Source organism: Nonomuraea sp. NPDC047529, assembly GCF_040642995.1.
GTDB lineage: Bacteria > Actinomycetota > Actinomycetes > Streptosporangiales > Streptosporangiaceae > Nonomuraea.
Genome location: NZ_JBEYTJ010000003.1, coordinates 274,199 through 328,887, shown reverse-complemented (window position 1 = coordinate 328,887; position 54,689 = coordinate 274,199). Strand labels below are relative to the sequence as shown.

Annotated in this window: 58 protein-coding genes, 1 tRNA gene and 2 riboswitches (1 of these 61 cut by a window edge); of the genes, 28 read left to right on the top strand and 31 right to left on the bottom strand. The window is 71.1% G+C overall.

Annotated features, from left to right (window positions below):
• The 4 genes from ABZ815_RS08070 to ABZ815_RS08055 form a co-directional block, all read left to right on the top strand.
• A protein-coding gene (locus ABZ815_RS08070) for a M28 family peptidase (protein ID WP_357695257.1) crosses the window boundary here: on the top strand, positions 1-153 show its 3' portion. 1,221 nt of this gene lie to the left of the window's left edge; only the last 153 of its 1,374 coding nucleotides appear in the window; its start codon lies off the left edge, out of view; it ends in the stop codon at positions 151-153.
• Between the two features lie 213 nt (positions 154-366).
• A riboswitch (glycine riboswitch) is annotated at positions 367-464 on the top strand.
• Positions 465-484: 20 nt separating this feature from the next.
• Positions 485-584: riboswitch (glycine riboswitch) on the top strand.
• A 34-nt stretch (positions 585-618) separates the two neighbouring features.
• The gene (gcvT, locus tag ABZ815_RS08065) at positions 619-1,704 is read left to right on the top strand and encodes a glycine cleavage system aminomethyltransferase GcvT (protein WP_357695255.1); all 1,086 of its coding nucleotides are present in this window, start codon (positions 619-621) and stop codon (positions 1,702-1,704) included.
• On the top strand, positions 1,701-2,090 hold the full coding sequence (gene gcvH / locus ABZ815_RS08060; RefSeq protein ID WP_357695253.1) for a glycine cleavage system protein GcvH: 390 nt from the start codon (positions 1,701-1,703) through the stop codon (positions 2,088-2,090). The genes gcvT and gcvH overlap by 4 nt, the downstream gene beginning before the upstream one ends.
• 59 nt (positions 2,091-2,149) lie before the next feature.
• The gene (locus ABZ815_RS08055; protein WP_357695251.1) at positions 2,150-3,526 is read left to right on the top strand and encodes an L-serine ammonia-lyase; all 1,377 of its coding nucleotides are present in this window, start codon (positions 2,150-2,152) and stop codon (positions 3,524-3,526) included.
• A gap of 54 nt (positions 3,527-3,580) precedes the next feature.
• Here the strand turns inward: ABZ815_RS08055 and ABZ815_RS08050 are convergent, their stop codons facing one another.
• The 3 genes from ABZ815_RS08050 to ABZ815_RS08040 form a co-directional block, all read right to left on the bottom strand.
• The gene (locus ABZ815_RS08050) at positions 3,581-3,718 is read right to left on the bottom strand and encodes a hypothetical protein (RefSeq protein WP_357695249.1); all 138 of its coding nucleotides are present in this window, start codon (positions 3,716-3,718) and stop codon (positions 3,581-3,583) included.
• A 206-nt stretch (positions 3,719-3,924) separates the two neighbouring features.
• Positions 3,925-4,437, bottom strand: a complete 513-nt coding sequence (locus ABZ815_RS08045; protein WP_357695247.1) for a hypothetical protein — start codon at positions 4,435-4,437, stop codon at positions 3,925-3,927.
• Entirely contained in the window at positions 4,437-5,015 is a 579-nt protein-coding gene (locus ABZ815_RS08040; protein WP_357695245.1) for a DUF6286 domain-containing protein, read from the bottom strand. Before ABZ815_RS08040 ends, ABZ815_RS08045 begins: the two co-directional genes overlap by 1 nt.
• A gap of 212 nt (positions 5,016-5,227) precedes the next feature.
• Between ABZ815_RS08040 and ABZ815_RS08035 the strand changes: the two genes are divergently transcribed.
• Positions 5,228-6,421 carry an amino acid deaminase/aldolase gene (locus ABZ815_RS08035; protein ID WP_357695244.1) on the top strand — a complete coding sequence of 398 codons (1,194 nt, stop codon included), beginning with the start codon at positions 5,228-5,230 and terminating at the stop codon, positions 6,419-6,421.
• Positions 6,422-6,448: 27 nt separating this feature from the next.
• On the opposite strand, the gene ABZ815_RS08030 is transcribed toward ABZ815_RS08035, so the two are convergent.
• On the bottom strand, positions 6,449-6,781 hold the full coding sequence (locus ABZ815_RS08030) for a DUF3618 domain-containing protein (RefSeq protein ID WP_357695242.1): 333 nt from the start codon (positions 6,779-6,781) through the stop codon (positions 6,449-6,451).
• Between the two features lie 151 nt (positions 6,782-6,932).
• Between ABZ815_RS08030 and bcp the strand changes: the two genes are divergently transcribed.
• The 6 genes from bcp to ABZ815_RS08000 all read left to right on the top strand — a co-directional run bounded on the left by bcp (position 6,933) and on the right by ABZ815_RS08000 (position 13,016).
• A complete protein-coding gene (bcp, locus tag ABZ815_RS08025) occupies positions 6,933-7,406 on the top strand; it encodes a thioredoxin-dependent thiol peroxidase (RefSeq protein ID WP_352350148.1) in 474 nt (157 codons plus the stop codon).
• Between the two features lie 105 nt (positions 7,407-7,511).
• Positions 7,512-7,594, top strand: a tRNA-Leu gene (locus ABZ815_RS08020).
• A gap of 296 nt (positions 7,595-7,890) precedes the next feature.
• On the top strand, positions 7,891-9,015 hold the full coding sequence (locus ABZ815_RS08015) for a sensor histidine kinase (protein ID WP_357695240.1): 1,125 nt from the start codon (positions 7,891-7,893) through the stop codon (positions 9,013-9,015).
• Positions 9,015-9,665, top strand: a complete 651-nt coding sequence (locus tag ABZ815_RS08010) for a response regulator transcription factor (RefSeq protein WP_357695238.1) — start codon at positions 9,015-9,017, stop codon at positions 9,663-9,665. Before ABZ815_RS08015 ends, ABZ815_RS08010 begins: the two co-directional genes overlap by 1 nt.
• Positions 9,666-9,772: 107 nt before the next feature.
• Entirely contained in the window at positions 9,773-10,525 is a 753-nt protein-coding gene (locus tag ABZ815_RS08005) for an ABC transporter ATP-binding protein (RefSeq protein WP_357695236.1), read from the top strand.
• A 1-nt stretch (position 10,526) separates the two neighbouring features.
• Positions 10,527-13,016 (top strand): FtsX-like permease family protein, encoded by a 2,490-nt coding sequence (locus tag ABZ815_RS08000; RefSeq protein ID WP_357695234.1) that lies wholly within the window; start codon positions 10,527-10,529, stop codon positions 13,014-13,016.
• Between the two features lie 234 nt (positions 13,017-13,250).
• On the opposite strand, the gene ABZ815_RS07995 is transcribed toward ABZ815_RS08000, so the two are convergent.
• The 5 genes from ABZ815_RS07995 to rph form a co-directional block, all read right to left on the bottom strand.
• Positions 13,251-13,520 (bottom strand): hypothetical protein, encoded by a 270-nt coding sequence (locus tag ABZ815_RS07995; RefSeq protein WP_357695232.1) that lies wholly within the window; start codon positions 13,518-13,520, stop codon positions 13,251-13,253.
• Positions 13,517-15,265 (bottom strand): toxin glutamine deamidase domain-containing protein, encoded by a 1,749-nt coding sequence (locus ABZ815_RS07990; RefSeq protein WP_357695231.1) that lies wholly within the window; start codon positions 15,263-15,265, stop codon positions 13,517-13,519. The genes ABZ815_RS07995 and ABZ815_RS07990 overlap by 4 nt, the downstream gene beginning before the upstream one ends.
• 119 nt (positions 15,266-15,384) lie before the next feature.
• A complete protein-coding gene (locus ABZ815_RS07985) occupies positions 15,385-17,070 on the bottom strand; it encodes a molybdopterin-dependent oxidoreductase (protein WP_357695230.1) in 1,686 nt (561 codons plus the stop codon).
• Between the two features lie 46 nt (positions 17,071-17,116).
• Entirely contained in the window at positions 17,117-17,707 is a 591-nt protein-coding gene (gene rdgB / locus ABZ815_RS07980; protein ID WP_357695228.1) for an RdgB/HAM1 family non-canonical purine NTP pyrophosphatase, read from the bottom strand.
• Positions 17,704-18,423 (bottom strand): ribonuclease PH, encoded by a 720-nt coding sequence (rph, locus tag ABZ815_RS07975; RefSeq protein WP_357695226.1) that lies wholly within the window; start codon positions 18,421-18,423, stop codon positions 17,704-17,706. The genes rdgB and rph overlap by 4 nt, the downstream gene beginning before the upstream one ends.
• 53 nt (positions 18,424-18,476) lie before the next feature.
• Here rph and ABZ815_RS07970 point away from each other — a divergent pair, with 53 nt between their 5' ends.
• Positions 18,477-19,730: an MFS transporter gene (locus ABZ815_RS07970; protein ID WP_357695224.1), complete on the top strand. Its 1,254-nt coding sequence runs from the start codon at positions 18,477-18,479 to the stop codon at positions 19,728-19,730.
• On the opposite strand, the gene ABZ815_RS07965 is transcribed toward ABZ815_RS07970, so the two are convergent.
• The 3 genes from ABZ815_RS07965 to ABZ815_RS07955 form a co-directional block, all read right to left on the bottom strand.
• Positions 19,715-20,467, bottom strand: coding sequence for an MBL fold metallo-hydrolase (locus tag ABZ815_RS07965; RefSeq protein ID WP_357695222.1), 753 nt, complete (start codon positions 20,465-20,467; stop codon positions 19,715-19,717). The two genes, ABZ815_RS07970 and ABZ815_RS07965, sit on opposite strands and share 16 nt — an antisense overlap.
• Positions 20,464-21,288, bottom strand: a complete 825-nt coding sequence (gene murI / locus ABZ815_RS07960; protein WP_357695220.1) for a glutamate racemase — start codon at positions 21,286-21,288, stop codon at positions 20,464-20,466. The genes ABZ815_RS07965 and murI overlap by 4 nt, the downstream gene beginning before the upstream one ends.
• Before the next feature lie 85 nt (positions 21,289-21,373).
• On the bottom strand, positions 21,374-22,165 hold the full coding sequence (locus tag ABZ815_RS07955) for a thioesterase family protein (RefSeq protein ID WP_357695218.1): 792 nt from the start codon (positions 22,163-22,165) through the stop codon (positions 21,374-21,376).
• 136 nt (positions 22,166-22,301) lie between these two features.
• Here ABZ815_RS07955 and ABZ815_RS07950 point away from each other — a divergent pair, with 136 nt between their 5' ends.
• Both ABZ815_RS07950 and ABZ815_RS07945 read left to right on the top strand, forming a co-directional pair.
• The gene (locus ABZ815_RS07950; RefSeq protein WP_357695216.1) at positions 22,302-22,628 is read left to right on the top strand and encodes a hypothetical protein; all 327 of its coding nucleotides are present in this window, start codon (positions 22,302-22,304) and stop codon (positions 22,626-22,628) included.
• 85 nt (positions 22,629-22,713) lie between these two features.
• Positions 22,714-24,525, top strand: a complete 1,812-nt coding sequence (locus ABZ815_RS07945) for a DUF3352 domain-containing protein (protein WP_357695418.1) — start codon at positions 22,714-22,716, stop codon at positions 24,523-24,525.
• A gap of 60 nt (positions 24,526-24,585) precedes the next feature.
• Here ABZ815_RS07945 and ABZ815_RS07940 read toward each other — a convergent pair whose 3' ends face one another.
• From ABZ815_RS07940 to clpS, 5 genes are all read right to left on the bottom strand, one after another.
• On the bottom strand, positions 24,586-25,533 hold the full coding sequence (locus ABZ815_RS07940; protein ID WP_357695214.1) for a cysteine synthase: 948 nt from the start codon (positions 25,531-25,533) through the stop codon (positions 24,586-24,588).
• Position 25,534: 1 nt separating this feature from the next.
• Entirely contained in the window at positions 25,535-25,807 is a 273-nt protein-coding gene (locus tag ABZ815_RS07935) for a MoaD/ThiS family protein (protein ID WP_357695212.1), read from the bottom strand.
• Between the two features lie 140 nt (positions 25,808-25,947).
• The gene (locus ABZ815_RS07930) at positions 25,948-26,349 is read right to left on the bottom strand and encodes a M67 family metallopeptidase (protein ID WP_357695210.1); all 402 of its coding nucleotides are present in this window, start codon (positions 26,347-26,349) and stop codon (positions 25,948-25,950) included.
• Positions 26,350-26,358: 9 nt separating this feature from the next.
• The gene (locus ABZ815_RS07925; RefSeq protein WP_357695208.1) at positions 26,359-26,883 is read right to left on the bottom strand and encodes a DUF2017 domain-containing protein; all 525 of its coding nucleotides are present in this window, start codon (positions 26,881-26,883) and stop codon (positions 26,359-26,361) included.
• Between the two features lie 10 nt (positions 26,884-26,893).
• Positions 26,894-27,187, bottom strand: coding sequence for an ATP-dependent Clp protease adapter ClpS (gene clpS, locus ABZ815_RS07920; RefSeq protein WP_352350112.1), 294 nt, complete (start codon positions 27,185-27,187; stop codon positions 26,894-26,896).
• Positions 27,188-27,233: 46 nt separating this feature from the next.
• Between clpS and ABZ815_RS07915 the strand changes: the two genes are divergently transcribed.
• The 3 genes from ABZ815_RS07915 (at position 27,234) to ABZ815_RS07905 (ending at position 29,795) form a co-directional block, all read left to right on the top strand.
• A complete protein-coding gene (locus ABZ815_RS07915; RefSeq protein ID WP_357695206.1) occupies positions 27,234-28,517 on the top strand; it encodes a nicotinate phosphoribosyltransferase in 1,284 nt (427 codons plus the stop codon).
• Positions 28,518-28,531: 14 nt separating this feature from the next.
• Positions 28,532-29,101, top strand: a complete 570-nt coding sequence (locus ABZ815_RS07910) for a nicotinamidase (RefSeq protein ID WP_357695204.1) — start codon at positions 28,532-28,534, stop codon at positions 29,099-29,101.
• Between the two features lie 172 nt (positions 29,102-29,273).
• On the top strand, positions 29,274-29,795 hold the full coding sequence (locus ABZ815_RS07905; protein WP_357695202.1) for a hypothetical protein: 522 nt from the start codon (positions 29,274-29,276) through the stop codon (positions 29,793-29,795).
• Here the strand turns inward: ABZ815_RS07905 and ABZ815_RS07900 are convergent.
• The 7 genes from ABZ815_RS07900 to ABZ815_RS07870 form a co-directional block, all read right to left on the bottom strand.
• Positions 29,792-30,169 (bottom strand): STAS domain-containing protein, encoded by a 378-nt coding sequence (locus ABZ815_RS07900; protein WP_357695200.1) that lies wholly within the window; start codon positions 30,167-30,169, stop codon positions 29,792-29,794. The two genes, ABZ815_RS07905 and ABZ815_RS07900, sit on opposite strands and share 4 nt — an antisense overlap.
• Positions 30,170-30,320: 151 nt before the next feature.
• Positions 30,321-32,075 carry a DEAD/DEAH box helicase gene (locus tag ABZ815_RS07895; RefSeq protein WP_357695199.1) on the bottom strand — a complete coding sequence of 585 codons (1,755 nt, stop codon included), beginning with the start codon at positions 32,073-32,075 and terminating at the stop codon, positions 30,321-30,323.
• A gap of 124 nt (positions 32,076-32,199) precedes the next feature.
• Positions 32,200-33,024, bottom strand: coding sequence for a hypothetical protein (locus ABZ815_RS07890; protein WP_357695197.1), 825 nt, complete (start codon positions 33,022-33,024; stop codon positions 32,200-32,202).
• A gap of 90 nt (positions 33,025-33,114) precedes the next feature.
• Complete coding sequence (locus ABZ815_RS07885; protein ID WP_357695195.1) at positions 33,115-34,503, bottom strand: MFS transporter; 1,389 nt, start codon at positions 34,501-34,503, stop codon at positions 33,115-33,117.
• A 24-nt stretch (positions 34,504-34,527) separates the two neighbouring features.
• Positions 34,528-35,448: a zinc metalloprotease gene (locus ABZ815_RS07880; RefSeq protein ID WP_357695194.1), complete on the bottom strand. Its 921-nt coding sequence runs from the start codon at positions 35,446-35,448 to the stop codon at positions 34,528-34,530.
• Between the two features lie 78 nt (positions 35,449-35,526).
• A complete protein-coding gene (locus ABZ815_RS07875; RefSeq protein ID WP_357695193.1) occupies positions 35,527-35,787 on the bottom strand; it encodes a DUF3039 domain-containing protein in 261 nt (86 codons plus the stop codon).
• Positions 35,784-36,269 carry a hypothetical protein gene (locus ABZ815_RS07870; RefSeq protein ID WP_357695191.1) on the bottom strand — a complete coding sequence of 162 codons (486 nt, stop codon included), beginning with the start codon at positions 36,267-36,269 and terminating at the stop codon, positions 35,784-35,786. The genes ABZ815_RS07875 and ABZ815_RS07870 overlap by 4 nt, the downstream gene beginning before the upstream one ends.
• A 68-nt stretch (positions 36,270-36,337) precedes the next feature.
• Here ABZ815_RS07870 and ABZ815_RS07865 point away from each other — a divergent pair, with 68 nt between their 5' ends.
• Entirely contained in the window at positions 36,338-37,744 is a 1,407-nt protein-coding gene (locus ABZ815_RS07865) for a cellulase family glycosylhydrolase (RefSeq protein WP_357695189.1), read from the top strand.
• Between the two features lie 78 nt (positions 37,745-37,822).
• Here ABZ815_RS07865 and ABZ815_RS07860 read toward each other — a convergent pair whose 3' ends face one another.
• Entirely contained in the window at positions 37,823-39,421 is a 1,599-nt protein-coding gene (locus tag ABZ815_RS07860; protein WP_357695187.1) for an MFS transporter, read from the bottom strand.
• A gap of 149 nt (positions 39,422-39,570) precedes the next feature.
• Between ABZ815_RS07860 and ABZ815_RS07855 the strand changes: the two genes are divergently transcribed.
• Positions 39,571-40,197, top strand: coding sequence for a TetR family transcriptional regulator (locus ABZ815_RS07855; RefSeq protein WP_357695185.1), 627 nt, complete (start codon positions 39,571-39,573; stop codon positions 40,195-40,197).
• Here the strand turns inward: ABZ815_RS07855 and ABZ815_RS07850 are convergent.
• The gene (locus ABZ815_RS07850; protein ID WP_357695183.1) at positions 40,194-40,772 is read right to left on the bottom strand and encodes a YqgE/AlgH family protein; all 579 of its coding nucleotides are present in this window, start codon (positions 40,770-40,772) and stop codon (positions 40,194-40,196) included. The genes ABZ815_RS07855 and ABZ815_RS07850 overlap by 4 nt on opposite strands.
• A gap of 122 nt (positions 40,773-40,894) precedes the next feature.
• Between ABZ815_RS07850 and ABZ815_RS07845 the strand changes: the two genes are divergently transcribed.
• Positions 40,895-41,419 carry a hypothetical protein gene (locus tag ABZ815_RS07845; RefSeq protein WP_357695181.1) on the top strand — a complete coding sequence of 175 codons (525 nt, stop codon included), beginning with the start codon at positions 40,895-40,897 and terminating at the stop codon, positions 41,417-41,419.
• Positions 41,420-41,435: 16 nt separating this feature from the next.
• Here the strand turns inward: ABZ815_RS07845 and ABZ815_RS07840 are convergent, their stop codons facing one another.
• Positions 41,436-42,056 carry a TetR/AcrR family transcriptional regulator gene (locus ABZ815_RS07840; RefSeq protein WP_357695179.1) on the bottom strand — a complete coding sequence of 207 codons (621 nt, stop codon included), beginning with the start codon at positions 42,054-42,056 and terminating at the stop codon, positions 41,436-41,438.
• A 300-nt stretch (positions 42,057-42,356) separates the two neighbouring features.
• On the opposite strand from ABZ815_RS07840, the gene ABZ815_RS07835 reads away from it, so the two are divergent.
• The 5 genes from ABZ815_RS07835 (at position 42,357) to ABZ815_RS07815 (ending at position 48,029) form a co-directional block, all read left to right on the top strand.
• The gene (locus tag ABZ815_RS07835; RefSeq protein WP_357695177.1) at positions 42,357-43,109 is read left to right on the top strand and encodes an IclR family transcriptional regulator; all 753 of its coding nucleotides are present in this window, start codon (positions 42,357-42,359) and stop codon (positions 43,107-43,109) included.
• Positions 43,110-43,161: 52 nt separating this feature from the next.
• Positions 43,162-44,652, top strand: a complete 1,491-nt coding sequence (glpK, locus tag ABZ815_RS07830) for a glycerol kinase GlpK (RefSeq protein WP_357695175.1) — start codon at positions 43,162-43,164, stop codon at positions 44,650-44,652.
• Between the two features lie 14 nt (positions 44,653-44,666).
• Entirely contained in the window at positions 44,667-46,217 is a 1,551-nt protein-coding gene (locus tag ABZ815_RS07825; protein ID WP_357695173.1) for a glycerol-3-phosphate dehydrogenase/oxidase, read from the top strand.
• Between the two features lie 202 nt (positions 46,218-46,419).
• A complete protein-coding gene (locus tag ABZ815_RS07820; protein ID WP_357695171.1) occupies positions 46,420-47,472 on the top strand; it encodes a glycosyltransferase family 4 protein in 1,053 nt (350 codons plus the stop codon).
• A 71-nt stretch (positions 47,473-47,543) separates the two neighbouring features.
• A complete protein-coding gene (locus tag ABZ815_RS07815) occupies positions 47,544-48,029 on the top strand; it encodes a hypothetical protein (protein WP_357695169.1) in 486 nt (161 codons plus the stop codon).
• 167 nt (positions 48,030-48,196) lie between these two features.
• On the opposite strand, the gene ABZ815_RS07810 is transcribed toward ABZ815_RS07815, so the two are convergent.
• From ABZ815_RS07810 to ABZ815_RS07795, 4 genes are read right to left on the bottom strand one after another with little or no spacing between them, the layout of a single operon-like run.
• Positions 48,197-49,606 carry an NAD-dependent malic enzyme gene (locus tag ABZ815_RS07810; RefSeq protein WP_357695167.1) on the bottom strand — a complete coding sequence of 470 codons (1,410 nt, stop codon included), beginning with the start codon at positions 49,604-49,606 and terminating at the stop codon, positions 48,197-48,199.
• A gap of 56 nt (positions 49,607-49,662) precedes the next feature.
• Entirely contained in the window at positions 49,663-50,292 is a 630-nt protein-coding gene (locus ABZ815_RS07805) for a cytidylate kinase-like family protein (RefSeq protein WP_357695165.1), read from the bottom strand.
• Positions 50,293-50,301: 9 nt separating this feature from the next.
• Positions 50,302-51,240, bottom strand: coding sequence for a tetratricopeptide repeat protein (locus ABZ815_RS07800; protein WP_357695164.1), 939 nt, complete (start codon positions 51,238-51,240; stop codon positions 50,302-50,304).
• A complete protein-coding gene (locus ABZ815_RS07795; protein WP_357695162.1) occupies positions 51,224-51,775 on the bottom strand; it encodes a MarR family transcriptional regulator in 552 nt (183 codons plus the stop codon). The genes ABZ815_RS07800 and ABZ815_RS07795 overlap by 17 nt, the downstream gene beginning before the upstream one ends.
• 229 nt (positions 51,776-52,004) lie before the next feature.
• Between ABZ815_RS07795 and ABZ815_RS07790 the strand changes: the two genes are divergently transcribed.
• From ABZ815_RS07790 to ABZ815_RS07780, 3 genes are all read left to right on the top strand, one after another.
• Positions 52,005-53,336 (top strand): hypothetical protein, encoded by a 1,332-nt coding sequence (locus ABZ815_RS07790; protein WP_357695160.1) that lies wholly within the window; start codon positions 52,005-52,007, stop codon positions 53,334-53,336.
• A 59-nt stretch (positions 53,337-53,395) separates the two neighbouring features.
• Positions 53,396-54,067 (top strand): DUF4230 domain-containing protein, encoded by a 672-nt coding sequence (locus ABZ815_RS07785; protein WP_357695158.1) that lies wholly within the window; start codon positions 53,396-53,398, stop codon positions 54,065-54,067.
• Between the two features lie 230 nt (positions 54,068-54,297).
• Positions 54,298-54,450, top strand: a complete 153-nt coding sequence (locus ABZ815_RS07780) for a hypothetical protein (RefSeq protein WP_352324303.1) — start codon at positions 54,298-54,300, stop codon at positions 54,448-54,450.
• Positions 54,451-54,689 lie beyond the last annotated feature (239 nt).

The window sequence follows — 54,689 nt, the reverse complement described above, 5'->3', positions numbered from 1 at the left end:
GACGGCCAGGGCACCACCTGGACGGCTTACAAGTCGTACACGGCCGGAGACGTCGTCACTTACCAGGGGGTCAGCTACCGCTGCCTCCAGGCGCACACCAGCCTGCCGGGCTGGGAGCCGCCGAACGTGCCCGCCCTCTGGGCGCGCGCCTGATCCCCACGCGGGCCGGGTCGCGCCGGTCCGCGTCCAGGCTGCCGCGTGCGAGCTGACCTGCCATGACCGGCTCGCGCGCGGCCACCAACGCGGCCGCGGCCCCGCCTCTCCGGGGCCGCGGCCGCTTTTCGCTGCGTGCGGTGTGCCGGCGAGATCCAGGGGCGAAGCGCGACAACACCCCCATGTCGGCACTAGGCTGACGGACATCACCGGCGAAACCGTGCGGGAGAGCACTCTGACATCCGGTCAGGGTCCCTGAAGGAGCAAGCCCTCCCCGCGAACCTCTCAAGGCAAAGGACCGCGCGGCAGCCCTGTAAGGCGTTCTTACGGGGAGGTGACCTCTGGAAAGCAGGCCCTGGGGGCCTCGCCGAAGGTGAAAGTCCGGTAAAACTCGGGCGAAGCTCTCAGGCATCCATGACAGAGGGGGAGGATGCTGGCATCCAATCCTGTCCTGAGGTGCGACAAATGTCCCGACCTACGCCGCTACGAGACGTCCACGAGGCCCTAGGCGCCACGCTGACCGACTTCGCCGGGTGGCTCATGCCGCTCCGGTACGGCAGCGAGTCGGCGGAGCACAAAGCCGTACGCGAGGCGGCCGGGCTGTTCGACCTCTCGCACATGGGTGAGATCTTCCTGACCGGTCCGCAGGCCGCAGACGCCCTCGACTACGCGCTGGTCGGCCACCTGTCGGCGCTCGCGCCCGGCCGGGCCAGGTACACGATGATCGTGGACGAGCGCGGCGGGGTGCTCGACGACCTGATCGTCTACCGGCTGGCGGACGAGGAGTTCATGGTGGTGGCCAACGCCTCGAACTCCGACAAGGTCCTAGAAGAGCTGAAAAATCGTACGAAGTCGTATGACGCGGTGGTCGATGACCGCTCCCAGCAGTACGCCCTCATCGCCATCCAGGGCCCGAGGGCCCAGGAGATCCTGGCCACGCTCACCGACGCCGACCTCGACGGCCTCAAGTACTACGCGGGCCTGCCCGGCCAGGTCGACGGCCGCCAGGCGCTCATCGCCCGTACCGGCTACACCGGCGAGGACGGCTTCGAGCTGTTCGTCGCCAACCAGGACGCCGTGCCGCTCTGGCGCGCCCTGGAGGCGGCCGGCGAGCCGCACGGGCTCAAGGCCGCCGGTCTGTCCAGCCGCGACACCCTCAGGCTGGAGGCCGGCATGCCGCTCTACGGCAACGAGCTGAGCTCCGACCTGACCCCGTTCGACGCGGGGCTGGGCAGAGTGGTGAAATTCGACAAGCCCGGTGACTTCGTCGGCCGGGCGGCGCTGGAGGCGGTCAAGGACGACCAGCCCCGCCGCCGCCTCGTCGGCCTGGTCGCCCAGGGCCGCCGGGTGCCGCGTCACGGCTACCCGGTCACCCGCGACGGCGCCGTCGTCGGCGAGGTCACCAGCGGTGCGCCCTCCCAGACCCTGGGGAAGCCCATCGCGATGGCCTACGTGGACGCCGGGGTCGACACAGGTCTGGCCGTGGACATCCGGGGCAGCCAAGAACCTATGGACCTGGTCGAGCTGCCCTTCTACAGGAGGAACAAGTGAGCAACATCCCTGACGACCTGAACTACACCAAGGAGCACGAGTGGGTGTCGGGCGTGGACGACGGCATCACCGTGACCGTCGGCATCACGGCCTTCGCCGCCGAGGCTCTTGGTGACGTCGTCTTCGTGCAGCTCCCCGAGGTCGGTTCGACCGTCGAGACGGGTGACTCGGTCGGCGAGGTCGAGTCCACCAAGTCGGTGAGCGAGATCTACTCGCCCGTCGGCGGCGAGATCGTCGAGGTGAACCAGGCCGTGGTCGACGACCCGTCCCTGGCCAACAGCGACCCGTACGGCGACGGCTGGATGTTCCGCGTGCGCATGGAAGGCGACGCGGAGGACCTGCTGTCCGCCGAGGAGTACACCGCGCTCACCTCAGGCGAGTCCTGACACCAACGCCGGGGCCCGCGGCGGGCCCCGGCACTTCCTGAACTGAAGGGCGCCCATCAATGGCGATCAGCGTCTTCGACCTCTTCAAGATCGGCATCGGACCGTCCAGCTCCCACACCGGCGGCCCGATGGCCGCCGCGCACAAGTTCGCCCGTGGTCTGCACGACGACGGCCTGCTCCCCCGCGTGGCCCGCGTCGAGGTCATCCTGTACGGCTCGCTCGGCCTGACCGGCAAGGGCCACGGCAGCGACAAGGCGGTGCTGCTGGGCCTGTCCGGCGAGAAGCCCGAGCTGGTCGACGTCGACTCCATCGACGCCCGCCTGGCCGAGATGCGCGCCTCGGGCACGGTCACGCTGTTCGGCACCCGTGAGATCCCCTTCGTCGTGGGCCAGGACCTCGTCTTCGAACGCAAGATCTCCCTGCCCGAGCACCCCAACGGCATGCGCTTCACCGCCCGCGACGAGCACGGCGAGACCCTGCGCGAGAAGGTCTACTTCTCCGTCGGCGGCGGCTTCGTCGTGGACGAGAAGGCCACGGGCGCCGACCGCATCAAGCCCGACGACACCGTCCTGCCCTACCCGTTCGCCTCGGGCGAGGAGCTGCTCAAGCACTGCTCGAACACCGGCCTGTCGATCTCCGCGCTGATGCTGGAGAACGAGAAGGCGTTCGGGCGCACCGAGGAGGAGATCCGCTCGGGCATCCTCGACCTCTGGCGCGTGATGTCGGAGTGCGTGCGGCGCGGCATCACCAAGGAGGGCGTGCTGCCCGGCGGCCTGAAGGTCAAGCGCAGGGCCAACCAGCTCCACCGGCGGCTTCAGTCCGAGTCGGCCGAGAAGGACCCGCTGCAGGCGATGGACTGGGTGGCGCTGTTCGCCCTGGCCGTCAACGAGGAGAACGCCGCGGGCGGCCGCATCGTCACCGCCCCCACCAACGGCGCCGCCGGCATCATCCCGGCCGTGCTGACGTACTACACCAGGTTCGTCCCTCGCGCCGACGACGACGGCGTGGTGCGTTTCCTGCTCACGGCGGCCGCGATCGGCGTGCTGTTCAAGGAGAACGCCTCGATCTCCGGCGCCGAGGTCGGCTGCCAGGGCGAGGTGGGCTCGGCCTGCTCGATGGCCTCCGCCGGGCTCACCGAGGTCATGGGCGGCACCCCCGAGCAGGTGGAGAACGCCGCCGAGATCGGCATCGAGCACAACCTGGGGCTGACCTGCGACCCGATCGGCGGGCTGGTGCAGATCCCGTGCATCGAGCGCAACGCCGTGGCCTCCAACAAGGCCATCACCGCCGCCAGGATCGCGCTGCGCGGCGACGGCCGCCACTACGTGGCCCTGGACAAGGCCATCAAGACCATGCGCGACACCGGCCGCGACATGCTGGACAAGTACAAGGAGACCTCACGCGGCGGCCTGGCCGTCAACGTGATCGAGTGCTGACGCGCCGGGGCCCCTCCGCGTGGGAGGGGCCCCGGGCCTGTCTCCAACCGTGTCTCAGGCGGACGAGCGGCAGATCACCGTGGTGGTGTGCCCGTTCACGCAGATCAGGCCGAACGCGGGGCTGAGGGCCTGGGCCAGCAGGCCGGGCAGGTGTTCGCCCACGCAGTGCATCTGGCCGTCCGCCCCGGTCATGCAGGGGATCAGCGGGAAGCCGTCGGCAGATTCCGCGTGGGCGGCGGGCGCGCCGAGGGCGAGTACGAGAGCTGCGGCGGCGAAAGCGCCGATGATGCGGTGAATGACGACCTCCCGATCGGATTCGACGACGAAGGCGCTGGTCCGCGCCTTCCTTTTCTGCAGGGACGAGCTTTTCCCGCAAGGACGAGCAGCCGGCTGAGTGGTCAGCGGCGCTCGGCCGGTTGGCGGCGGACGTGGACGCGGACGACCGCCGGCGTCTCGTCGTCGCGTACCTCGCGGCGGATGCGGCCGACGATGTCCTGGTCGAGCTTGGTCACCACCGCGCCGACGTCCGCGTCGGAGGGGCAGGTCAGGGCGACGCGCAGGCCGTTGTCGGCGGCCCGTACGCCCGCCCGGCCCAGGCCGTCCACGCCTTTGAGGCCCACGCACAGCATGGCCGTGCCGGTGCCGCTGGCCGCGCCCCGGCGGCCCCAGCCCAGGCTGAGCACCAGCCAGCGCACCGCCAGCATGGACAGGATCAGCAGGGCGAAGGCCAGCAGCCACAACGTCCAGGGGTCGGCCGCCAGCGTACGGGCGAACTCGGCGGGCAGGACCTTGGCGTTGCGCGGCAGGTCGAAGAGCAGTCCCTTGGCGCGCAGCCAGCCGTAGCCGCCCGCGCCGAGCAGGGTGAGCCCGACCAGGGCCAGGCCGACGCGGTTGCCCGTGTACTGCCGCATCACACGCCCTTCCTGCGCAGCCGGACGACGACCTCGCCGGTGCCGAGCGTGCCGACGCCGGCCAGCCGGTCGCCGACCGCCGTGCCGACCTGCCGGAGCATCGTGCCGGAGCTCTCCGGCCCGGTCACGACGGTGACCTCGATGGTGCGCCGGCGCAGCCGTACGCGGGCCCGCTCCACCCCGTTGACCTTCTGGGCGGCCGAGCGCAGGGTCCGGCGCAGCCCGGCGCGGGTGATGCCGATGACGATCAGCGGGTCGGACGTCTCGACCGGGACCGTCCTGGAACGTCCCGGCACGATCGCGAGCAGCAACATCAGCAGCCCGGCCCCGGCGGTGAGCAGCGCGGCGAAGGAGACCTGCGGCCACGTCCGCGCGCCGGCCAGCTCGATCGCCTCGTTCACCGGGACCCAGCCGAGCGGCTTGCCGAGCAGCGACGTCACGACCTCGGCGGTCGTCGCGCCGAGCACGGCGGCCAGGAAGAGGGCGACGAGGGCGCCCGGCAGCGTACGGGCCGGTCTGAGCGCCCTTCTCGCCCTGCGCAGCCCGGTGTGCTGGGCGGTGATGGCTGCGGGCACCATCTGCTGAAGCGTGGTCATCACAACGACAGACGTACATGGGTCCGCCGGGCCCACGTCCGCGCCCTCGCCGCCCATTTGCCCGATCATTACGGCCGCACCAAGGAATGTGAACCTCCCCGGCCGTCCGGGCCCCCGCCCATGCCGCACCGGGCCGCCAATGAATATGAACCCCCCTCATATTCATTCGCCCGATATGCCGTTACCCTGCTGCCATGGATGACCGCCAGCGCTACGACCGCGCCACCGCGGCGCTCGAACCGCCCTTCGCGATCCTCGACCTGGCGGCCATGCGGGCCAACGCGGCCGACCTGGTACGCCGCGCCGCGGGCAAGCCGATCCGGGTGGCCAGCAAGTCCGTGCGCAGCCGCGCCGTCCTCGAACGCATCCTGGCCATGGACGGCTTCCGCGGCATCATGGCCTTCACCCTCCCCGAGGCCCTCTGGCTGGCCGGCCAGGGCTTCACCGACATCCTGGTCGCCTACCCGACGGCCGACCGGCACGCGCTCGCCGCCCTGGCCGCCGACCCGCGGGTCGCCGCCGAGATCGCGATCACCGTCGACTCCCGCGAGCAGCTCGACTTCGTCGAGAAGGCCGTGTCCGGCGTGCACCCCAGGGCCGAGCTGCGGCTCTCCCTCGACGTGGACGCCGGCTACGTCGCGCTCGGCGGCAAGTTCCGGGCCGGCGCGCTCCGCTCCCCCGTACGCGAGCCCCACCAGGCCGCCGACCTGGCCACGGCCATCGCCAAGCGTCCCGGGCTCCGGCTGGTGGGCGTCATGGCCTACGAGGCGCAGATCGCCGGGGTCGGCGACGACCCGCCGGGCAACGCCGCCTTCGCCCGCGTCGTACGGCTCATGCAGGCCCGCTCGGCCCGCGAGCTGATCGTCCGCCGCGGCCGCATCGTGCACGCCGTACGCCAGATCGCCGACCTGGAGTTCGTCAACGGCGGCGGCACCGGCTCGATCGAGACGACGGTCAGGGAGAAGGCGGTCACCGAGGTCGCCGCCGGCTCGGGCTTCTTCCACCCGCGGCTGTTCGACTTCTACCGGCGTTTCAGCGGCCGTCCGGCGGCCCTGTTCGCGCTGCCGGTCGTCCGCCGCCCGGGGCCGGACACGGTGACGGTGCTGGGCGGGGGCTACCTCGCCTCAGGCCCTCCCGGGCCGAGCCGCCTGCCTCAGCCGTACCTGCCCGCCGGCCTGCGGTACGCGCAGGACGAGGGCGCGGGCGAGGTGCAGACCCCGCTGCTGGGCCAGGCGGCCCAGGAGCTGCGGGTCGGGGACCGGGTGTGGTTCAGGCACGCCAAGGCGGGCGAGATGTGCGAGCGCTTCGACACCCTCCACCTCGTGGACGGCGACACCGTGACCGAGTCGGTGCCCACGTACCGGGGCGAGGGCAGGACGTTCCTCTGACCCCGTCCCCGGCCCTTGCCCCGGACGTCAGCGCCGGCGGCGCCTGCGCCGGAACAGGACGATCGCCGCGCCGACGACCAGCACCGCGCCGACGCCGATGAGCACCGGCGCCAGGTTGGGCTGCTCGTCGTCCCACACCCCTTCGGGCTTGTCGCCGTAGTCGACCGGGCGGGCGGTCACCCCGAGGGCGTCCCCCACGGACGCCACGAAGTGGCCCGCCCTGGTCTTGACATCGGCGACCGTACGCTCGGCGACCCGCTTGGGGCTCACCCGGTCGGCGATGGCGTCGACCGTCTGCGCCAACTCCGCGCGCGTGCGCGCGATCCGCCGCTCCAACTCGTCTGGATCGGTGTCAGCCATGGCTCTCCTTCCGACCGTACGCGTGGTCGCGCCCGCTACGCGGTCCGTCGCGAGCTCCGTCCGTTCTGGTCGTGATCAGTCTGTCAGGTCGGCGTGCCGTACGGCACAGCGGCCAGGCCGGTAGGTTTGCCGGGAGAACTCAGGAGGGCCCATGACAGAGACCAAGCTCGCGCCCGGCGACGCCGCGCCCGAGTTCACGCTACCCACCGCCGACGGCGGCACCGTCTCCCTCGACAGCCTTCGCGGCAAGAGGGTGATCCTCTATTTCTACCCCGCCGCGATGACGCCCGGCTGCACCAAGCAGGCCTGCGACTTCCGCGACAACCTGAGCCAGCTGACCGGCGAGGGTTTCGTCGTCCTCGGCGTGTCGAAGGACAAGCCCGAGAAGCTGGCCAAGTTCGTCGCCCGCGACGCCCTGACCTTCCCCTTGCTGTCGGACCCCGAGCTGGCCGTCCACCAGGCGTACGGCGCGTACGGCCCGAAGAAGCTCTACGGCAAGGAGATGATCGGCGTGATCCGCTCGACGTTCGTGATCGACGCCGACGGGAAGATCGAGCAGGCGCTCTACAACGTGAAGGCCACCGGGCACGTGGCCTCGCTCAAGAAGAAGCTCGGCCTGGCCTGAGACCGTCCCGCGGGCCCCGCGCGCAAGGGGCCCGCGGTCGTCGCGGAAGGCTGCCCGGCCACGGCCGGAGCGCTAAGCTGTTCCCAGCCCGCCTCGGCGGGATCGGCGGGCGTGGCGAAATGGCATACGCGGCAGGTTTAGGTCCTGTTGGTGGAGACACTGTGGGGGTTCGAGTCCCCCCGCCCGCACACGCGCCAGCGGCGATGGCTCAGAAGGTCGCGCCGCCCGGGAGGTCGGGTCGCGCGGTGCTTCCTCTTCACCGCGCGACCCGCGTCTCGATCATGATCCGCCATCACGATCTCCCTTTACCGCCCGCGAGGGGCGCTCCCATGAACCACCATGCCGGGTCCCCCGTAAGACCCATGTAAGACCTGGGTCGTACGACGACTTCCCCCTTGAGGCGGACAAACCCCGGGCGGGGCTTACATATCGTGATGATGTGTTCGGCAGGGTACGGGCGTGGTCGACGCGCCATGGCGGGCTGGTGAGCGTCCTTCGGGTCGCCCCCCTCGCCGTCTTCAGCTTGCTCCTGGCGATTCCCTACGCCTCGCTCACCCCGGTGGAGGGCAGCAGGTACCTGGGCGTGCCGGGCTACGTGGCGCTCTCGGTGCTGCTGCTGGCGCCGCTGCTGTGGCGGCGCAGGCCGCTGGAGGCGTACGCGGCGATCACGCTGATCTCCTTCGGGCAGTGGCTGGCCCACATCGACCCGTTGCCCGCCAACCTCGCGGTCATGGTCGCGCTCTGGACGGTCGCCTCCGAGCGCCCCTTCCGGTGGGCCCTGGCGGCCGGGCTGGTGGCCGAGCTGGGGATCTTCCTGGCGCTGGTGAACTGGTCCGCGACCACCTTCGGCATGTTCTTCAGCGGCTCGATCTTCGTCATCACCATCTGGCTCGCCGGCCTGTACGCCAACACCCGCCGTCGCTACCTCGAAGGGCTGGAGGAACGCGCGGAACGCGCCGAGCGCGAACGCGACCAGCAGGCCAGGATGGCCGCGGCGGCCGAGCGGACCAGGATCGCCAGGGAGCTGCACGACGTGGTGGCCCACAACGTCAGCGTGATGGTGGTTCAGGCCGACGGCGCCGGCTTCGCCCTCGACAGAGACCCCGAGCAGGCCCGGCTGGCCGTACGGAACATCTCCAAGACCGGGCGGGCGGCCCTGGCCGAGATGCGCAGGATGGTGGGCGTGCTGCGCGAGAGCGAGGACGACGACACCGACTACACCCCGCAACCCGGCCTGGGACAGCTCGAAGACCTGGTGCGCGGCGCCGGCGTCCCGGCCAGCCTGCGCATCGGCGGCGTGCCCGGCGAGCTTCCCGAGGGGCAGCAGCTGGCCGTCTACCGCATCGTCCAGGAGGCGCTGACGAACGCGCTCAAGCACGGCGGCCCGCACGTCCACGCGCGGGTCGAGATCGACTACGGCGGCCCCGAGCTGGTCGTCCGGGTGACCGACGACGGCCGGGGCGCCGCCGCGCCACGCAGCCCCGACGGGCACGGCCTGATCGGCATGCGCGAACGCGTCGGCATGTACGGCGGCGCGGTCTCGGCGGGCCCCCTGACCGGAGGCGGTTTCGAGGTGCTGGCCCGGCTCCCGACGGCGAGGGCGGCGTGATGATCAGGGTCATGCTGGTCGACGACCAGGAACTGCTGCGGGCCGGGTTCAGGATGGTGCTCGGCGCCCAGCCGGACATCGACGTGGTGGCCGAGGCCGGCGACGGCGTGGCGGCCCTGGAGCTGCTGGAACGCGTCGAGGTGGACGTCGTGCTGATGGACGTCCGCATGCCGCGCATGGACGGCGTCGAGGCCACCAGGCACATCGACGGGCCGAAGGTGCTCATCCTGACCACGTTCGACCTCGACGAGTACGCCCTGGCCGCGATCAAGGCGGGCGCGGCCGGGTTCCTGCTGAAGGACGTGCCGCCCGCCGACCTGGTCAACGCCATCAGGCAGGTGCACGCGGGCGACGCGGTGGTCTCGCCGCGCACGCTGCGCAGGATGCTGGACCGGTTCGCCGCCCAGTTGCCGGTGGAGGAGCTGCCCGCGGCGACCGAGCTGACCCCGCGCGAGCGGGAGGTGCTGCTCATGGTGGCCCGCGGCCTGTCCAACATGGAGATCGCGAACCGCCTTGAGGTCGCCGAGGCCACCGTGAAGACGCATCTGGGCCGGGTGCTGGCCAAACTGGGGCTGCGCGACCGGGCCCAGGTGGTCGTGTACGCGTACGAGGCGGGGCTCGTCGTCCCCTCGCATCGGCCGAAAGGCTGACGGGGGTCGTCTGAGGTCCTACACGAAGTCCCTCCTCAGGGCCCACAAATCCTGAACTTTCCACTCCTAGCGTTGGTCGCGACGAGAAATTGCGACAAGGAGTGAAAGTGACCCTCACCGATTCCCGGCGCGCGGCCCCGCCCGCGGTGGTGGCCAAGGCCCTGACCAAGGTGTACGGCCAGGGCGACGCCCGGGTCCACGCCCTTCGCGGCGTGGACGTGGCCTTCGCGACCGGCGCCTTCACGGCGATCATGGGCCCGTCCGGTTCCGGCAAGTCGACGCTCATGCACTGCCTGGCCGGGCTCGACACCGCCAGCTCGGGCACGGTGCACATCGGCGACGTGGAGCTGACCGGCCTGGCCGACCGGCAGCTCACGCTGCTGCGCCGGGAGCGGATCGGCTTCATCTTCCAGGCGTTCAACCTGCTGCCCACGCTGACCGCCGAGCAGAACATCAGGCTGCCCCTGGACATCTCCGCCCGGCAGGCGGACGAGGAGCTGTTCGCCCGGGTCATCGACACCGTCGGCCTGCGCGACCGCCTCGGGCACCGGCCGACGGAGCTGTCCGGCGGCCAGCAGCAGCGCGTGGCCGTCGCGCGGGCCCTGATCAGCAAGCCGCAGGTGATCTTCGCCGACGAGCCCACGGGCAACCTCGACTCGCGCAGCGGCTCGGAGATCCTCTCCTTCCTGCGCACCTCGGTCCGCGAGCTGGGCCAGACCATCGTCATGGTCACGCACGACCCGGTCGCGGCGGCGTACGCCGACCGGGTGGTGTTCCTGCGCGACGGCGAGCTGGTCACCGAGATCGGTTCGCCGACGCCGCAGGCGGTCCTCGACACGCTCATGAAGCTGGAGGGCTGAGGTGCTGAAGACGGCGCTGGCCGGGCTGCGCGCGCACAAGCTCAGGCTGCTGCTCACCTCGCTGGCGATCACGCTGGGCGTGGGCTTCATCGCGGGCACGTTCGTGCTGAACGACACCATCCAGGCGGGCTTCTCCCAGCGCGTCACCGCCGACGCCGACAAGGTGGACGTGGCCGTCCTGCCCAAGGAGCGTGACGGCGTCCTGCCGGAGAAGGCCCTCGAACGGGTGCGCGCCCTCGCCGGCGTGACCGAGGCGCAGGGCCTGATCCGCGACCCCGCGCCGCTGCTCGGCAAGGACGGCAGGGCGGTCGGCAGCAGCCCGACCACGGCCCTGTCCATCGTCCCCGGCCCGCTGGACCGCACCTCGATCGTCGCGGGCACCGGCCCCGGCAGCGACGACCAGGCGGCCGTCCTGGACAAGAACACCGCCAAGTCGCAGGGCCTGCGGCTCGGCGACACGATCACCGTGCTCGACCGCAGGCAGGCCCCGCAGCAGTTCCGGCTGGTCGGCCTGCTCGACCCCGGCGTGGACCAGGAGCTCTCCTTCACCGGCGCGGTGGGCTTCACCGCGGCCACCGCGCAGCGCATGACCGGCGCCAAGGGCTACCGCGAGATCGACGTCGCCGGTTCGGGCCCCGGGCTGAAGCAGGCCGTCGCGGCGGCGCTCGGCAACGCGTACGAGGTCAAGTCCGGCGCGGAGCTGGCCGACGACCTGGCGGCCTCGGCCGGGCTGTCGATGCGCACGCTGACCGTCGGCCTGCTGCTGTTCGGGGCCGTGGCGATGATGGTGGCCGCGCTGGTCATCTACAACACCTTCACCATCCTCGTCGCGCAGCGCACCCGGGAGATGGCGCTGCTGCGCTGCATCGGCGCGACGCGCGGGCAGGTGTTCGGCTCGATCGTGCTGGAGTCGTCCGTGGTCGGGCTGCTCGCCTCCGCGCTCGGCCTGCTCGCCGGGTACGGGCTGGCCGTGCTCGCCCTGACGCTGCTGGCCGCGTTCGACGCCCCCATGCCCACGGACGCGGCGGTCGCGCTGACCCCGGCCACCATCGGGATCGGCCTGGCCGTCGGCCTGCTGGTCACCATGTTCGCGGCCCTGCTGCCCGCGCGGGCGGCCACCCGCGTGCCGCCGGTCGCGGCGCTGCGCGCCCAGCCGGAGGAGCAGGACTTCCGCACCGGCCTGCTGCGCTGGGTGTTCGCCGGGCTGTTCCTGCTGGCCGGGGCCGGTACGACCGCGTTCGGCGTGGCGGCGCTGCCGGCGGGCGAGCCGGGCACGCTGTTCGTCGTGATGGCCGGCGGCGCGCTGGTCTTCCTGGCCGTGCTGATCCTCGGGCCGGTGCTGGTCAGGCCGCTGAGCGCGGTGGTGGGCTGGGTCCCGGCCAAGCTGTTCGGCGTGCCCGGACGCCTGGCGCTGGACAACTCGGCGCGCAACCCGCGGCGTGCCGCGACCACCACGGTGGCGCTCACCATCGGCGTCACGCTGATGACGCTGATCTCGGTGCTCAGCGCCTCCACCCGGCTGACCGTCTGGAACAAGCTCGACGAGCAGTTCCCCGTCGACTACATGCTGGCCGGCCAGGTGCAGGACAGCGGGGTGCCCCGGTCGGTGGCCGAGAAGCTGCGCGGCCGGCCGGAGCTGGCCTCGGTGCTGCAGATCCGCGAGACCCCCGGCAAGGTGGGCGACCGGCGCTTCGACATCGGCACCTACCACGGAACCGTCACCCCCGAGGTGCTCTCCGGCTCGATGGCGGGCCTGTCGGCCGGGCAGGTCGCGCTGCTCGACCACGCGGCCTCCGCCCTGGGCGTCAAGGTCGGCGACACGGTCACGGTCAGGACCCAGCGGGCCGGGTCGGTGCCGCTGAAGGTCGTGGCCGTCCTCGCCGGGACGAACTCCACCCTGCCGCCGCTCACCGTCGCCGAGCGGCCGTTCGACACCTACTACGACCGGGTGCCGGACTCCCGTGTGATGATCAACATCCGCGAGGGCGTGGCGGCCGACCAGGCCCGTCAGGTGGTCAGGGCCGCGATCGCGGCCTATCCGACCGTCCAGATGGCGAGCTCGACCGAGGTACGCGGTCAGTTCGACGAGACCCTGGACATGCTGCTCATGATCGTCACCGGGCTGCTCGGGCTGGCGATCCTGATCTCGCTGCTCGGCATCGCCAACACCCTGTCGTTGTCGGTGCACGAGCGCACCAGGGAGTCGGCGCTGCTGCGGGCGCTCGGGCTGACCCGGCCGCAGCTGCGGCGGATGCTCTCGGTCGAGGCCGCGATGCTCGGCCTGATCGGGGCGCTGGTCGGCGTGGTGCTCGGCGCCGTGTTCGGCTGGGCCGCGGTCCAGGCGATGTTGCCCGGGGCGGTCTTCTCCGCGCCGCTCGGACAGATCGCGCTGTTCGTGGTGCTGTCGGGGCTGGCGGGCGTGCTGGCCGCCGTGGTGCCGGCGCGGCGCGCGGCCCGGGCGTCGATCGTGGGGTCGTTGGCCACGGGGTGATCCCGATAAAACCGAATAAAAGCGAAAAATCAGGATAGAGGGTACGCGCAGGGGCAGCGCGGGCCTCCCAGGGCGGGTGTCGTGGGAGGCCCGCGCGGCCACGCCCATGCCAGACGGGTCGGGCGCCTCATGGGGGCGGCGCCCGACCTTCCGGGGCGTCGCCAGCCGTCGCCCGCCCCCACTACCTCCGCCTTTCCGGGCGCACTCCCGCCCCCGGCCCCTGCTTTTCCGGGGTCAGCGTGGGGTGCGGCCGGGCCAGAGTTCGGCGACGGTTTCGGGGTCGAGCAGGGGCCGGACGACGACCTCTCCCGACGCCTTGTCGATCACGATGCAGGCCCCGCCGACCGTGTCCGGCAGGGTGGTGGGATCGTCGGGGTCGAGCTCCCGGACCCAAGCGACATACCCGTCATGGAAGCCGTACAGGCCCACCGACAGCGGCTCGTCCGGCGGGCGGGTCCCGTTGAAGTACTCCTCCGCCAGCGCCCTGGCCTGGTCCATGTTCATCGCGGCCGTCCCTGCCGATCGAGGATCATGCAGAACACCCCCGTCACCGTCGCGTACGGCGGCTCGACCGACATGTGCCCCCGCTGGGCGTCGATCCAGATCACCTCGCTGCCGGAGTTGACCGCGTTCCAGACGTGCGAGCCGCCGCCGGGCCAGCGCACCACGATGACCGCGCCGGCGCCGTGCCCCGCCTCCAGCAGCCGACGGGCGACCATGGGATAGGCGTGCCGGCCCTGGCCCGCGTACTGGAACTTCTGGCCGGTCCACCGCTCGATCCTGGCCGCTCCCCCTTGCTCGCCGGTGAGCAGCGGCCGGCCGATCCGGTCGTACTCGGGGAGCCGGGGGGCGGCGGTGGCGGGCTCGCCGTGCCAGGTGGACAACACGGCCAGGGCGCAGTCGGCGGCGTTGGAGGCCCGGAACGGGTCGTCCGCCGGGCCGCCGCCGTTGATCAGCCTGACCCAGGTGCCGCGCGGGTCGGGGAACCTGGCCCCGGACTCCAGCGCCTGCCTCAGATCCCGCTCGACCTGCGGGTCCGGCTGTGCCAGGCCGCCCGGCAGCCCGTACGGACGGGACTCGACCAGTCTCGGCGGCCTCCGCTCCCCCTCGAACCAGTCCGCGCCGGCCTTGTTCCTCGCCCGATCGATCCGGACCTCCAGCGGATGCCGCCCATCCCCCGTACGTCCCAGCCCTCCGGAACCCGCCGGCCGATCACTGCTTCCGAGATCCAACCGCCGCATCCCGCTGACGGCCGCTCCGAACCCCCGTGGCGTCGCCGCCCCCGGCTCACCCCGATGCGGCCCGGCCCCTGTTGCCGCGTCCCCGCCCTGCCCGGCTTCCCGGGCATCGGCTCCCGGCCGACGATCCCCACGCACCTCAACGCCCCCTGGGTCGCCTGCCCCGGAGGCGGTCCCGCGCAGTTCAGCCTTGTGGATGCCGCCCGGCGCGCTTCCGTTCGGGACGGGAGCCGCGCCCGAGTGGGGCATCGGGCCAGGCGCCTCCTCGCCGGCGACCTCTCGGCCGTCGGGCGTGCCCGTCGGCGCTTCCCGATGGCCATGCGCGCTGGTTCGCGCGTCCCCGATGGTCGGCACGTCGGCGGGGGCCTGTGGGGTGATCACCTCAGCGCCGCTCAAGGCGGTCAGCCCGTCGAGGTCCGGCGTCAGGCCGTTCGCGGGGCCGGGGTGTGCCTTCGGGCGTGCGGCGAGGCGGTTCAGCGCGTCCAGGCTGAACGTCAGGCCGTACGGCGTTTCAGTGCGGGCCCGGCCGGGCGGTGGCCCTGGACGGGTGGCGAGGCCGGTGAGCACGTCCAGCGCCGAGGCCACGCCGGGGGCGGAGCCCATGTCCGACGCCGTGGTCAGGTCGGAAACCACAGCCTCGTCCGAGGTGGAGGTCAGGTCACCAAGGGAGGCCGGCTCCCAAGCCGGGGTCACGCCGCGAGCAGAAGCCGCGTCCGACGTGGAGGGCGTGCCCGTTGCTCGGGCGGGGGCCGGGTGGGAGGGAGGCGGCTCGGGGAGGCCGGGCGGTGGGGTGGGTCCCTCCGCGGGGCTGTGGCCGGCGCGGAAGGGGCAGGGCGCTAACGGGGCCGAGCCCTCACGGGAGGAGGGGAACTCGGTGGTGGCGGGCGTGTCGCCGGGGACATCCTCGGCGGCACGTTCGTAGTCGAGCCACCGGACCCCCTCCCCCACCACCGGGTTGTACTGCCCCTCCGGAAGGACCCCTCGGACGCTCGACTTGCGTTCGCGGAACACGTCCTGCCTCCTGTCCTGCTTGGACGACCGATCGTAGAGTGGTCGTCGCGTCCCGGAGGGTGAAGTGGGGAAGATTATCCGTTCGGGCCGTCGGCTTTACCTGCGTAAACGTCCGCGAATCAGGCCACCTGGACCGTCACCGCCGGCCATCCGGTGGCGCCGTCGGGGGCGGGGGGCGCCTGGCGCTCGGTCTGGGTACGTCCCGCCGCGTCCGTCGTCCGCGCCTCGATCGTGTGCTGCCCGGGGGTGGCGTCCCAGTCGAGCGCCCACTGCCGCCAGGTGTCCGGCCCCGGCACGGCGGCCAGCCGCGCCTGCCGCCACTCGCCGCCGTCGACCCGCACCTCGACGGCCTCCACCCCGGTGTGCTGCGCCCACGCCACCCCGGCGATCGCCGTGCGACCGGCCTTCAGGGAGTCCCCGGTCTTCGGTACGTCGATGCGCGACTGCGTCTTGATCGGCGCCTTGGCGGCCCAACCGCGCGGCGTCCAGTACGCCTCGTCCCGGTCGAACCTGGTCACCTTGACGTCCACCACCCACTTGGTGGCCGACACGTAGCCGTACAGACCGGGCACGACCTGGCGTACCGGGAAGCCGTGCTCGAAGGGGAGCGCCTCGCCGTTCATGGCGACGGCGAAGAGCGCCTCGCGGCCGTCCATCACGACGTCCACGGGGGTGCCGCAGGTGAAGCCGTCCTCGGACGTGGACAGCAGCATGTCGGCACCCGGCTGGAGCCCGGCCCGGCGCAGCACGTCCGCCATGCGTACGCCCAGCCAGCGGGCGTTGCCGACGTACGGGCCGCCCACCTCGTTCGAGACGCAGGTCAGGGTGATGTCGGCCTCGGTGAGCGGCAGGTTCAGCAGCTCGGCGTAGGTGAGCTCGACCGGCTTGTCCACCATGCCGTGGATGCGAAGCGTCCAGGCACGCGGGTCCACCTGGGGGACGACGAGGGCCGTATCAACCCGATAGAAGTCCTGATTTTTCGTGGTGAAGGATGACAAGCCGGGGATGTGGAAGTCTGTACCGGCCGGGAGTGGTGGGGCGGGCCTCGCGGGCGTGGGCAGTGCCAGGTTGCCCCGCACCGTGTCCAGCTCCCGCCGCCCGCCGAGCTGCCGCCCCAGCACGGCGGCCGCCCCGGCCACCACGATCCCGCCCGCCACCCCGGTGATCAGCCGCCGCCGGTCGAAACCGCGCTCCACCACCGTGGCACCCCCGGCCCGCATCACGGCCGGCCGCTCCACGACCCGCTCGCCGCCCCCGACCTCCTCACCCTCGGGCCCGGAGACCTCGGGCCCGGAGACCTCGGGCCGCGCAGCCGCACCCGGCTCAGGAGCCGGAGCCGTCCCGGAAGCCGGAACGGCGAGCCCGCCACCGGCGCGCCGGAGCAGCCACCCCAGGGCCAGCCCCCCGCACACGACCCCCACCACCGTCGGCAGCACGTCAACCGCGCCCGCCCCCGGACGGGTGAGCACCGCGACGGCACCCACCACCCCGAACCCGGCCAGCCCGACATACCCATACAGGAGCCGCCGCCGTGCCAGCACCCCGATGACGGCCGCGATCCCGGCGAGCACCACCAGCACGCCCCCGACGAGGACGGTCTTGTCGTTCTCCCCGAACGTGTTGATCGCGAAATCCTTGACCGGCGCGGGCGTCAGATCGACGGCGGTGTCCCCCACCGCCACCACCGGAAAGGTCTCAGGCCCCGCGAACCCGGCGACGAGCTGCGCGATCCCGAGCGCCAGCGCGCCCGCCGTCAGCCCCGCCAGGGCGCCGGCCCAGGCGGGTACCGTCTCGTTCTTCTGCACGGTACGACGTTACGTCGCCCACGGTCAGGAGGTTCTTACGCGGTGGTTACGAGCCGACGATGTCGCGCACGATCGGCGCCAGCGCACGGAAGGCGCGGCCCCGGTGGCTGATGGCGTCCTTCTCGTCGGGAGACAGCTCGGCGGTGGTGCGGTCGTGGCCGAGCGGCACCAGGATCGGGTCGTAACCGAAGCCGTTGGTGCCCCGGGGGGTGGTGATCAGGTGACCGGGCAGCGTGCCCTCCACCACCCGGTGCTCCCCGGACGGCAGCGCGAGCGCGGCGGCGCAGGCGAAGTGCGCGGACAACTTCTCGGCGGGCACGTCGGAGAGCTGGGCCAGCAGCAGGTCGAGGTTGGCCTGGTCGTCGCCGTGACGGCCGGACCAGCGGGCCGAGAAGACGCCGGGCATGCCGTTGAGCACGTCGACGCAGAGCCCGGAGTCGTCGGCCACGGCCGGCAGCCCGGAGCCGTTGGCGACGGCGTGCGCCTTGAGCAGCGCGTTCTCCTCGAAGGTGACGCCGGTCTCGGCGACCTCGCCGATCTCGGGGAACTCCTCCAGCCCGACGATCTCGAACCCGACGAGGATGCGCCGCAGCTCCGCGATCTTGCCCGGGTTGCGGGTGGCGAGCACGATCTTCATGCGCCCAGCGCCTCCTGCTGGATCAGGGTGAGCTCCTCGCACCCGGCGGCTGCCAGGTCGAGCAGCTGGTCGAGGGCCGCGCGGTCGAAGGGCACGCCCTCGGCGGTGCCCTGCACCTCGACGAAGGCGCCCTCACCGGTCATCACGACGTTCATGTCGGTCTCGGCGGCGACGTCTTCGGTGTAGCACAGGTCGAGCATGGGGACCGAGCCGACGACGCCGACGGACACGGCCGCGACCGAGCCGATCAGCGGGTCTCCCGGGCACATCTTGCGCGCCTTCATCCAGGAGACGGCGTCGGCGAGCGCGACGTACGCGCCGGTGATCGCGGCGGTCCTGGTGCCGCCGTCGGCCTGGAGCACGTCGCAGTCGAGCAGAATGGAGTTTTCGCCCAGGGCCTTGTAATCGACGCAGGCGCGAAGTGATCTTCCGATCAACCGGGAAATCTCGTGGGTGCGCCCGCCGATTTTGCCGCGGACCGATTCACGATCATTACGGGTATTGGTCGCCCGAGGGAGCATGGCGTATTCGGCCGTAACCCAGCCCTGGCCGCTGCCCCTGCGCCAGCGCGGCACGCTGTCCTGCACCGACGCCGCGCACAACACCCTCGTGCCGCCGAACTCGACCAGGACCGAACCCTCGGCGTGCGCCAGCCACTGCCGGGTGATGGTGATGGGGCGGAGCTGGTCGGGGTTGCGGCCATCCTGTCGGGACATGCAGATCACCCTATCTCCGTGGCACGACACTCTTGACCAAATGTGTCCGACACATGGATCCTTACGCAATGACAACGGGGGTGTTGCGAAACCCTGACTTCCTCCGGTTCCTGACTTCACATGTGGGGAACGAACTGGGAGCGAATATCTCGCGCGTGGCCCTCCCGCTCGTTGCGGTCGTCACGCTGCACGCGCAACCGGCCCAGGTGGCCCTGCTGTCCGCGCTCCAGACCACCGCGTTCCTCCTGCTCGGCCTGCCCGCGGGGGTGTGGGTCGACCGGATGCGCCGACGCCGCGTGATGATGGTCTCCGACTCGGCCAGGTTCCTGCTGCTGGCGACCATTCCGCTGGCGGCGCAGCTGGGCGTGCTGTCGATCGAGATGATGTTCGCGGTCGCCTTCCTGGCCGGTGTGGCGCAGGTGTTCAACGACGTCGCCGACCAGACGTACCTGCCCAGCCTGGTGAGCACGCCGCAGCTCAGCGACGGCAACTCCAAGCTGGAGGTCGTGCGCTCGGGCAGCTTCCTGGCCGGGCCGGGCGTCGGCGGCCTGCTGGTGCAGCTCATCGGCGCACCGCGGACGCTGGTCGCCACCGCGCTGGGCTCGCTGGCGTCGGTGCTGTTCCTCGGCAGCATCAAGACCCCCGACAAGCCGCCGGCATCGGGCGAACGCGAGCCGCTCCTGCGCGGCATCGGCGCGGGCCTGCGCTACGTGTGGCGCGACGGCCTGCTGCGCATGTTCGCCGCGTCCTCGGTGGTGACGAACGTCACGGTCGGCGGCGTGCTCGGCCTGTCGGTGCTGTTCCTGGCCGACGAGGTGGGGCTGGCGCCCGGTCTCATCGGCATGCTGCTCATGTCCGGCGGGTTCGGCGGCGTGGCCGCGGGCCTGCTCGGCGCCCTGCTGTCGAGGCGGATCGGCACGGCCAGGATGACCTGGCTCTCCGTCACCGTGCCGGCGCCCTTCGCCCTGCTGCTGCCGATGACCCAGTCCGACTGGCGGGTGGCGTTCTTCGCCGTCACCTCGATCGCGCTGTCGTGGAGCGCGGCGCTGAGCACCGTCGGCCAGATCACCTACCGGCAGACGACGGTGCCCGAGCATCTGCTGGGCCGGGTCAACGCCTCGTTCCGGTCGTTGATGTGGGGGTCGGTCCCGCTGGGCGCGTTGCTCGGCGGGATCATCGCCCAGCATCTCGGCGTCCGGACGGCCTTGTGGGTGCTGATGTGCGGGCGGGTCGTGTCGTTCGTGCCGCTGCTGTTCTCGCCGCTGCCCCGATTACGTGACTTCGACCAGACTCAGGCCAGCTCGTAGACCGCGCCGCTGCGCGCCAGCTCGATGGGCCCGGCATAGCCGCCCTTCGACGCGTCCTCCAGCACCCTGGCGTTGTCGTTCCACGGCACGAGATGGGTGAGCACGAGTTTGCCGGCGTTCGCCTTGGCCGCGTGCTCGGCCGCCTGACGGCCGGTCAGGTGCAGGTCGGGAGGCAGGTCGGGGCCTTCGACGAACGACGCCTCGCACAGCATGAGATCGGCCCCCGTGGCCAGCCTGACCAGCTCCGCCGACTCCCCGGTGTCCCCCGAGTACGCCACGCACACGTCGTCGGTGGCCACCCTGAACCCGTACGCCTCGACCGGATGGTTCACCAGGCCGGCCGTGACGATGAACGGCCCCACCTCGAACGAGCCGGGCGACAACACCGTGAAGTCGAAGGCGGTCTCCAGGCCGGGCTCGTCCGGCATCCCGTACGCCGCCGCCAGCCGCGCCGGCGCCCCCTCGGGCGCGTAGACCGGCACGGGCGGGTACGGCGCGTCGGGCCCGTACGTGCGGGCCACGTGGTAGCCGCAGACGTCGAGGCAGTGGTCGGCGTGCAGATGGGACAGGCAGATGGCGTCCACGTCGTAGAGGCCGATGTGGCGCTGGAGCGCGCCGAGCGACCCGTTGCCGAGGTCGAGCAGCATCCTGAACCCCTCGGCCTCGACGAGATAGCAGGACGCGGGGCTGTCGGGGCCGGGGTAGCTGCCCGAGCATCCGACGATGGTCACCTTCATGTGGGCCTCCCGCTAAAGGTAGTACCCCCCACTGGCGCGACTTCGACCACGTCGATCTCCGGGCCCAGGAAGCGCCTGCCCAGGCGGGCGAAGAGCCGGGAGTCGCCGGTGGCGCGGAAGCGGTGCCGGGGGGTGGACTCGCCTCCCGCCGCCAGTCCGCGGTCGTGCAGGATCCGGTAGACGTCCTTGGCCGTCTCGTCGGCGCTGGAGACCAGCGTGACGCCGTCGCCGACGACGTAGGAGATCGCGCCGGTGAGCAGCGGGTAATGGGTGCAGCCGAGGATGAGCGTGTCGCAGCCGGCCGCGCTGATGGGCTCCAGGTAGCCGCGCAGGACGTCGATGAGCTCCTTGCTCATCGTCTCGCCGCGCTCGACGTACTCCACCAGGCGTGGGGCGGCCACGCCGGTGAGCTGCACGTCGGGGGCCGCGGTGAAGGCGTCGTGGTAGGCCAGCGACGTGATGGTGGCCTGGGTGGCGATCACGCCGACCCGGCCGGTGCGGGTGGCGCGGACCGCGCGCCTGGTGGCGGGCTGGATCACCTCGACGACCGGCACGTCGTAGCGTTCGCGGGCGTCGCGCAGCACGGCGGCGCTGGCGCTGTTGCAGGCGATGACGAGCATCTTGACGTCCTGGCCGACGAGGTGGTCCATCACCTCAAGGGCGTAGGCGCGCAGCTCGGCGATGGGCTTCGGCCCGTACGGCTGGCGGGCCGTGTCCGCCACGTAGGTGATCGACTCGTGGGGTAGCTGGTCGATGATCGCGCGTGCGACCGTCAGGCCGCCCACCCCGCTGTCGAAGATCCCAATACTCGCGTCCGGCACGTTCTAGAGGGTAGGCGACCTGCGCGATCAACACTGCGTAAGAATGCTCACACCTGGTGAAGGCGGGACTGTTGTGTTGCTCACATCAGCCCCTTCCGACCCTGGCGAGCTGGCGCGACTGGGCGACCAGGCGGCCCGCGGAGTCCCACACCTCGACCTCCTCGTCGAACCAGCCGTCCGCGATGAGACGGCCGCCGCCGATCAGGGTGAGCCAGCCGGGGGCGGGCAGGGCGCGCAAATGCCAGGTCAGCTCGACGGTGGGCGCCCAGCCGCGGGCGCCGGCGGAGAACACCACGGGCGGCAGCGCGTCCACGGCCAGGGCCAGCACGTACGGGTCGGCGTCCTGCGGCTCGGCCATCCTGAAGTACGCCCGCGACTCCGGCCGGCCCGTGGGGTCGCCCTTCAGCCAGGCGATGGTGGGCGGGTCGAAGCGCATGTCCATCTGGGCGTTGAGCGTCATGTTGTTCTCGGGCTTGGGATCGGGGAGCTTGACGCACTCCTCGACCTGCGGCATGACGACCGAGGGCGCGTCGGTGTAGACGGGATCGGCGCCGGTCAGGGTGGCGGTGGTGATCAGGCTCTCGATCTGCGGCACGCCGTCCTGGACGAGCGTGGCCCTGGCGAACGCGGCCGTGCGGCCCGACTTCAGCGGCTCGACCCTGACCTGGGCGGGGCCGGCGACCGGTGACCTGAGGAACTGCGAGGTGGTGCTCACCGGGTGCTCGAACGGCGAGGCGTCCACGGCGGCGCGCAGGACCACGGCCATCAGGTATCCGCCGTTGAGCGGGCCGCCGATGGAGTATCCGGGGTCGAGGCACACGTCATAGGTGGTCTCGTCGACCCTGATCGCCTGTGTGGCCTCGTCGAACTTGGTCATCCCGCCCTGCCTTCACCGTACGGAACTATATTCTAGTGGTCCCCCACTTTACGCGGGGCTGCGGCGTTCGCACCACGCCGTTCCCATATCAGCGCGCCTACCTGGGAAAACACCCTCAGGATGGAACAGTTCGATCATGGCAACTGTCACCGAACTCATCGGTCACTCGGTGTGGGACTCGAACGGGGTGTGGGTCGGTCACGTCGTCGACCTCCGCGTCCACAAGCACAAGGGCGAGCTCCAGCAGAGCCAGACGGTCTACGGGCTGGTCGTCTCGGGGCGGCGCGCGCCCGTCCTGCTCGGGCTCACGCGTGACCGCCATGGCCGCTCCCCCTGGCTGTCCAGGACGCTGGCGCGGACGGTGTACGTCGGGAGCACGTTCGTCCCCTGGGCCTACGTGACGGACTGGACAGGCGGCGAGGTTCACCTCGATGTGCTGAAAAAGGAGCTGAATCGGGCATAATCCTGACTTCAGCACATTGCAAGCGGTCATCTAGCAACATCAGCTACCTTCTCTGTGGTCAAAAGTCCACATTGTGAGTTGAGTGATGTCTGCGAATAATCCCCCTTACGGCGATGATCCCGACCGCACCACGGCGTACCGAGGCGGCTGGGAGCAGCCGCAGGAGCCGCAGCAGCAGCCGTACCAGCAGCCCTATGGTCAGCAGGCCCCCCAGCCGGGGCAGCCGGCATACAGCCCCCAGTCCGCCTACGGCCAGCAGCCCGCCTACGGCGCCCCGTACGGCGGCCAGGCGCAGCAGAACCAGCAGAACTGGCAGCAGCAACAGCAGCAGACCTGGCCGCCACAGGACCAGTACGCGCAGCAGCAGGGCTGGCAGCAACAGGACCAGTACGCCCAGCAAGGTTGGCAACAGCAGGACCAGCAGGGTTGGCAGCAGCAGGGCCCCGACGGCTTCGGCCCGCCGCAACCGGCGAAGAAGGGCGGCCGCAAGGGCTGGCTGATCGCCGGCGCGGCGGCGCTCGCGGTGGTGCTGCTCGGCGGCGGCGCGGTGTGGGCCGTGGGCGCGATCGGCGGTGGCGGCACGCAGCCGGACGAGGTCCTGCCCGCCAACGCGATCGCCTACGCCCGCCTCGACCTCGACCCGGCCGCCAACCAGAAGCTGGCGCTGTTCCAGCTCGCCAGGAAGTTCACGGTCACCAAGGGCTCCTTCACCGGCGAGGACCCGCGCCAGGCCCTGTTCAACCTGGTCAACGAGAGCGGCGACAAGAAGATCGACTTCGGCAAGGACGTGGACCCGTGGCTGGGCAGCAGGGTCGGCTTCGCCGCCGTGCCCTCGGGCAAGTCCGAGCCCGACTTCGCGGTCGCCGTCCAGGTCAAGGACCAGACGCAGGCCAAGGCGGGCATCGCCAAGCTCATGGACGGCGACAAGTACGGCATCGCCTTCCGCGACGACTACGCGCTGCTGTCCTCGACGCAGGCGCTGGCCGACAAGTTCGCGCAGGGTGAGGCCACCCTCGCCGACAACAACGAGTTCAGCGACGACATGGGCGACGTCGGCGAGCAGGGCGTGCTGTCGTTCTGGGCGGACATGGGCGGGCTGGCCAAGCTCACCCCCATCCCCGCCGAGCAGGCCGCGAGCATCGAGCCCATCAAGGACGCCCGCTTCGCCGGTGCGCTGCGCTTCGACAGCGCGTACGTCGAGCTGGCCGGCCTGGTCAGGGGCGCCAAGGGCGTGACCGCGGACGACCTCCAGCCCGCGTCCCTGGGCACGCTGCCCGCGGGCACGGCCGGCGCCGTGTCGGTCTCCGGCATGGACCAGATGATCACCAAGCAGTGGGCCCAGATCCAGAAGTCGGCCGCGGCCAGCGGCGGCGCCGAGGTGCAGCAGCTCCTCGAACAGGCCAAGACCAAGTTCGGCCTCGACCTGCCGGGCGACCTCGCCACGGTGCTCGGCAAGAACTTCACGGTCGCGGTGGACAGCCAGGGTCTGGACGGCGACCAGATCAAGGCCGGCGTCCGCGTCGTCACCGACCCGGCGAAGGCCCAGGCCGTCGTCGCCAAGATCGAGAAGGCGCTGGCGGCGAGCGGGCAGCCCGCTCCGCAGATCGCCAAGGTCCCCGGTGACGGCGTCTTCACGGCGGCGACGAGCGAGGAGTACGCCAAGAAGCTGGCCGAGGAGGGCACGCTGGGCGACTCCGAGACGTTCCAGACCGCGATCCCCAACGCCGGCGAGGCCACGTTCGCGCTGTTCGTGGACCTCGACAAGGTCGAGCACCTGTACCTGCAGAGCATGGACGGCGACGACAAGGCCAACGCGCAGGTCCTGCGGGCGGTCGGCCTGAGCGGCAAGCAGAGCGCCACCGAGGCGGACTTCTCGCTGCGGGTCCTGTTCAACTGACCAGGTTGAACTGACCTGGAAGAAGGGGGCGGCCGGACCGGCCGCCCCCTTCTCATGTCGTCAGGCCCAGAGCTGCCCTTCCAGACGTTCTTCGGCCTCCTCCAGGGTGCCCTCGTAGGCGCCCGTGGACAGGTACTTCCAGCCGCCGTCGGCCACCACGAAGGCGACGTCGGCGCGCTCGCCCGCCTTGACCGCCTTCCTGGCCACGCCCAGCGCGGCGTGCAGCGCGGCGCCGGTCGAGACCCCGGCGAAGATGCCCTCGGCGGCCAGCAGCTCGCGGGTGCGCCGCAGCGCGTCGGCCGAGCCGACCGAGAAGCGGGTGGTCAGCACGGACTCGTCGTAGAGCTCCGGGATGAAGCCCTCGTCGACGTTGCGCAGGCCGTAGACCAGCTCGCCGTAGCGCGGCTCGGCGGCGACGATCTGCACGCCGGGCACGTGCTCGCGCAGGTACCGGCCGACGCCCATCAGCGTGCCCGTGGTGCCGAGCCCGGCCACGAAATGGGTGATCGTGGGCAGGTCGGCCAGGATCTCCGGGCCGGTGGTCTCGTAGTGGGAGCGCCAGTTGGCCGGGTTTCCGTACTGGTAGAGCATCACCCAGGACGGGTTCTCCGCGGCCAGGCCCTTGGCCACGCGCACGGCCTCGTTGGAACCGCCCGCGGCGGGCGAGGAGATGATCTCCGCGCCCCACATGCGCAGGAGCTGCCGGCGCTCCTCGGAGGTGTTCTCCGGCATCACGCAGATCAGCTTGTAGCCCTTGAGCCTGGCCGACATCGCCAGCGAGATGCCGGTGTTGCCGCTGGTGGGCTCAAGGATCGTGCAGCCGGGCGTGAGCAGGCCGTCCTTCTCGGCCTGCTCGATCATCCACAGCGCCGGCCGGTCCTTGATCGACCCGGTCGGGTTGCGGTCTTCGAGCTTGGCCCAGACGCGCACCTCGGGCGAGGGCGACAGCCGGGGCAGCCCGACGAGCGGCGTGCGCCCGACCGAGTCGATCAGCGAGTCGAACCGCATGTCACCCGCCGGCGACGGCGGGCAGCACGGTGACCGTGTCGCCGTCGGACACCGGGGTGCCGAGGCCGCCGAGGAAGCGCACGTCCTCGTCGTTGAGGTAGACGTTGACGAAGCGGCGCAGGCTGCCCTCGTCGACCAGGCGGGCCTTGATGCCGGGGTGCCGGGACTCAAGGTTGCTGATCAGCTCGTCGAGGGTGGCGCCCTCGGCGTCGACGGCCTTGGCGCCGTCGGTGTAGTTACGCAGGATGGTGGGAATGCGAACCTCGATGGCCATCGCGGTCATTCTCCTCTTATCTGGTCGTCGTCCCATCGGCGCCAACACCGAGGGCTGGGTACGGATTCCAGATCAGCGACAGTCGTAGACGACGACGGCCGGAGTGTGCGCGAAGAGGTAGCTCTGCACCGGCCGGACCATCATGGGAGGAATCTTACCTCTTCCTCCTCGATCACTCCGTCGAGGATCCGGTAGGAGCGGAACTCGACCTCGTTCTCGTCCCTGGTCGAGACCAGGACGTAGTGGGCCTGCGGCTCGGAGGCGTAGGACACGTCGGTGCGCGACGGGTACGCCTCGGTGGCGGTGTGGGAGTGGTAGATCACGACGGGCTCCTCGTCGCGGTCGTCCATCTCCCGCCAGACGCGGAACTGCTCCATGGAGTCGAACCGGTAGAACGTGGGCGAACGCTCGGCGTTCTCCATCGGGACGAACCGCTCGGGAACGCCGTTCCTACCCGCGATCACACCGCACGCCTCGTCGGGATGGTCGGCCCGCGCGTGCGCGACGATCTTGTCCACCAGTTCCTGCGAGATCGTGAGCATGCCCGGAAGCTACCAGAGGGCGCGTACCAGGCTGTCTTGGAGGTAGGTCAGCCAGTCGTAGGTGACGTAGGCCGGGTAGCGGGGGTCGTCCTCGGACATCGTGGCGATCTCGTCGTGGACCTCCTCGGTCACGTCGAGCTTGGTGCCGAGCGTCAGGCGGACGTCGTTGAGCGAGCGCAGCCACGCCTGGGCCTGCTCGGGCGTCAGGTCGGCGCGGCCCGAGCGCGCGGTCTCCAGGACGGTCCGGGCGTCGGCGCGCTTGCCGTCGCGCAGCGTGGCCTCGGTGTAGCGGCGGAACTCCGTGGCCTCCTTCTCGTCCTCGTACGCCGAGGGGAACAGCCGGGCCAGCACCGGATCGGTCGGCGCCTGGGCCGCCCCGATGCCGAGCGCCCGCTCCAGCGGATCGTCGCTGGTCTCGCCCGGCGACACCAGGCCGAGCAACATCGAGACGAGCGAGCGCAGCAGCGAGACCTCCGCCGCCTCGAACCGCGCGATGACCGAGCCGTCCCGCCCGGCCGAGAACCCCGAACTCACCGCCGCCGCCTCACTTGACCGAATCCGGCTGGACCGTCGCCCACAGGCCGTAGGAGTGAAGAATCTGCACATCGCGTTCCATCTCTTCGCGCGTGCCACTGGACACGACCGCCTTGCCCTTTTGGTGGACGTCCAGCATCAGTTTCTCCGCCTTCTCCTTGGTATAGCCGAAGACGGTTTGGAAGACATAGGTCACGTAGGACATGAGGTTGACCGGGTCGTTCCAGACGATGGTCACCCATGGCAGATCGGGCCGGACGTCCGATGACGGACGCTCGACGGTGATTGGAGCGGTGCTACCCACATCCCCGAGTCTGCCCTATCTGGGCCGTAGTCTTCGAGTCGTGAGAATGACCATGAGCACTGCGTTGCTCACAGATCACTATGAGCTGACGATGCTCCAGGCGGCGCTGCGCAGCGGTGCCGCGCACCGGCGCGCGGTCTTCGAGGTGTTCGCCCGGCATCTGCCGGGCGGGCGCCGGTACGGGGTCGTGGCCGGCGTCGGACGCATCCTGGACGAGCTCGAACGCTTCCGTTTCGGTGACGAAGAACTCACTTTTCTCCGCGAGCAGGAGGTTGTCGACGAATCGACTCTGGCGTTTCTCGCCGATTACCGGTTTTCCGGGAACGTCTACGGCTACCGCGAGGGCGACCTCTACTTCCCCGCCTCCCCGATCATGATCGTCGAGGGCACCTTCGCCGAGGCCGTGCTGCTGGAGACGCTGGCGCTGTCGATCCTCAACCACGACTGCGCCATCGCCTCGGCCGCCTCCCGCATGACCAACGCCGCCGGCAAGCGCCCGCTGATCGAGATGGGCTCGCGCCGCACGCACGAGTACGCCGCCGTCGCCGCCGCCCGCGCCGCCTACATCGCCGGGTTCGCCTCCACCTCCAACCTCATGGCCGGCCACCGGTACGGAGTCCCGACCGCGGGCACGGCCGCGCACGCCTTCACCCTGCTGCACGACTCCGAGCGCGACGCGTTCGAGGCCCAGATCGCCTCACTCGGCGCGGAGACGACGCTGCTGGTGGACACCTACGACGTGCAGCAGGCGGTGCGCACGGCGGTCGAGCTGGCCGGGAACAAGCTGGGCGCGGTCCGCATCGACTCCGGCGACCTGGCCGCCGCCGCGCAGGAGGTGCGCGAGCTGCTCGACTCGCTCGGCGCCTTCGACACCCGCATCGTGGTCACCTCCGACCTCGACGAGTACGCCATCGCCGCGCTCGCCGCCGCCCCCGTGGACGGCTACGGCGTGGGCACCTCCCTGGTGACCGGGTCCGGCGTCCCCACGGCGGCCCTGGTGTACAAGCTGGTGGCGCGGGAGACCGGGGCGGGCCGGCTGGAGGCCGTGGCCAAGCGCTCGGTCGGCAAGCCGTCGCGCGGCGGGCGCAAGGAGGCGTACCGGCTGCTCGACGCGGGCGGGCACATCGAGACCGAGCTGATCACCACCGGCGGCGTCGTCCCCGACGGCGGCATCCCCCTGCTGCACGAGCTGGTGCGCGACGGCGAGATCGTCGGCCGGGAACCCCTCTCGGCCGCCCGCGACCGCCACGCCGAGGCCGTCGCGCTGCTCCCCCAGGAGGCGCTGCACCTCGGCAGGGGGTATGCGGCGATCCCCACGGAGTTCGTCTGACGTATCGTGCTCTTATGGGCACCGCGTTGATCATCGTCGATGTGCAGAACGACTTCTGCGAGGGTGGGAGCCTGGCCGTGGCCGGCGGCTCCGAGGTGGCCGCCGAGATCACCCGCCATCTCAGCGAGCACGGCTACGACCACGTCGTGGCCACCCGTGACCACCACGTCGAGCCCGGCACCCACTTCTCGGACACCCCCGACTACGTCACGACCTGGCCCGCCCACTGCGTGGCCGGCACCCCCGGCGCCGACTTCCACCCCTCCTTCGACGTCTCGGAGGTGGAGGAGGTCTTCAGCAAGGGCTCCCACGCGGCCGCCTACAGCGGTTTCGAGGGCACCTCGGGCGACGGCGCGCCGCTGGCCGACTGGCTGCGCGAGCACGGGGTGACCGAGGTCGACGTGGTGGGCATCGCCACCGACCACTGCGTCCGCGCCACCGCGCTCGACGCGGTGGCCAACGGGCTGGCCGTACGCGTGCTGCTCGACCTCACCGCGGGCGTCTCCCCGGCCACCACGCAGTCGGCCATGGCCCAGATGGAGGCCGCGGGCGTGACGCTGACGGGCGCCCCCAAGGAAGGCTGACCGGCCCCTTGACCTCACCGGCCACCGCCGGGACTTCGCCATGCCCGCACTGATCACGGACGGTACACAGTGCGCAACCCTGCGGTCATGTGATATCCAAGGATGACCTAACCCCTCCGCAGTCGAAGTAGTACGTAGAGTCATATCTCTTCATCCTGTGCGAGGTTCCTCAATGCTTGCCATCTCCCTGGGCGCGGCCTGGCTGCTCCTCACCCCTCTCGCCCTCTGGGTGCTCGTCAAGGGCCGTCCGGGAGCGCGGGTGGGGGCGGTCGTGACACTGGCGCTGCTGGAGGTCGCGACGGTCGCGATGAGCGACGTGCCCGCCGGCCGTGGCCCCACGGTCGTGGCCCATGACATGCCGCCCGCGCCGGCGCTGCCCGCGTGCGACGAGCGCACCCCGATCCCCCAGTGGGCCACGGTCGGCGGGCACGTCGGCCGGCGGCTCGTGCTGTCGTGGACGGCCGCGCCGCACGAGTGCGCGACGGCCAAGGTGATCGCCCGTCCCGAGGGCCGCCGGTTGCTGGTGTGGGTGCACGAGGGTCCACTGAGCGGCGACCATGAGGGCGTACGCGTCCTTCCCGTCCGCGTCAAGGACGGCCGGGCCGCGCTGACGGTCCCGCTCCCGGCCGACGAGCGGTACATCCCGGTGGACGGCCGCTCCGGCAGGCGCATCCCGGCCCCCGCGCGCCTCTAGAGAGTCGCGACGGCCAGCCGCAGGGCGTCGTCGAACCTGGCGAACACCTCGAACGCGTGCCGCAACCCGGTGATCGACAACACCCGAGCCATCACCCCGTGCACCCCCGCGAGCAGCAGCCGGGTGCCCCTCGACTCGCACCGCTGCATGACCTCGACGAGCTCGTTCATGCCCATCGAGTCGCAGAAGGCGACCTCGCCGAGGTCCAGGATCAGGAACGGCTTGGCGGGCAGCTCCCAGATGCGCAGCAGGTGCTCGCGCAGGATCGGGATGGCGTAGACGTCGAGCTCCCCTTCGAGCCGGACGATGACGGCGTTCCGGGAGAGGCCGGAGGTGACGGTCAGCGTCGACTTGCCGGGGGCCTCAGACGACATGGGCAAGATCCTTCTGGTATCCCGAGACAGCCAAGAGGGTTCTTGCCGTTCTGGCCGGCCTTCTAACGGAAGGTCACTGCTCTGTGTCCAAATGTGCAGGGTCCCCCACCGGCCCTTCGCCGGTTCGCGGGAACCGGCGAAGGGGGTGCGGCTAGCGTCGCTGGGTGGCCCAGCGGCGGATGGCGTCGATGCGTTCCTGGATCTGCTCGGACGTTGCCTGCGCGATCGGCGGGCCGCCGCACGTGCGGCGCAGCTCGGCGTGGATGACCCCGTGGGGCTGGCCCGTGCGGTGGTTCCAGGCGCCCACCAGGCCGTTGAGCTCGCGGCGCAGCTCGGCGATCTGCTCGTGGGGGGCCAAGGTCTCCTTGGGCTGCTCGGCCGGGCCCTGCCTGCGCTTGGCGGCCTGCTGGTCGGACTGGCGCTTGCGGAGCAGGGTGGCCACCTGGTCGGGCTCTAGGAGGCCGGGCAGGCCCAGGAAGTCCTCCTCCTCGGCCGAGCCGATCTCCGCGCCGGTGCCGAACTCGCCGCCGTCGAAGAGCACCCGGTCGAAGGTGGCCGAGGTCTCCATCGTCTCGAACGGCAGCTCGTCGCCCAGGACGTCGGGGTTGTCCTTCTGACGGTTGGCCTGCTCCAGCAGGCTGTCGTCGAGGCCGTCCTCCGGAGGCTTCCTGTTGAGCACGTGGTCGCGCTCGACCTCCATCTCGTTGGCCAGCCCCATGAGGGTGGGCACCGAGGGGAGGAAGACCGAGGCCGTCTCGCCGCGCTTGCGGGCGCGGACGAAGCGGCCCACGGCCTGGGCGAAGAAGAGCGGGGTCGAGGTCGAGGTGGCGTAGACGCCCACGCACAGGCGCGGGATGTCGACGCCCTCGGACACCATGCGGACGGCCACCAGCCAGCGGTCTTCGGAGGCGGCGAACTGCTTGATCTTCTTGGACGCCCCCGGGTCGTCGGACAGGACGACCGTCGCGCCCTCGCCGGTGATGTTGCGCAGGTGGCGGGAGTAGGCCCGGGCGGTCTCGTGGTCGGTGGCGATCACCAGGCCGCCCGCGTCGGGCACGCCCCGGCGGACCTCGGTCAGGCGGCGGTCGGCGGCCTGCATGACCTGGCGGATCCAGTCGCCCTTGGGGTCGAGCGCGGCCCGCCACGCCTGGGAGAGCTGGTCCTTGGTGAGCGGGGTGCCGAGCGTCGCGGCGATCTCGTCGCCCGCGCGGGTGCGCCACTTCATCTCGCCGGAGTAGGCCAGGAAGATCACCGGACGCACGACGCCGTCGTCGAGCGCCGGGCCGTAGCCGTAGGAGAAGTCGGAGACGCTGCGCTTGGCGCCCTCGGCGTCCTCCTCGTAGCCGACGAACGGGATCGGGTTGTCGTCGGACCTGAACGGCGTGCCGGTGAGCTGGAGCCGGCGGGTGGCGGGCTCGAACGCCTCGCGCACGCCGTCGCCCCACGACTTGGCGTCGCCCGCGTGGTGGATCTCGTCGAAGATGACCAGGGTCTTGCGGGCCTCGGTGCGCGCCCGGTGGAGCGCGGGGTGCATCGCGACCTGCGCGTACGTCACCGCCACCCCGGTGTAGTCGCGCGAGGTGGTGCCCTGGCTGTTCTTGAACTCGGGGTCGATGCCGATGCCGACCCGGGCGGCGGCGTCGGCCCACTGGCGCTTGAGGTGCTCGGTGGGCGTGACGACGGTGACGGCCCTGATCACACCGTTGGCCAGCAGCTCGCTGGCGATGCGCAGGGCGTAGGTCGTCTTGCCCGCGCCGGGGGTGGCCACGGTGAGGAAGTCACGCGGCTCGCGCCTGAAGTACAGGTCGAACGCCTGCTGCTGCCAGGCGCGCAGCTTGGGCGCGGTGCCCCACGCGGCGCGGTCTGGATAGGAAGGCGAAAGGTGGGACGCGGCGAAGGTGCTCACCGCATCACCTCTGGGGTTCGTGTGCTTCGCTCTCTCACAGTGACCCAAGAGTAATCGGGCTCACCGACAAGACGTGCCGTGCACCGAGGATTCTGGCCAAGGTCTTCCCTACGTGCTATGTGGCTTATCTGAAGCTCGTCATCACCGCGTCCAGCGCCTGTCTCCCGGTGGTCGCCTCGGGCTGGAGCAGCCCGAGGAGCAGTACCGCGCGGCCCGCGCGGGTGAGAAGCATCACGCGCAGGAAGGCGGGCCGGTTGACGACGTCCTGGTACTCGGCCCGCAGCGCCCTGGTGTGCCCCTGCGGGATGTCGCGGTCGTCGACGACCGTGACCTTGTCGCCCTTGAGCAGCAGCCTGGAGTACAGCTCGGCGGCCTCCCCGGCGGCCTTCTTGGCGTTCGGCACGGGGTCGGGCACCCGCATGGCCATGACCAGCGCGCCGTTCCCGTCCCTGGCGACCGACGTGAAGCCGGTGACCGGCGGGATCGTGCCGGCGCTCCAGCCGGGCGGCAGCCGCAGTGACACGCCCGCCACGGCGTCGCTCAGCCGGTCGGACTCCGGCGGCGGCGCGGTGAGCCGGGACGCCACCGTACTCACCCCCGCGACCAGCCCCGCCACCGCCGCCACCGCCGCCACGGCGACCAGGGCGCCGGCCACGCGCCGTCCGCGCCTCGGGGGCTCCTCCAGCGGCCCGGGGTCGGCCGGGGTGCCGTAGAACCGCGCCGAGGGCGGCAGCGGCTCGGAGGCGGCCGGCGGGTCGGGCGGGACGGTCCTGCGGATCCGCGGGTTCCACGCCGTCTCCCGCTCGTACGGGTCGCGCCCGCGGCGGGGCGGCCAGGGGGCCTCCTCCGCGTCCTCGTCGGGGTCGTCCGGGGGGTCCGCGTCCTGGGGAGGAGTGCGGCGGTGCCGGGGCCCGGAAGCGGGGGGCCAGACCCGGTGATCATCCTCCATGACACCTCCTCGTCCCGTTGTCCTATCACTCCTCGGGACGAAGATCTGGCGATCCGTGATCGCTGTGGCGGGAGGGGCAGAATCGCACGATCAGCGCGTACGGGCGGCCAGGAACGTGGTGGCGAGCCCGATGAGCGCCATCATGACCGAGATCACCACGAACCCGGTGGCGATCTGCCCGGACTCGTGGCCGATGAAGTTGATCACCGCGCCGCCCAGGCCGACGGTCAGCGCGGAGCCCAGCATGTCGGTGACCGACAGCGCCGCCGAGTTGGCGCCCTGCTCACTGACCGGCGACTGCCTGAGCGCGGTGACGCTGACCGTGGTCATGCCGAGGCCCATCCCGAACCCGGCCGCGATCCAGGCCGGCACCGCGATCCACCCGCTCACCGCGGGCAGCGCCGCGAACAGCGCGATCACGATCCCGACCGTGACGCACACCGCTCCGAGCCTGATCCGCCGGTGCGGCTCGGCGGTCCGCCTGCTCTGCAGGAACGAGCCCGCCGACCAGCCGAGCGCGCCCGTGGTCAGCGCGATCCCGGCGGCCCTGGCGTCGAAGAACTTGACCGACGTCAGCACCAGCGGGATGAAGGAGTTGACGCCGAAGAAGGCCGCCGAGAAGAACCCGCGCAGCAGCACGGTGGTGGGCAGCCCGCGGCCGAACCGCAGCGCGCCCGGCGGCAGCAGCCGATACAGGCCGTAGATCAGGAAGCCCAGCCCGCCGAGCGTGGCGGCCGTGCCGACCAGCGGCTGTTTGTGCAGCTCGTCCACGCCCCACAGCAGCACGCCCGCACCGCCGGCGGCGGAGGTGGCGGCCAGCGTCATCGCCAGCGGCTGCGAACGCGGCCCGCGCGGGCCCTCCTCGGCCTGCTCGGGCCCGGCCATCCGGAGCGCGGGGACGAGCATCACCAGCGCGGGCACCACCAGCGGGATGATCCCGTAGAAGACGTAACGCCAGCCCCACTGCTCGGCGACGGCCCCCGCCACGGCGGGCCCGACCATCGAGGGCACGACCCAGGCGGCCGACAGCGCCGCGAAGACCTTGGGCCGCAGGTCCGCCGGGTAGACCCGGGCGATCATCACGTACAGCGCCACGATCGAGGCTCCGGCCCCCAATCCCTGGACGGCCCGCGCGATCAGGAACAGCTCCTTGGCGTCCGCCGTGCCGGCCAGCGCCATCCCGGCGACGAACAGCACCACCCCGGCCAGGAACGGCAGCGGGTAGCCGCGCCGGTCCGACCAGAGCCCGGCGACCACGTTGGCGAACAGGCTGGCGATGAGGAAGGCGGAGAAGCTGATGCCGTAGAGGTTGAGCGCGTCGAGGTCGCGGGAGACCTCCGGCATCACGACGCCGACCGACATCCCCTCGAAGGCGATCAGGGTGACCACGAGGACGATCCCCAAAGTGGCCGTGCGGTACGCCGGTCCTAGGATCCGGGGTGAGATGTCGGGAGCGTCGATTGCCTTCGGTGCTGTCACCTACACATGGTAAATGCGTCGAATCTACGCATCTGCGCTGCGTCGGTACACCGTCCACATCTCGTGCATGCGGTCGGCCTGGCCCTGGGTGAACTCCGACATGCACCGGTCATGGGCATAGTCCATGTAGTTGTGCATCGGGTCGGTGCCGGTGTTGGGGCAGGTGTCCTTGCTCTCGGGACAGCCCTCGGTGGCGCGGGCCTCGGGGGCGGTGTCGGCGATGCCGTCGCCCGGCTCGTCGCAGCCGTTCTCGAAGGTGTGGAACAGGCCGAGCCAGTGGCCGATCTCGTGGACGACGGTGAAGCCCTTGTCGTAGTTGGTCATCGCGCCGCCGGGCAGGCTGCGCCAGTCGATCACGACGCCGTCGAGGGCGGGGGCGCCGGCGTACCAGTAGGGGTAGCTGGCGAAGCCCAGCATGAGCTCGCTGAGCTGGGCGATGTAGAGGTTGAGCGTCTGGGCGCCGCCCTGGTGCAGGCGGGTCTTCATGGCCTTCTCGCCGCCGACCGGGTCGGCGAACCAGGTGGCGTTCTCCTTGACGGAGACGGACTCCAGCTTGAAGCGCAGGCCGGTGTCCACGCCGCCGTTGCGGCCGGCGTAGGCGGCGTTGAGCACGTCGATCTGGGTTCTGACCAGCTGCTCGGAGATCTTGCGCCGGCCGTCGGTGAGGATGACCACCCGGGTCGGCACGGTGATGCGCGTGGGCACGGTCAACCCCCGCAACCGGGTCTTCAGCTCGGCCGAGATCCTGGCGACGTCTTCGGGGAGCGGCGAGCGCGGGCCGGTCCCGGCCGGTGCGCGCGGGGCGGCCAGGCGCGCAGCTGACGGGACGCACGCGGACGCCGGCTCGGCGCCGACCGGGAGCGGCATGGCGCCGAGCGGGAACGGCGGGGCGAGCCCGGCCGCGAGCAGGCATGCCAACGAGACGGCGGTCGCGCGCCGGGCCATACGATCCCCCCGTGACGGTAAGGGCTGGTCAGATTACCGACCGTAGCCTTACCCGGGGGGAATGGGCTTCAGCAACACTCACTGCTTCTTGTCGTCATCGCCACCGCCGCCGGGCGGGAGACCTTCGTAGATCTCCTTGCACTCCGGGCAGACCGGGTATTTCTTCGGGTCACGGCTGGGCACCCAGATCTTGCCGCAGAGCGCGCGGATGGGCGTGCCCGTCACCATGCTCTCGGTGATCTTGTGCTTGTCCGCGTAGTGGGCGAACCGCTCGTGGTCGCCGTCACCGTGAGAGGTGCGCGGAGTGGTCTCCTGCTCAGGGAGGATCTTCGTGCTCACCCCATCGAGTTTATGCCCGCCGGCGACCGGTCCCGCGTTCCGGACCGGCGCGGCAGCGCGGCGAGCCCGGGGAGCCAGCCGAGGACGATTCCCCAGATCAGACCCGCGACCAGGCCGCCGCCGAGATAGCCGAGGTAGGCGCCGATCCCGGCCTCGGCGACGGTGGCGAGCAGGGCGGCGCGCACCAGGTTCACCGCGACCGCGGCGACCAGGAACCTGCCCCAGGTGCGCCAGAGTCCGCCGCGCGTGGACGCCACCGCGCCGACCAGGGCGAGCGCGAGGACCGTGTCGGCGAGCGTGAGCAGCCAGGTCGTCTCGCCCAGGGGGACGACGCGCAGGCCCGGCAGCGCGTACGGGGCCCCGACCGCGGACGGCACGGCCAGGTAGCCGACCCTCGTGACCAGGACCGCGCCGAACAGACCGAACCCCACGACGATCAACAAGGTGACGATCGCCGGCAGGCTATTGCGAACAAGGCTCATGTTCGGCAGGCTAGCCGCGTCCATGATTCTGATGGAAGACCCTATTTCCCGGCATCCGCGGAGATCAGATGAAGCGTGCCAGGTTGCTCGCGACGACAGCCGTGCTCGTCCTGCTGGCCGGAGGCGCTGTCGCCGCCGCGACCAGGGACGCTCCTCCGTCCACCCCCCGCTACGTCACCGACGACCGCGGCCGGGCGCTGATCCTGCACGGGTTCAACACGGCGGGCAGCGCCAAGGGCGCCCCGGACGCGCTCCCGGAGCTGACCCCGGACGACATCGACCGCGAATACCGGGACATGGGCACGAACTTCGTGCGCTTCCTCATCCTGTGGCGGGCCGTGGAGCCCTCCCCCGGCACCTATGACATGAAATATCTGGACAAGGTGGCTGAGCGGGTGCGGTGGTACTCCGACCGCGGCTACCAGGTCATGCTCGACATGCACCAGGACCTGTGGGGCAACGCCATCACCCCCACCGGCGTCGCCGGCAACGGCGCGCCCGCCTGGGCCACCCACACCGACGGCCTGCCGGTGGCCACCGAGCAGTTCACCTGGGAGATGTACTACCTGGAACCCGGCGTCATCCGGGCCTTCGACCACTTCTGGAACACCACCGGCGACCACCCCGACCTGATGGACCGCTACGCCAAGGCGTGGGCGGCGGTCGCGGCCCGCTTCAAGGACGTGCCGGGCGTTCTCGGGTACGACCTGATGAACGAGCCGTGGGGCGGCTCGGTGCAGGGCGCGACGTTCGAGACCGGCCCCCTTGCCACCCTCTACCGCAGGACCATCGCCCGGATCAGGGAGGTCGACCCCGACCGCTGGATCTTCCTGGAGCCGCAGGCCGTGGGCGTCAACTGGGGCCTGCCGTCGGCGCTGCCGCGCTTCGACGACCCGCGCGGCGGCCCGCCGCGCATCGCCTTCGCCCCGCACCTCTACCCGCTGCCCCTGGACCTCGGCGACGACTACGCCGCCGGCTCCAAGCAGTGGACCGACCGCACGCTCGGCTGGTGGCGCGAGAACATCGCGCGGACGGCCGAGCGCATGCGGGCGCCGGTCCTGCTGGGCGAGTTCGGGCTGGACATGACCAGACCGGGCGCTTCCGACCTGGTGCGGAAGGTGCAGGAGGTGAGCGACCAGGTGGGCACGGGCATGGCGTACTGGTCGCGGGACGCCGACGCCTGGGGGCCGTACGACGCGAAGGGGAAGGCCACTCCGCTGCCGGGCGTGTACGTCAGGGCGTACCCGAGGGCGATCGGCGGCGTCCCGGTCGGCGTCACGTACGGCGAGAACCGCCTCCAGGTGGTCTTCGAAGCCAACGAGACCGGCCCCACCGAGATATACCTGCCCGAGCGCGGCTTCCCGAACGGCGCCCAGGTGGACGGCGGCACGGCCGTCTGGAACGCCGCCCGGCGCATCCTGACGGTCACCACCAAGACCTCGGGCCGCGTCATCCTGACCGTCACCGCCAAATAGCGGCCCCCGCGACAGAGGGGCCCCGGACAGCGGAACGGCCCCCGCCACGATGGCGGGGGCCGTTCCGGCGGGAAGCGGTCAGCCCATGTGGACCGGCGCGCCCTCGCTCTTGCGACCGGCTCTGACGAACAGCGTCAGCAGGGCCGTCAGCACCGCGACACCGGTGCTGACCAGGAAGGCGAGGTGCATGCCGTCCATGAACGAGTTGTGCACGGCGTCCGTGACCACCTGCGGCAGCCCCGGCGGGGTCGCGCCGAACGCGGCGGCCTTCTCTAGCAGCGTGAGCTGCCCCGGCGGGATCGCCTGCGCCGCCGGGCCGAGGTAGCCGGGCAGCGTGTCGGCGATCTCGCCGGCCATCACGGCGCCCAGGATCGCGGTGCCGAGCGCGCCGCCGACCTGCATGGCCGACTGCTGAAGGCCGCCCGCGACACCGCTCAGCTCGACCGGCGCGTTGCCCACGATGATCTCGGTCGCGCCGACGAACACCGGCGAGAGGCCGAAGGCCAGCAGCACGAACGGCAGGCCGCTCTCGATGAACGAGGCGTCGATGCTGAGGCGCGACATGAGGAACATCGAGGACGCGGTGATCAGCAGACCGGCGGCCATCGTGATCTTCGGCCCGAGCTTGCCGATCGCCATGCCGGCCAGGGGCGAGGCCACGATCATGCCCGCGCTCATCGGCAGCATCCGCAGACCGGCGTCGAGCGGGGTCAGGCCGTGCACGCCCTGGAAGAAGAAGCCCAGGAAGAACATCGCGCCGAACATCGCGAACGCGACCATCATCATCAGCAGGGTGCCGATCGAGATCGAGACGTTCCTGAACAGCGACAGCGGCACCAGCGGCTGCTTGGCCCTGCTCTGCCAGAAGATGAACAGGCCGATGAGCACCACGAACGCGACGATGAAGGTCAGCGTCGTCGAGTCGCCCCAGCCCCACTCGGGGGCCTTGATGATCGTCCAGACCAGCGAGAACATCGCGCCGGACAGCAGCACCACGCCGAGCCAGTCGATGCGGGCGAACGTCTGGACGCGGTTCTCCTTGATCAGCAGGAAGCCCATGATCAACGCGATGATGCCCACCGGGGCGTTGATGAAGAAGACCGACTCCCAGCTCACCTTCTCCACCAGCACGCCGCCCACGATCGGACCGGCGGCGCTGGAGAGGCCGATGATCGCACCCCAGGCCCCCATCGCCTGGTTCAGCTTCTCACCGGGGAAGGCGCCACGCAGCAGCGCCAGGGCGGCCGGCTGGAGCAGGGCGCCGAAGAGGCCCTGCAGCACCCGCAGGCCGATCAGCGCGCCCACCGGCGACAGGCCGGGGACGACGTCGGCCAGCTCCTGGCTGAGACCGATGCCCACCGAGGACAGAGCGAAGCCGGCCACACCGATCAGGAAGACGCGCTTGTGCCCGAACAGGTCACCGAGCTTGCCCGCGGTGATCAGGAAGACGGCCAGCGCGAGCAGGTAGCCGCTGGTCACCCACTGCAGGTCGGACAGCGACGCCTTCAATTCCACCTGGATGACGGGGTTGGCGATGCCCACCACCGTGCCGTCCAGCATCACCATGATGACGCCGAGGCTGACCGCCAGCAGCACCAGCCATGGGTTCCCGCCACCCGTCCCCGTCTTGCCGAGGCCGGGCGACGACGGTTCGGCGACCGCCTTCGCGTTAGCCATAAGGTCCCCCTCAGTTACATACCGCCTCAACAAGCGGCATAGGTCTCGTAAGCCTCAGGTAGAGTATGTCAGGCCATGACTTATGACAAACGATTTTAAAAAGACGCCGCATGACTTCTGGCACACTGTGACAGAAAGGTGGCGAAGGGGTGTCCGCAGTGGGTCTACGGGAACGCAAGAAGGAGAAGACGCGCCTCGCGCTCCTCGACGCGGCGCTCGACCTGTTCCTCGAACAAGGATACGAGTCCACCACGATCGAGCAGATAGCGGGGGTCGTCGAAGTCTCCCCCCGCACCTTCTTCCGCTACTTCACCGGCAAGGACCATCTCGTGCTGTGGTTCCACGACCACGGCGAGGAGGTCCTGATGGAGGCCTTCGCCGGCCGCCCGGAGGACGAGCCCCCGTTCACGTCGCTCATGCACGGCCTGCGGGCCATGGTGGAGGACATGCAGGGGTCAACGCCGGAGGACACCGAGAGGTTCCTGAAGCTGCGGCAACTTTTCGATAAATATCCGCACTTGGTGGGGCAGTCCGTCGCCCGGGGCGCCTTGACCGAGAGCCGCCTGGCCGAGGCCGTCGCCGCCCGCCGGGGCGTCGACCCCGAGGACGATCAGCTGACGCACCTGATCGTGGCGTTCGCGATGTCCACCATGCGCATCGGCTTCGAGTGCCCCCGCAGGGAGACCACCATGCCGGAGATCGTCACGCGCATCGCCGAGGCGGTCACGCTGGCCGAGGAGTCGCTGCGGCCCGGCTGGGACACCCGCCCGGCCTAGTTCATCGTGGGGTCGTCGGGGCAGGTCGCCACGAAGGCCAGCTCGCCCGGCTGACGCCGCAGCACGTGCCGCCAGAGCGAGCCGGGGTCGCCGTGGAAGGTGTCGCCGGCCTCGGAGTCGACGACGTACCAGGCGCCCTCGGCGATCTCGCTCTCCAACTGGCCGGAGGTCCAGCCGGCGTATCCGGCGAAGATCCGCATCTGCGCGATCTCGCCCTGGAGGATCTCGGGGGGCGCGTCGAGGTCGACCGTGCCCAGCCGGGAGACGGCCGGGGTGCCGGCGTGCAGCCTGCGCCAGCCGAGCGGCTCCTGCCCGCTCGGGACCGCCGCCAGGGCGAGGGCGCTGTCGGTCTGCACGGGACCGCCCTCGAACAGCACCGGCGGCCCGGTGACCAGCGGGTCCCAGACCGGGAGCACCTGGGTGACCGAGATGTCGCTCGGCCGGTTGAGCACCACGCCGAGAGTGCCGCCGTCGTGGTCGTGTTCGAGGATCAGCACGACGCTACGCCGGAAGTTGGGGTCGTCGAGAAGCGGCGTCGCCACCAACAAACCGCCGACGTAGATCGCTTCCGCCATACCTCCATCATGAAGGGTGTGACGGGCTTTCCGCTCCCCCGGCCCGGCCATGTTACTTTCTGTGGCCTTATGGGCACGATCCGTAGCAAAGATCATGCTTGCGGAAGGCTCGGGAGGAGCACATGCGCATCGGTACCCGCCTCGTCCTGGCCGCCCTTCCCGTGGGCGCGGTCCTGCTGCTGCCGTCGCCCGCCGAGGCATGGCCCGACCGGGGCGATCCGTTCACGATGACGACCGACAAGCTCGGGTGCGGGTCGGGGTCCGTACGGGTCACGTTGCGCAACCAGACCCCCCAGCTCGCCCGGTTCGACCTGCGGGTGGACGCGACCAGCGTGGCGACCGGCTCGATCCCGGCCCGCAAGCAGGTGGTCAGGACGGTCAAGATCGACCGGGGCGCCACCCGCGAGATCGAGGCCTTCTCCGTCACCGACACCCACCCCGACACGCTCATCGACTCCACCCGGGTGCGCAACGACTGCGCCTGGGGGCGGGGGCACGGCCGGGGACACGGCCGCCTGCCCTACACCGGGCCGCCCTCCGACCTGTGGGGCAAGCTGGCCACGGGCGGCGGGCTCGTGGTGATGGGCGGGATCATGTGGTGGTACGGCTCCGTCTGGCCCCGTTCGGTCCCCGACGGCCCCCTGTGACCCCGCCCGTACGGTGTCAGGCGTCCCGTGGGACGAACGCGCCCGCCCGCGCCGCCGCCAGCGTGCGCAGCGCCGCGTCCGTGGCGACCCCCTGGTCCACCGGTTCCTTGGTGACCAGCAGGCGGTAGTAGAGCGGCGCGGAGATCGCCCGGATCACCTCCATCCCGTCAGTGCCCTCGGGCAGCTCCCCCCGCTTCACCGCGAGGTCGACGACCTTGGCCCATTCCTCGATGCGCCGCAGATAGAAGGCCCGCAACGCCTGGACGGCCTGCGCGTCGGACGTGCCCGCCGCGATCACCGCCTGGAAGGTGGCCCCGAGCCGGTGGTCGGTGACCGCGCCCACCACGGCCATGGCGTTGGCCAGCAGGTCGTCCTCGACGGATCCCGTGTCGGCGTGTGGTGACGACTGCTCGGCCAGCTCGATCATCAGATCCGTGACCAGCCCTGCCCTGCTCCCCCAGCGCCGGTAGACCGTGGTCTTGCCCACGCCGGCCCTGGCCGCCACCTGATCCATGGTCAGCCCATGGAAGCCGTGCTCGACCAGCTCGTCCTGAGTGGCCTCCAGCACGGCCGCGCGCACGCGCGCGGTGCGGCCCCCCGGCCGCACAGTCCCCGCCAAACGGGACTCTTGTTCCATCAACTCCCCTTTCATGCTGACGTCATGGCACACTTAATGGAGCACTTGTCCCATTAAGGAGCTGTCGTGATCGTATTTTTCGACCGGCCCCTCCGATCGGACGACGTCCGCACAGCGGCTGGTTCCCGCGCTCTTGCCGGGCTTCCGGTTGATGCTCGCCGTGGCCACGGCGAGCGGTGGGGGCCGTCCTTCAGGGGTGAGCGTGGCGGCGTCCGTCAACGCCGCGCCGACCGTCGCGGGAGCGCTGATTCCATGAAAGCGTTCGGCAATGTCGAACCGATCTGCGCTATGGTTGCCGCCGTGGGAGAGACGATTCAATCGGTGGAGCGGGCGGCCGCGATCCTGCGGCTGCTCGCCTCCGGCCCCCGCCAGCTCGGCGTGGCCGAGCTGGCCAGGGCGCTGGGCCTGCCCAAGGGCACGCTCCACGGCATCCTGCGCACGCTGGTCCGGGTCGGCTTCGTCGAGCAGGACGCGGCGACCGGCAAGTACCGGCTCGGGGCCACGCTGCTCCACCTGGGCAGCAGCTACCTCGACGTCAACGAGCTGCGCACCCGCTCGATCAACTGGGCCGACGCCCTGGCCGGGCGGAGCAGGGAGAGCGCCTGGATCGGCACCCTGCACGAGGGCCACGTGCTGGTGATCCACCACGTGTTCCGCCCCGACGACAGCATGCAGACCCTCCAGGTCGGCACCTACCTGCCGACGCACGCCAGCGCGCTCGGCAAGGTGCTGCTCGCCTACGACCCCTACGGGGAGTCGCTCACGGCGCCGCCGCTGCCGGCGTACACGGACCGGACGCTGGTCGACACCGCCAAGCTGGAGGAGGACCTGGAGCAGGTCCGGACCAGGGGGTGGGCGGCCGAGATGGAGGAGCTGACCGAGGGCGAGGTCGCCATCGCGGCTCCGATCAAGGACCCGCGCGGCCTCGTGGTGGGCGCCATCGGCATCCGGGGCGCGGTCGAACGGCTGACCGCCGACGGCGCCCTGACCATGGAGTACGTCTCCTACGTCCGCGACGCCGCCCGCGCGATCACCCGCGATCTGGCCAGATGACCGGTTGAACAACACCGGGGCAAACACGTAACATCGCTCACATCGTTCGACAATGTCGAACCCCGACTCCCAAGCGAGGAACCTCGTGCCTCGACCGCACTACATCGCAGCCATTGACCAGGGCACCACGTCCAGCCGGTGCATCGTCTTCGACCAGGCCGGCAACATCGTCACCGTCGCCCAGCGCGAGCACCGCCAGATCTTCCCCAAGCCGGGCTGGGTCGAGCACGACGCCGAGGAGATCTGGCAGTCGGTCCGGACCGTCATGGCCGAGGCCACCGAGGGGCTCGACATCGCCGCGCTGGGCATCACCAACCAGCGCGAGACCACCGTCCTGTGGGACCGGGAGACCGGGCGTCCCGTCTGCCCCGCGATCGTGTGGCAGGACACCCGCACCGACGCGCTCACCCAGACGCTCGCCGAGCACGAGGCGCTGTTCAAGGAGAAGGCGGGGCTGCCGCTGACCACGTACTTCTCCGGGCCGAAGATCCGATGGCTGCTCGACGCGTACGAGCTGCGGGAGCGGGCCGAGCGCGGCGAGGTGCTGTTCGGCACGATGGACAGCTGGCTGCTGTGGAACCTGACCGGCCGCCACCTCACCGACGTGACCAACGCCAGCCGCACGATGCTGATGAACATCCACACGCTGAGCTGGGACGACGACCTGCTCGCCGCCCTCGGCGTGCCACGCGCGATGCTGCCGGAGATCCGCCCGTCCGCCGAAATCTACGGCCACACCGCGGCCGGCGTGCCGGTGGCCTCCGCGCTCGGCGACCAGCAGGCGGCGCTGTTCGGCCAGACCTGCTTCGAACCCGGCGAGACCAAGAGCACCTACGGCTCGGGCAGCTTCCTGCTGATGAACACCGGCCAGGAGCCCGTCGTCTCCCGGCACGGCCTGCTCACCACCGTCGGCTACCAGATCGGCGACGGCCCGGCCACGTACGCGCTCGAAGGCGCGATCGCCGTCACCGGCTCGCTGGTGCAGTGGCTGCGCGACAACCTGGGCCTGATCTCCAGCGCCGCCGAGATCGAGACGCTGGCCAAGACCGTCGACGACAACGGCGGCTGCTACTTCGTCCCGGCCTTCTCGGGGCTGTTCGCGCCCCACTGGCGCTCCGACGCCCGTGGCGTGATCGCCGGGCTGACCGGGTTCGTCACCAAGGGACACATCGCCCGCGCCGTCCTGGAGGCCACCGCCTGGCAGACCCGCGAGGTCGTCGACGCGATGAACGCCGACTCCGGGCTCGACCTGACCACGCTGCGCGCCGACGGGGGCATGACGGCCGACAACCTGCTCATGCAGACGCTGGCCGACGTGCTGGCCGTCCCCGTGATCAGGCCGATGGTCGCCGAGACCACTGCGCTCGGCGCCGCGTACGCCGCCGGCCTGGCCATCGGCTACTGGCCCGACCTCGACAGCCTGCGCGCCAACTGGCACAAGGCGTCGGAGTGGCGGCCGGAGATCGACGAACAGGTCCGCGCGCGGGAGTACCGCAATTGGAAGAAGGCCGTGGCCCGCACCCTCGACTGGGTCGAAAAGTAGGACTGGAGCACGTCATGAACATCGCCATCGGCGCCGACAGGGCCGAGATCCGGGACGAGCTCTCCCGCGCCACGTACGACCTGCTGGTGATCGGCGGCGGCATCCTCGGCACCTCCGTCACCTGGATGGCCGCGCAGGCCGGGCTGCGGGTGGCGATGGTCGAGGCCGGCGACTTCGCCGGGGCCACCTCCAGCGCGTCGTCCAAGCTGGTCCACGGCGGCCTGCGCTACCTGCAGACCGGCAACGTCAAACTGGTCGCCGAGAACCACCGCGAACGCCGCGCCCTGGCCGGCGACATCGCACCCCACCTGGTCAAACCGCTCACCTTCCTGGTGCCGATCTACAAGGGCGGCCCGCACGGCGCGGCCAAGCTCGGCGCCGGCGTCTTCCTGTACTCCGCGCTGTCGGTGTTCGGCGACGGCATGGGCAGGGTCATCACGCCGCACCAGGCCATGAGCCGGGTGCCCGCGCTGCGCAGCGAGGGCCTGCGCGCCGCCGCCGTCTACGGCGACCACCAGATGAACGACAGCCGCGTCGCCGTCATGACCGTGCGCGCCGCCGTGGACGCGGGCGCGGTCGTGCTCAACCACGCCGAGGTCGTCGGCCTGCGCAAGTCGGGCGGCAACGTGACCGGAGCGGAGCTGCGCGACCGCCTCGACGGCACCGAGTTCGGGGTGAACGCCCGGCTCGTCCTCAACGCCACCGGCCCGTGGGTGGACCACCTGCGGCGGATGGAGGACCCGAACGCCGCGCCGAGCATCCGGCTGTCCAAGGGCGCCCACCTGGTCATGCGCCGCCACGACCCGTGGAAGGCCGCGCTCACCACGCCGATCGACAAGTACCGGGTCTCCTTCGCCATCCCGTGGGAGGACCACCTGCTGCTCGGCACCACCGACGAGGCGTACGAGGGCGACCCGGCCGACGTGCGCGCCACCGACGCCGACATCACCCAGATCCTCGACGAGGCCGGCCACTCCGTACGCGACTGCCAGCTCCGCCGCGAGGACATCACCTACGCCTTCGCCGGGTTGCGCGTGCTTCCCGGCGGGCCCGCCCAGGTGTCGGCCGCCAAGCGGGAGACCGTGGTGACCAGGGGCGCGGGCGGCATGTTGTCGGTCGCGGGCGGCAAGTGGACCACCTACCGCCACATCGGCAGGCACGTCCTGGAGACCCTCGCCCGCCTGCCCGGAAGGCCGCTCGGCGACGACCTGGCGGCCATCCTGCCGGCCGTGCCGCTGCCGGGCCTGGCCAGCCCCGACGCCGTCGCCATGCGCCTGTGGACCGAACGGGAGCCGGGCGCCCGCATGGACCCGCTGGTCGCCCGCAACCTGGCCACCCACTACGGCACGATCGCCTTCGACGTGGCCCGGCTCATCCGCGAGGACCCCTCGCTCGGCGAGCGCATCCACCCCGACGGGCCCGACATCTGGGCCCAGGCCGTCTACGCCCGTGATCACGAGTGGGCGGCCACCGTGGACGACGTCGTACGCCGCCGTACCACGCTCACCGTGCGCGGGCTCGACACGCCCGACGTCCGCACCCGGATCGAGCAGCTCCTCGGCTGATCCTCACCCCGGCCGCGGCCTGTGCCGCCGCGGCCGGGGTGACGGCCGTCACCGCAGATCAGAGGTTCATGTCGGCCGATTCTGGGCATCTCCACCGTCGCATCCGTCGCCGAGGACCGCCGGGAACCCCCCGCGGCCGCACCGAGGCGGCGGGCCGCCGACCGGCTGAACCCCTTTCTGCCGCCCCTACGGAGGTGACGTCATGTCCGCCCAGTCCCGGCTGCACATCGCGCTGGTGGCTCCCCCGAGGTTCGAGAACCCGTCCCGCTCGTACGGCGGTGTCAGGGTCATGATGGACGACCTCGCGCGATCCCTGCTCAGACTGGGCCACCAGGTCACCTTGATCGGGGCCGGCCGCCCCGGCGCCTCCGCCCACTTCCTCGCCGCCTACACCGAACCCCCTTCCCACCCGCTGGACGAACCCGTCCCTGGAACGGCGGTCCCCGACGTCCGGCTGGAGGACCTGGACGTGGACGTCGTCCACGACCACTCTCCGGCGGGCCCGCTGACCGCCCTGAACCCCCGGATCCCGACGGTGACGACCGTGCACGGCCCGGCCTCGGGCGAGCAGGCCGAGCGGCTCCGCCGGCTCGGCGACTCCGTCGGCCTGGTGTCCACCTCGACGTTCCAGCGCATGCAGGCCCCCGACCTCAACTGGGTGGGCACCGTGCACAACGGCGTGGACCTGAAGAGCTTCCCCTTCCGCGAGCGCAAGGAGGACTACACGCTCTTCCTCGGCCGGTTCAGCCCCGACAAGGGCGCCCACCTGGCCATCGACGCCGCCCGGAAGGCCGGACGGCGCATCCTGCTCGCCGGCGGGATGAACGAGCCGTCCGAGCACGAGTACTTCGACACCCACATCCGCCCCCGGCTCGGCGACGACGCCGTCCACGTCGGCGAGGCCGACGGCCCGCGCAAGCGCGAGCTGCTGGCGAACGCGCACTGCCTGCTCTTCCCCAGCCGCCGGGAGGAGTCCTTCGGGATGGTGATGACCGAGGCCATGGCGAGCGGCACCCCGGTGGTCGCGCTGCGTGGCGGCGCCGTGGGCGAGGTCCTCGTCGACGGTGTCACCGGTTACATCTGCGACGGGCCCGCCGACCTGGCCGAGGCCGTCGAAGCCGCGGGCGGCCTGAACCCGGCCGACTGCCGCATGCACGTCAAGCGCAACTTCGACGCGCTCGGCATGGCCATGGGCTACGAGAAGATCTACGAACTGAGCGTCCGCGATCGGCGTCCGGCGCCCTTCGCCGCCTGACCTGCGCGTTCCCGTGCGGCGGATCGCCGCCGCACGGGGTGTCGCCGCCGTCCCGGGGGAAGAGGGTAGGCATGCGCACTGCCATGAACGAGGCTCTGATCAGGCATTTCACCGATCTGCGCGACGGCGTCCACGGCGGCGTCACCGCGCGGGAGGACAAGGAACGCCTGTTCGCCACGGCGGTCGAGCTGCTCGACCCGGTGGCGCGGGCGACGCTGGACGAGTTCAACGCCGACCTGCTCCTCGGCACCGGGCAGGTGGTGTCCAGCGGGCTCACCAGGTCTCAGGAGGGCGGGCTGAACGCCATGTGGTCGCTCACCTGGCCGGAACAGCGCGACAAGGACATCCTGCCGATCGCGATCGTGGCCCACTACGGCGCCGACTTCCACCACCCGCACCTACGCGGCAACACGGTGGGCGACTGGCCGCTGAACGTCTTCGACCACGCGGACGCGGCGGGCCAGCTCACGACCCTGCGCGCCATCGCCGCCGCCGACGCCCACAACCTCGTCTTCCAGGAAAGCTACCGCCTCATCCCCGCCGTCACGCACACGTAGACGACAACCAGCCGCCTTTTGTCTTCACGGCTTCGCGTGGTCACCCCACCCGCCGTACTTCGGCTGACGGCCTTCCAGGTCACGCCCTCTGACCCTTCACCGGCTCGCTCTGTGGGCCGCCCGGGTGGAAAGCGTGCAGGGGCCGAACCGGATCGGCCCCTGGCGGATCACGCCTCGGTGAAGCCCCGGGCCCGGCCGCCGGCGCTCTCGCGGACCGCGGCCGCCACCGCCGTCGCCACGTCGGGGTGGAACACGCTCGGCACGATGTAGTTGGGGCCCAGCTCCTCCGGCGTCACCACCGCCGCCAGCGCGCCCGCCGCGGCCAGCAGCATCTCCTGGGTCACCCCGCCGGCCTGCGCGTCGAGCAGCCCCCGGAACACGCCCGGGAACGCCAGCACGTTGTTGATCTGGTTGGGGTAGTCGGAGCGCCCGGTCGCGACCACCGCGGCGTGCTCACGAGCGTCGTCGGGCGACACCTCGGGCTCGGGGTTGGCCAGCGCGAACACCACGGAGTCCTTGGCCATCGTGGCGATGTCGTCGCCGGTCAGGATGCCGGGCGCGGACACGCCCACGAACACGTCGGCGTCCTTGACCGCGCCGCGCAGGTCGCCCGCGTAGCCCTCCGCGTTGGTGTGCTCGGCGATCCAGCGCAGCGACTCGTCGAGGTCGTCGCGGCCCTTGTGCACGGCGCCCAGGTAGTCGCAGACCACCACGTTGCGCGCCCCCGCGGCCAGCAGCAGCCGCAGCACCGCGTTCCCGGCCGCGCCGGCGCCCGCCATCGTGATCTTGACGTTCTCGATGGACTTGTTCACCACGCGCAGCGCGTTGGTCAGGGCCGCCAGCACGCAGATGGCCGTGCCGTGCTGGTCGTCGTGGAAGACCGGGATGTCCAGCAGCTCGCGCAGCCGGCGCTCGACCTCGAAGCAGCGCGGCGCGCCGATGTCCTCCAGGTTGATGCCGCCGAACCCGGGCGCGATCAACTGCACCGTGCGGACGATCTCGTCGACGTCCTGGGTGTCGAGGCAGATCGGCCAGGCGTCGATGCCCGCGAACCGCTTGAACAGGGCCGCCTTGCCCTCCATGACCGGCAGCGCGGCCTCCGGCCCGATGTTGCCCAGCCCGAGCACCGCCGACCCGTCGGTGACCACGGCCACCGAGTTGCGCTTGATGGTCAGGCGGCGGGCGTCCTCCTTGTTCCTGGCGATGGCCATCGACACGCGCGCCACACCCGGGGTGTAGGCCATCGACAGCTCGTCGCGGTTGCGCAGCGGCACCTTCGACTTCATCTCGATCTTGCCGCCGAGGTGCATGAGGAACGTGCGGTCGGAGACCTTGTGGATGACGACGCCCTCGACCGCCTCCAGCTGGTCGACGATGGCCTGCGCGTGGTCGGTGTCACGCGCGGCGCAGGTGACGTCGATGCGGAGCTTCTCGTGGCCCGCGTTGGTGACGTCGAGTGCGGTCACCACGCCTCCGGCCGACTCTACGGCGTGGGTGAGCTGGCTCACGGCCTTGCCGCCTGCGGGCACCTCAAGACGCACGGTTATGGAGTACGACACACTCGGGACGGTCGCCACGTCAATCGCTCCTTCGGGACTGACCAAGAAGTCATCCCAGGATAGGGGGCATCAGGTCAACCCAGTGCCGTCGCAGCGGTGACGATGAGTTCGACACACGCGGGGACGGGGATCGTGGTGCTGTCGAGCACAAGGTGATAGTGGCACGGATCGCCCGGATCCGCCCGGTAGAAATGGCGGACGTACGCCGTCCTGGCCCGGTCGTTGTCCTCGATGACGGCCTTCGCCTCCCGCTCGCTCATCCCGCTCAGCGTGGCCGTCTGGCGGATCCGGCGCTTGAGCGGCGCGTCGAGCCTGACGTGCAGCGCGCCCGGATGGTCGGCCAGCACCAGGGCCCCGGCACGGCCCAGGAAGACGCCGCCCTGGGTGAGCGCCATCTCCTTCAGCATGCGCTCGGTGCGCCGGACGAACTCCTCCGGCGGCAGGGGCATCGCGCCCGGGACGTACATGTCCACCCCGCCGAAGGTGACCGTGGGCAGCCTGATCGCGCCGGACAGGAGCCTGCCGAGGCCGTGCTCGGCGCGGTCGTCGTGGGCCAGCGCCTCCTCCAGCGTGCAGCCGAGCTCCTTGGCCACCGCGCTGGGGATGGCACGGTCGACGAAGGGCACGCCGAGCCGTTCGGCGACGGCCGGGCCGATGTGGCTGCCGGCCGTGCCGTAGGCCGCGGAGATCGTGACGACCCGCATACCTCCAGGTTAGAACAGGGCGTTCGCCAATGCTCTACGCGCTTTCGCCAAGGATGGGTCGTCTGACGGCAATGCGTCGAAAAGCCCGAGCAAATGCTTCCTGGCCCGGTCGCGGTCGTCGCCCGAGGTGCGCTTGACCACGGCCACGACGCGCTCGAACGCCTCGTCGACCGCGCCGGAGAGCATCTCCAGGTCGGCGGCGAGCAGCTGCGCGTCGATGTCGGACGGGTCCTGGAGGCGCCGCTGCACGTCGGCCGGGTCGGCCTCGGAGGTGCGCTTGATCAGGCCGACGCCCGCCAGGCCCATCTTGGCGTCCTCGTCGCCCGGGATGCGGGCCAGCAGGCGCTGGTAGGCCGCCTCGGCCGCGTCGAGGTCTCCGGCGTCGATGGCCTGCTCGGCGGCCACCAGGTCGGGGTCGGCGGGCGGCCCGGCGGGCGCCTCCTCCCCCTCCTCGGCCGCGGGCGGCCGGGCGTCGGGGTTGGCCTGGTAGAACTGCTCGACCGCGCCCATCAGCTCGTCGAGCCAGCGGCGCACCTCCTGCTCGGGCAGCACCTGCTGGAAGCCGGTGACGGCCTGCCCCTGGAAGATGGCCAGCACGGTGGGCACGGCCTGCACCCGCAGCGCCTGTGCGATCTGGGGGCTGGCATCGACGTTGACCTTGGCCAGCACGGCCCGGCCGCCCATGTCGCCGACCACCTTCTCCAGCACGGGGCTGAGCTGGGCGCTGCCCGGCGACCGGGGCGACCACAGGTCGAGCACCACCGGCACGGTCATCGAACGGTCGATGACGTCCGTCGTGAACGTCTCCTCGGTCACGTCGACGACCGAGGACGAGGTGGCCCCCTGGGGACCGGCGGCCTCCCGCCGGGCCTGGGCATCCAGTGCCTGTTTGCGCGCGCCCAGGTCCACAGCTCCGTAGAGCGACCCGGGCCTAGAGAAGTCCGCCATGCTCCTCATCTTGCCGCATGGACGGGCCGGAGAAGTCACCCGCCGCCACCCTCAGCGTGCGGAGCTGGTCGAAGATCTGCTGGAGTTCGTCCTCGGCGTACATCGTCAGGCCGAACTCGGCGGCCATCAGGTCGTCCGTTGCCCGGCGCACGACCTCCCTGCCCTGGTCGGTGATCTCGGCGAGCACGCCGCGGCCGTCGCGGGGGTTGGGCAGGCGGCAGACGAACCCGGACTTCTCCAGCCTGTCCACCGTGTTCGTGACGCTGGTGGGATGGACCATGAGCCGCTCGCCGATCTTCCACAGCGGCAGCGAGCCGGTGTGGCTGAAGGTCAGCAGCACCAGGGCCTCGTAGCGGGCGAAGGTGAGATCGTGGGGCTTGAGGAGGGAGTCGAGCTGTGACAGGAGGATCTGCTGTGCTCTCATGATCGAGGTGACCGCTGCCATCGCGGAGGAAGGCCCGAAGCGGGCACGCCAGCTCTCCGCGGCGCGGTCGATGGGATCGAACGGCAGATTGAGCGGCTTCGGCTGGGACACAGCGCTACGTTAGCGCGCCTCTCGTCCCGGTTTCGTCGGGCTACCTGGAGCGACAGGCTTCACCGCTTGACCAAGAATCCGACCGTCAATCATCACGCTCCGTTATGGTTCTCTTACGTAAGGTGACGCGGAAGCCAAGTCCAACTGCCGTGGGGACGGATCTGGGCTGACATTCTTCCGCATTGCCAGGGGCACGGGGGGTGCTTGGTGAACTGCAACGGGATACAGGGTGCGTGAGCACGCGGGCGTTACACGCGAGGAGCTGAAGCACAGCGCGGCCGTGACAGTGGCGGTGCTGCTCGCTCTCGGCCTGGTCGCGGCGTGGAACGTCCTGATACCTGGCGTCGACGCGTGGGAGAACATCCTGGCGGCGGTCATCGGCTCGCTGCGGATGACCGGGCCCGTGGCGGCCGCGTTCGCCGCGTGGGTGGCGCTGCGCAAGCGGCGCGCGCTGCGCGGGCGTTCGCTCACCACGTGGCGGGCGCTCAAGGCGCCGCTGGCCATCGTGGTGGTGGTGCTGGGCTCGTTCGGCGCGACGGTGCTGGTGCTGGCGGTCAAGACCGTGCTCACCGACCAGGCGGGGCGGCTGAGCCTGTCCGGCCTCGGCATGGGCATGGCGGGCCTGGCGCTCTACGCGGTGATCGGGTGGGTGGCCGGCTGGGTCGTGCCCAAGGCGCTCACGCCGCCGATCGCGGGGCTGGCCTGTTACGTCGCCTTCTCGTGGCTGGCCGACGACCGGGGGCTGGCCGACCGGCTGGTGCCGGGCACGGGCGAGCCGTACGACCTGTTCCAGGGGCTGGGCGGGGCGCCGTTCTTCGACCAGACGATCTGGCTGCTCGGCATCACCTGCGCGCTGCTGCTCGGCTGGGCGGCGCTGGTGACCAGGCAGGCCCTGGTGCTGGCGTGCGCGCTGCTGGCCGTGCTGGCGGCGGGCATGGGCGTGTCGCGGATGCTGGCCCACCCCAAGCCGGCCGCGGCCGAGGACATCGCCTACGCCTGCCAGGAATGGCCGATCACGGTCTGCCTGCACCCCGGGATGCGGGCCGGGCAGACCGAGCTGGGCGCGGTGTTCACGCAGATCGCCTCACGCCTGGCCGGCACGCCGGCCGCGTTCACGCGGGTGGAGCAGCGGCCGCTGGACGAGCCGCTGAAGCCCTCCAACGGCCTGGCGCCCATCCACGTGCCCGACCTGTCGGCGGGGTTCGCCGAGGAGGCGGCCTACGAGTACATCGACGCGCTGGCCGCCCGCTGCCCCGGCACGCCGGCCGACGGCTACCGGGAGATCGTGATGGCCTGGCTGCGCGGCGAGCCGCTGCCCGGCGGCCCGCTGCCCGAGCACCAGTACGCCGCGTCCTGGTTCTCCGGCCTCGACGAGCACCAGCGCAGGGAGTGGCTGCGCATGTTCTACAGCGACTTCCAGTCCTGCCGCCTGTCCAGCACGCACTTCGGCGGCGGCCCGGCTCCCACCGCGGTCCTGACGCCGCCCTCCGGCGTCACGCCCGAGAGCAGCCACGTCTACCCGGTCTACCCCGACCCCGGCACCGCGGGCACCTCAGGCTGACGACGAAGATGTCACCATACGGCTGGCACTGATGATCGCCTGGCGGGTAGTCATGCCCCATGACGACTTCCCAGACGACGCCGCCGGACCTGGCTCCCCGGCGGCGCCGCAGGTGGCGATATGCGGCGGGGTTCCTCGTCCTGGCGGTCCTGCTCGTGGTGGGCGGCCGGCTGGCCTGGACGTGGCTCAACCCGTTCGGAGAGCAGACCGTCGACCGCAGTCAGCCGGTGCTGCTGCAGTCCATCAAGGACCTCAGCCGGTTCGAGGCGGCGACGGGCACCTTCCAGGTCGTCGTCGACCTGGAGAAGGACGCCAACTTCCTGCCCGACGCGGTCAAGGGCACCCGCACGCTGTTCGTGGGCGCCGGCGGCGTCGACGCGTACGTGGACTTCTCGGCCATGGCGGCGGGCGCGGTGACCGTGAATAAGGACCGCACCGAGGCCACCGTCCGGCTCCCGCGCGCCCAGTTGGAGAAGCCCAACCTGGACAACAGCCGCTCGTACGTGTTCGCCCAGCAGCGCGGCCTGCTCGACCGCGTCCAGGACTTCCTGTCGGGCTCCCCTGGCGACCAGCGCGAGCTCTACCTGCTGGCGGAGAAGAAGATCACGGAGGCGGCCGTGGCCAGCGACCTGCGGGCGCGGGCGGACGCCAACACCAAGTCGATGCTCACGGGCATGCTGAAGTCGCTGGGCTTCTCCAAGGTCACCGTCAAGTTCACGGACGAGCTCTGACCTGCCTGTTCGTCCTGCCGGCGGGCCGCCTCACCTCGGGTGGGGCGGCCCGTCCACGTTCCCGCCTAGGTATCCCCGTACGTGCTTAGCCCACGGACGCGCCCGCCTAAGTACCTCCCTACCTGCCCGAACCCCGGCAGATAGGACATCCGCCCGATGTGGCGGGAGGGGCCTTAGGAGGAGTCTTAAAAGTGCAGGGAACAAGGAACACGAACAGCAGGAGCACTCGGATGAATGCCGAACTCGAATACAGCGTCATGCAGCACCACGCCGCCGAACTCCGTCGGGCCGCCGCCGAGCAGCGGCGCGTACGGGAAGCACTGAAGGGACAGCGTTCCGAGCGTCGCCACCGCTCGGTCTTCGCCAAGTTCCTGGCTTCATGACGTCCCACAAGCAGCCCGGCCGCATCCTCCCTCGCGGCCGGGCTGAAATGCCCCCTTAGGGGGGCGCGTCCGGCGCCGGATTCCTGGCCGGCCCGAGCGCAGCGTCTGCGACACCCCGGTTCCCGTTCCTGGTGGGACCGGGGTGTCGCGGGGTCCGGCCGTAAGTGGGGGGGGGTGGTTAGGCGGGAAAGCACCGCCGCCGGGACCCAGTCGGTATATTTGAGGGATGGGGGCGGAGC

Coding starts and splice junctions, on each gene's coding strand:
- ABZ815_RS07820 (WP_357695171.1), top strand. CDS start 46,420: ATGTCCGCCCAGTCCCGGCTGCACATCGCGCTGGTGGCTCCCCCGAGG.
- ABZ815_RS08055 (WP_357695251.1), top strand. CDS start 2,150: ATGGCGATCAGCGTCTTCGACCTCTTCAAGATCGGCATCGGACCGTCC.
- ABZ815_RS07955 (WP_357695218.1), bottom strand. CDS start 22,165: ATGACCAAGTTCGACGAGGCCACACAGGCGATCAGGGTCGACGAGACC.
- ABZ815_RS08045 (WP_357695247.1), bottom strand. CDS start 4,437: ATGCGGCAGTACACGGGCAACCGCGTCGGCCTGGCCCTGGTCGGGCTC.
- rph (WP_357695226.1), bottom strand. CDS start 18,423: ATGTCCCGACAGGATGGCCGCAACCCCGACCAGCTCCGCCCCATCACC.
- ABZ815_RS07945 (WP_357695418.1), top strand. CDS start 22,714: ATGTCTGCGAATAATCCCCCTTACGGCGATGATCCCGACCGCACCACG.
- rdgB (WP_357695228.1), bottom strand. CDS start 17,707: ATGAAGATCGTGCTCGCCACCCGCAACCCGGGCAAGATCGCGGAGCTG.
- ABZ815_RS07995 (WP_357695232.1), bottom strand. CDS start 13,520: ATGAACATGGACCAGGCCAGGGCGCTGGCGGAGGAGTACTTCAACGGG.
- ABZ815_RS08010 (WP_357695238.1), top strand. CDS start 9,015: ATGATCAGGGTCATGCTGGTCGACGACCAGGAACTGCTGCGGGCCGGG.
- ABZ815_RS07935 (WP_357695212.1), bottom strand. CDS start 25,807: ATGGCCATCGAGGTTCGCATTCCCACCATCCTGCGTAACTACACCGAC.
- ABZ815_RS07865 (WP_357695189.1), top strand. CDS start 36,338: ATGAAGCGTGCCAGGTTGCTCGCGACGACAGCCGTGCTCGTCCTGCTG.
- ABZ815_RS07965 (WP_357695222.1), bottom strand. CDS start 20,467: ATGAAGGTGACCATCGTCGGATGCTCGGGCAGCTACCCCGGCCCCGAC.
- ABZ815_RS07785 (WP_357695158.1), top strand. CDS start 53,396: ATGACGACTTCCCAGACGACGCCGCCGGACCTGGCTCCCCGGCGGCGC.
- ABZ815_RS07860 (WP_357695187.1), bottom strand. CDS start 39,421: ATGGCTAACGCGAAGGCGGTCGCCGAACCGTCGTCGCCCGGCCTCGGC.
- ABZ815_RS07780 (WP_352324303.1), top strand. CDS start 54,298: ATGAATGCCGAACTCGAATACAGCGTCATGCAGCACCACGCCGCCGAA.
- ABZ815_RS08040 (WP_357695245.1), bottom strand. CDS start 5,015: ATGGTGCCCGCAGCCATCACCGCCCAGCACACCGGGCTGCGCAGGGCG.
- ABZ815_RS07825 (WP_357695173.1), top strand. CDS start 44,667: ATGAACATCGCCATCGGCGCCGACAGGGCCGAGATCCGGGACGAGCTC.
- gcvT (WP_357695255.1), top strand. CDS start 619: ATGTCCCGACCTACGCCGCTACGAGACGTCCACGAGGCCCTAGGCGCC.
- ABZ815_RS07845 (WP_357695181.1), top strand. CDS start 40,895: ATGCGCATCGGTACCCGCCTCGTCCTGGCCGCCCTTCCCGTGGGCGCG.
- ABZ815_RS07940 (WP_357695214.1), bottom strand. CDS start 25,533: ATGCGGTTCGACTCGCTGATCGACTCGGTCGGGCGCACGCCGCTCGTC.
- ABZ815_RS07880 (WP_357695194.1), bottom strand. CDS start 35,448: ATGGCCCGGCGCGCGACCGCCGTCTCGTTGGCATGCCTGCTCGCGGCC.
- ABZ815_RS07905 (WP_357695202.1), top strand. CDS start 29,274: ATGCTTGCCATCTCCCTGGGCGCGGCCTGGCTGCTCCTCACCCCTCTC.
- ABZ815_RS07970 (WP_357695224.1), top strand. CDS start 18,477: ATGGATCCTTACGCAATGACAACGGGGGTGTTGCGAAACCCTGACTTC.
- ABZ815_RS07800 (WP_357695164.1), bottom strand. CDS start 51,240: ATGGCGGACTTCTCTAGGCCCGGGTCGCTCTACGGAGCTGTGGACCTG.
- ABZ815_RS07815 (WP_357695169.1), top strand. CDS start 47,544: ATGCGCACTGCCATGAACGAGGCTCTGATCAGGCATTTCACCGATCTG.
- ABZ815_RS07950 (WP_357695216.1), top strand. CDS start 22,302: ATGGCAACTGTCACCGAACTCATCGGTCACTCGGTGTGGGACTCGAAC.
- ABZ815_RS07840 (WP_357695179.1), bottom strand. CDS start 42,056: ATGGAACAAGAGTCCCGTTTGGCGGGGACTGTGCGGCCGGGGGGCCGC.
- glpK (WP_357695175.1), top strand. CDS start 43,162: ATGTCGAACCCCGACTCCCAAGCGAGGAACCTCGTGCCTCGACCGCAC.
- ABZ815_RS07930 (WP_357695210.1), bottom strand. CDS start 26,349: ATGCTCACGATCTCGCAGGAACTGGTGGACAAGATCGTCGCGCACGCG.
- ABZ815_RS07805 (WP_357695165.1), bottom strand. CDS start 50,292: ATGCGGGTCGTCACGATCTCCGCGGCCTACGGCACGGCCGGCAGCCAC.
- ABZ815_RS07900 (WP_357695200.1), bottom strand. CDS start 30,169: ATGTCGTCTGAGGCCCCCGGCAAGTCGACGCTGACCGTCACCTCCGGC.
- ABZ815_RS07890 (WP_357695197.1), bottom strand. CDS start 33,024: ATGGAGGATGATCACCGGGTCTGGCCCCCCGCTTCCGGGCCCCGGCAC.
- ABZ815_RS07915 (WP_357695206.1), top strand. CDS start 27,234: ATGACCATGAGCACTGCGTTGCTCACAGATCACTATGAGCTGACGATG.
- ABZ815_RS08035 (WP_357695244.1), top strand. CDS start 5,228: ATGGATGACCGCCAGCGCTACGACCGCGCCACCGCGGCGCTCGAACCG.
- bcp (WP_352350148.1), top strand. CDS start 6,933: ATGACAGAGACCAAGCTCGCGCCCGGCGACGCCGCGCCCGAGTTCACG.
- ABZ815_RS07870 (WP_357695191.1), bottom strand. CDS start 36,269: ATGAGCCTTGTTCGCAATAGCCTGCCGGCGATCGTCACCTTGTTGATC.
- ABZ815_RS08050 (WP_357695249.1), bottom strand. CDS start 3,718: ATGACCGGGGCGGACGGCCAGATGCACTGCGTGGGCGAACACCTGCCC.
- ABZ815_RS08030 (WP_357695242.1), bottom strand. CDS start 6,781: ATGGCTGACACCGATCCAGACGAGTTGGAGCGGCGGATCGCGCGCACG.
- ABZ815_RS07910 (WP_357695204.1), top strand. CDS start 28,532: ATGGGCACCGCGTTGATCATCGTCGATGTGCAGAACGACTTCTGCGAG.
- ABZ815_RS07850 (WP_357695183.1), bottom strand. CDS start 40,772: ATGGCGGAAGCGATCTACGTCGGCGGTTTGTTGGTGGCGACGCCGCTT.